The sequence below is a fragment of the Pantoea sp. SGAir0184 genome, assembly GCF_043544755.1.
In genome coordinates, this window is sequence record NZ_CP028050.1 from 2,800,492 (window position 1) to 2,856,880 (window position 56,389).

The window sequence follows — 56,389 nt, forward strand, 5'->3', positions numbered from 1 at the left end:
AAGAGAAAAAATAGTCGCGCATTTTTTCCGCACTCAGCCGCAACCATTAGCGCGCCGCACCATTGCGGCGCCGCTAAGCTTCCGCGCAACAGCCGACGCTTACCCGTCAGCCCCTTTCCCCGCTGCCCTGCCCGATTTTGTGCTACGCTTTTGCTGTTTAATTGCTCTTTAATAAATTTTAACCCACCTCAATTGCATAACTATTCTGGTGACGTTAAGATTTGCGACACTAATTGCTATTCATTTTTTGCGCATGAGTATTCAACTAAACGCCATCAACTGTTTTTACGGCGCCCATCAGGCGCTGTTCGATATCAACCTGGCCTGCCCGCAGGGCGAAACGCTGGTGTTGCTCGGCCCGAGTGGCGCGGGTAAAAGTTCACTCCTGCGCGTGCTCAACCTGCTGGAGCTGCCGCGTTCCGGTAGCCTGCAGATTGCCGGCAACCACTTCGATTTCAGCCAGACGCCGTCCGACAACGCGATTCGCGAACTGCGCCAGAATGTCGGCATGGTGTTCCAGCAGTACAACCTGTGGCCGCACCTCAGCGTGATGCAGAACCTAATCGAAGCACCCTGTCGTGTGCTCGGGCTCAGCAAAGATGCGGCACGCGCGCGCGCCGATAAACTACTGGAACGCCTGCGCCTGACGCCGTACGCCGATCGTTTTCCCCTGCACCTTTCCGGTGGCCAGCAGCAGCGCGTGGCAATTGCGCGCGCGCTGATGATGGAGCCGCAGGTGTTGCTGTTTGATGAACCGACCGCCGCGCTCGACCCGGAGATCACGGCGCAGATCGTCAGCATCATTCGTGAGCTGGCGCAGACGCAGATCACGCAGGTGATTGTCACCCACGAAGTTGAGGTGGCGCGCAAAACCGCCAGCCGTGTGGTGTACATGGAGAATGGTCGCATCATTGAACAGGGCGATGCCAGCCACTTTACACAGCCGCAAACCGACGCGTTTGCTCATTATCTTTCGCACTAAGTCAGGATGCTTCTAATGAAAAAAGTTGTACTTGCTGCACTGCTTGCCAGCCTGAGCCTGAGCGCTTCTGCCGCGCAAACCCTGCGTTTCGCGACCGAGGCGTCTTATCCGCCGTTTGAATTTGTCGACTCCGACAACAAAATCCAGGGCTTTGATGTCGATCTGGCCAATGCGCTGTGCAAAGAGATCGATGCGACCTGCACCTTTACCAACCAGGCCTTCGACAGCCTGATCCCCAGCCTGAAATTCCGCCGTTTTGACGCGGTGATGGCCGGCATGGATATTACGCCAGAGCGTGAAAAGCAGGTGCTGTTCACCAAACCTTACTACGACAACTCTGCGACCTTCATCGCGCAGAAAGGCAAGCTGGCGGACGTTGCGGCGCTGAAAGGCAAGCGTGTGGGCGTGCAGAACGGCACCACGCACCAGAAATACCTCTCTGACAAGCACAGCGACATCACCATCGTGCCTTACGACAGCTACCAGAATGCGGTGCTCGATCTGAAGAATGGCCGTATTGATGCAGTGTTCGGGGATACCGCCGTGGTTAACGAGTGGCTGAAGCAGAACGCCAACCTCGCCGCGCTGGGTGAGAAAGTGACCGACAAAGCCTACTTCGGCACCGGTCTCGGCATCGCCGTGCGTCAGGGCAACAGCGAACTGCAGCAGAAGTTCAACGGCGCGCTGGATAAGATCAAAGCCGACGGCACCTACAAAACCATCTACAACAAATGGTTTCAGCAGTAATTTCTGATGAATGAAATGATTCCACTCGCAAGCGCCGCCGGCATGACCGTCGGCCTTGCCGTTTGTGCCCTGATCGCCGGCCTCGCGCTGGCGATGATTTTTGCTGGCTGGGAATCGCTGCGCTGGAAACCGCTGGCGTGGATCGGTACCGGGCTGGTGACGCTGATTCGCGGCCTGCCGGAAATTCTGGTGGTGCTGTTTATCTATTTCGGTGCCTCGCAGCTGCTGCTGACGCTGTCGGACGGCTTCCAGCTCAATCTGGGCCTGTTCACCCTGCCGGTGCAGATGCAGATTGAGAACTTTGATGTCAGCCCGTTCCTGTGTGGCGTGATTGCGCTGGCGATGCTCTATTCGGCTTACGCTTCTCAGACGCTGCGCGGTGCGCTGAAAGCGGTGCCGTCCGGCCAGTGGGAATCAGGCCAGGCGCTGGGCATGAAAAAGTCAGCGATTTTCTTCCGGCTGATTATGCCGCAGATGTGGCGCCATGCGCTGCCCGGACTCGGCAATCAGTGGCTGGTGCTGCTCAAGGATACGGCGCTGGTGTCGCTGATTAGCGTCAACGATCTCATGCTGCAGACCAAAAGTATTGCGACGCGCACCCAGGAGCCGTTTACCTGGTATCTGGTGGCTGCCGCAATCTATTTAGTGATTACGCTATTCAGTCAGGCGGTGCTGCGCCGTATTGAATCACGTACCACGCGCTTCGAGCGGGGGGCCTGACGCATGCTGGCGTATTTACCTGAGCTACTGAAAGGCCTGCATACCAGCCTGACGCTGACGGCCGCCTCGCTGGTCGCCGCGCTGCTGCTGGCGCTGCTGTGCACCATTGTGCTGGCGCTGAAGCTGCCGCTGCTCAACTGGCTGGTCAAAGGCTATATCACCCTGTTTACCGGCACGCCGCTGCTGGTGCAGATTTTCCTCATCTATTACGGTCCCGGCCAGTTCCCCAGCATTCAGAACGTGCCGTGGCTCTGGCATTTACTGTCGCAGCCGTGGCTGTGTGCCATGCTGGCGCTGTCGCTCAATAGCGCAGCCTACACCACACAGCTGTTCTACGGCGCGGTGCGCGCCATTCCGGCCGGGCAGTGGCAGTCCTGCGCCGCGCTGGGCATGCGCCGCCGCGATACGCTGCGTATTCTGCTGCCGTACGCGTTTAAGCGCGCCCTTTCCTCTTACTCCAATGAAGTGGTGCTGGTGTTCAAGAGTACTTCGCTGGCCTATACCATTACGCTGATGGAAGTGATGGGCCACGGCCAGCTGCTGTATGGCCGCACCTACGACGTCACCGTGTATGCTGCCGCCGGTCTGATTTATCTGGTGGTTAACGGCCTGCTGACGCTGCTGATGCGCCTGGTCGAGAAGCGCGCGCTGGCGTTTGAGCGCCGCAACTGATCGTCTGACGCGGCGCGAAGGAAAGCGCCGCGCCCTTCCTCACTGTATTTGATCACAGCGAAATAAATTTTTAATCATATTTATTGCATATAAATGCATTAACTGGCATCGTGTAAATCGTTTCGCCTCTGGCATGGTTTACAGGAGCCTTATAATGAGAAAATGGATTGTTGCGGCAGTGATGGCAACGCTGGCAATGAATGCTTATGCGGCAGAGAAAATTCGTTTTGCTGCCTCAGCCACCTATCCCCCGTTCGAATCACTCGATCAGAATAACCAGATTGTCGGTTTTGATATCGACCTCGCTAAAGCGCTGTGTCAGCATATGCAGGCCGAGTGCACTTTCACCAACAATGCCTTTGATAGCCTGATTCCTTCGCTGAAATTCCGTCGCTATGACGCGGTCATTTCCGGCATGGATATTACCGCCGAGCGCAGTAAGCAGGTCGATTTTACCCAGCCCTACTACGCCAATTCGGCGATTGTCATCGCCCATAAAGGTGAATATAGCGACTTTAGCCAGCTGAAAGGCAAACGCATCGGCGTGGAAAACGGCACCACCCATCAGAAATACCTGCTGGAGAAGCATCCGGAAGTAATTGCGGTTGCCTACGACAGCTACCAGAACGCAATCCTCGACCTGAAAAATGGCCGGCTCAACGGCGTATTTGGTGACAGCGCAGTCGTCAATCAGTGGCTGAAGGCCAATGCGGATTTGAGCACGGTCGGCGAGCACATTACCGACAGCGACTACTTCGGCACCGGGCTCGGCATTGCGGTGCGCAAGGGCAACAGCGCGCTGCTGCAACAGCTGAATGGCGCGCTGGCGGCGCTGAAAGCCAACGGTCGCTGGCAGCAGATCAATCAGAAGTGGTTCCCGGAATAAGCATTATGGAGTTGCGTGGCGCCGGGCCTGCCAGGTTCTGCACGTCCTCAGCGCAGCCGGGCGCTACGCGATTCCACCCTTACGACGCAGTAACGTCAGCACCTCGAAATGTGCGGTGTGCGGGAACATATCGAACAGCTGCACGCGGCTGATGTCATAGTCGGCCAGGCGGGCAATGTCCTGCGCCATGCTGGCGGGATTGCAGCTGGAATACAGGATGTAGTCCGGCGCCATGCGGCTTAGCCAGGCGCACAGTTCTGCACCAATACCGCGACGTGGCGGATTGACCAGCACCAGCTGCGGCACGCTCGTATGCCCGGTGGCAAACTGCGTGGAATCCAGCGCGGCAAAACTCACCTGCTCTAACCCCAGCTGCTGCGCCGACTGCTGCGCGCAGGCGATGGCTTCCGCACTGATTTCAATGCCGGTCAGCTGCATCTGCGGCGTGGCGCAGTGCAGGCCAAAGCCGCCAACGCCACAGAACAGATCCCACATGCTGTGCACTGGCAGTTCCGCCACCCAGTCGCGTGCCGTTGCGTACAGCGCAGCCGCCACCTGCGGGTTAGTCTGGAAGAAACTTTGCGGACGGATATACAGCGGCACGTCGTTGAAGCGTTCCGGCAGCGCCTGCTCAGGCGTCAGCGCCATCTCCTCCTCGCCCTCCAGTATCGCCATGTGCACCGGCTGAATATTGGCGGAGATCACCTGCAGCTGCGGCAACTGCTGTTGCAGCCACGGCAGCGCGGCGCGCAGCTGCGCCAGTTTGCTGTGCGAGCGCAGGACAAAACGCAGCATCATGCCGCCCTGAGTACTCTCCGTCAGCAGCAAAAACTTCAGCTCGCCGCGTTTGCGCGCCACGTTGTACGGCGTCAGACCGGCACGGGCGATAAAGGGTTTCAGCACGTCGAATACCGCCGCGAAGCTGGCGGGATAGAGCGGACAGGCGCAGAGATCCACCGGCTCGCCGTCCCGCGCCACCATGCCGAACAGCGGTTTTTCCACGCTGCCGCTCACCACCATCTTGGCTTTATTGCGAAACCCCTGCTGCGCCGAGGTGACCGGCGGCCGCCAGTCGGCGACCGGCATGCCGTTCAGCAGCTGCGTCAGCTGTGTCTGCTTGTCGCTCAGCTGTTGCGGATAGGGTTTTTCCAGCCACTGACATGAGCGACAGCGACCGGCCTGATAAAGCGCGCAATGCATGGAAAGGCCTGTATTGAGAATCGGGAGCAAAAACGGGGGCCGATTGTATCACCGGCCGCGGAAAAATGCGCGGCTGCTGGCCGGCACAAACAGCAGCAGCAGCACCAGCACATCCGGCAGTTTCTGCAGCAGCGTGTGGTGAATAATCTGCGCGTTATTCTCGCCTGGAATGCTGAAAATCTCCGGATAGATCCAGCCCACCGACGCCATCAGCATGTACAGCAGCACCACGATCTGCGTGGCCACATAGCCCCAGCGCCCGGCATTACTGCCGCGCATCAGGGTAAAGGCACAGCGCAGTTCAAACAGGAAAATTAGCTGGCTGGCGATAAAAATCAGCGTGGAATCCCACGCCTGCGCGCTGCGGTGCACAAAATTGGCGATTTCGTCATAGCCCAGCTCATTGGCCAGCATCAGCACGCTGATACAGCGCGTGGCGATAATGGCGCTGCCGGCAATGGTCACCGGCACGGGCGTGGAGGTTAACACCAGGTTTTTCAACGTTTCCGACATTGCGCGCGCTCCATAAGAAAAGGCTGACAGAGTCAGCCTTGCTTATATTGGCAAATGTTGCGTCACTCAGCCACGTTTTGCTTTCTGAATATCGCGCAATCGCTGTTTTTCTTCGTGCGCCATAAAGCGCCAGGCGATAAAGCCGACCAGCCCGACCACAAACAGAATCAGTGAGGCCAGCGCGTTGATCTCCGGATTGACGCCGCGCCGCACCGTGGCAAAGATCGCCATCGGCAGCGTGGTAGCGCCCGGCCCGGTGACGAAGCTGGCGATCACCAGGTCGTCCAGCGACAGAGTAAACGCCAGCAGCCAGCCGGTAATGATTGCCGGGGCAATCATCGGCACGGTAATCACGAAGAACACCTTCAGCGGCGTGGCGCCGAGGTCCATCGCCGCTTCTTCAATTGAGCGATCCAGCTCGCGCAGCCGCGAGTTGATCACCACCGCCACGTAGGCGGTACAGAACGTGACGTGCGCCAGCCAGATGGTCAGCATGCCGCGATCGCCCGGCCAGCCAAAGGTGTTACCCATCGCCACGAACAGCAGCAGCAGTGACAAACCGGTGATCACGTCGGGCATCACCAGCGGCGCGGTGAGCATGAAAGCAAAGCCGCTGTGGCCGCGAAAACGCCCGAAGCGCACGATAATCACCGCCGCCATGGTGCCGAGCACCACTGCCATGGTGGCCGACAGCGCCGCGATGGTCAGGCTCAGGCCAACCGCATCCAGCATCGCATCATCCTGGAACAGCACGCGATACCAGTGAAACGAGAAGCTCTCCCATACCGTCACCAGCTGCGAGCTGTTGAAGGAGTAAACCACCAGCAGCAGCATCGGCGCGTACAGGAACAGGAAGCACAGCGCCAGAATCGCGGTGCGCCACGGAGAGCGGATTACCGGTAGCTGATTCATCCCTTCTCCCCCATTTCACGGTTTTGATGTTTGTGGAACCAGACGATAGGCAGAATCAGGATCAGCAGGATGATCACCGCCAGCGCCGAGGCCACCGGCCAGTCGCGGTTGTTGAAGAACTCCTGCCACAAAATGCGCCCAATCATGATGCTGTCCGGTCCGCCGAGCAGTTCCGGGATCACGTACTCGCCCACCGCCGGGATAAATACCAGCATTGAACCAGCAATAATGCCGCCTTTGGTCAGCGGCACGATGACGCTGAAGAAGGTTTTCAGCGGCCGCGCGCCGAGGTCGAGCGACGCTTCCACCAGCGAATAATCAATGCGCGTCAGCGCGGTGTAGATCGGCAGCACCATAAACGGCAGGTAGCAGTAAACGATACCGATATACACCGCCGTGTTGGTGTACAGGATGATCAGCGGATGATCGATCACGCCAAGCCACATCAGGAAGCGGTTGAGGATCCCGTTGTTGTTCAGCAGTCCCATCCACGCATAGACGCGTACCAGGAACGAGGTCCACGACGGCAGGATCACCAGCAGCAGCAGGATGGTGCGCATGGAGGGCTTGCTGTGCGCCACCGCCCACGCCAGCGGATAACCGATCAGCAGACAGATCACCGTTGAGATCGCCGCCACCTTCAGCGAGGTGAGATACGCTTCGGCGTACAGCGGATCGTCGGTTAGCGTCAGGTAGTTGCCCAGATTGAGCACCAGGTTGAGCTGGTCGTCCGCCCAGGTCACCAAATCGGTGTACGGCGGAATGGCGCGCGCAATATCGGCGAAACTGATCTTCAGCACGATGAGGAACGGCAGCATAAACAGCAGGATTAGCCACAGATAAGGCAGCGCGATCACCAGTTTGCGACCGTGCTGCATTTTCATGCGCGTGCCCCAGCGCTGCAGCGGTGTGCCCGCTACTTCCGGCTCGCTGCGTTGAGAAATCTGGCTCATAGCGCCTCCTTAAACCGTCAGGACCACACAGCTGTCGGCATCCCAGCACAGGCGCACTTCATCGCCCCAGGTGGGCGCGCCTTTACGGTAGCGATGCGCATTCTGCAACTGGGCGCTGATCATCTGGCCGCTGCGCAGCCGTACGTGGTAAATCGACAGATCGCCGAGATAGGCGATGTGCACCACTTCGCCCACAGCAAAGTTGCAGCCGTCGGCCGGCACCTCGTCGCACAGCATGACTTTTTCCGGCCGCAGCGCCACGTGCACCGGCACGTTGTCCACAATCGACACATCGGTCTGCACCTTGAGCGGATGCATCAGCCCCGGACTGTCGATCACCACGCCCTCGTCGCGGCGTTCACGCAGCAGGCCATCAAACACATTCACCGAGCCGATAAACTCGGCGCTGTAGCGGCTGGTCGGGTGCTCGTAAATCTCTTCCGGCTCGCCAATCTGCACAAATTTACCGCGGTTCATGATGGCGATGCGGCCCGCCATGGTCATGGCCTCTTCCTGATCGTGGGTCACCATCACGCAGGTAGCGCCTACACGCTCCAGAATATCCACCACTTCGTGCTGCATGCGGTCGCGCAGTTTTTTATCCAGCGCGCCCATCGGTTCGTCGAGCAGCAGCAGCTTGGGACGTTTCGCCAGGCTCCGCGCCAGCGCCACGCGCTGACGCTGGCCGCCAGAAAGCTGGTGCGGCTTACGTTTGGCGTACTCTTCCATATGCACCAGCGCCAGCATCTCTGCCACGCGGCTGCTGATTTCGCCTTTCGGCAGTTTGTCCTGCTTCAGGCCAAAAGCGATGTTCTGTTCCACCGTCATGTGTGGAAACAGCGCGTACGACTGGAACATCATGTTGATGGGCCGCTGATACGGCGGCACGTGGGACAGATCCTGACCATCCAGCACAATCTGGCCACTGCTGGGAATTTCAAAGCCGGCCAGCATCCGCAGCAGCGTGGACTTGCCACAGCCGGAAGCGCCCAGCAGTGCGAAAATTTCGCCTTTGTAAATGGTCAGGCTGACATCATCCACGGCGTGCTGGCCGTCAAACGATTTCGTCAGGTTGCGGATTTCCAGCAGCGGCGTTAACGCCTTAGCCGTTTTATTTTGGGGGCGGGGAATCGCGTCGTTCACTCACATGTCTCCGGCGCTAAGCGGGATAGCGCGGCACAGCCAGCCGCTAAATGACACAACAGAGGCCAGCACCGCGCCTCTGTTGTCGTTTACCGATAAGGGAATCCGTTCAGAACGAATTACTTACCACTTTTTACTTTAGTCCATGCACGGGTACGCGCACGATCCAGTTTCGGATCCTGGACCTTGAGCACAAACAGTTTGGCCATCGCTTCCGGCGTCGGGAAGATACCCGGATTGTTGCGCACATCCGCATTGATCAGCGGCAGCGACGCTTTGTTGCCATTGGCGTAGTTCATCTTGTTGGAGACGTCGGCAATCACTTTCGGATCCATGATGTAGTTCAGCCACTGATAAGCCGCATCCAGGTTTTTCGCGTCTTTTGGAATGGCCATCATGTCGAAGAACGCCAGCGCGCCCTCTTTCGGTACGCTGTAACCGAGATGGACACCGTTGTTGGCTTTCACCGCGCGATCTTTCGCCTGCAGAATATCGCCAGACCAGCCGATGGCGACGCAGATGTTGCCGTTGGCGAGGTCATTGATGTACTGCGAAGAGTGGAAGTAGCGGATATTCGGCCGCAGCTTCAGCAGCAGGTCGGTCGCCGCACCGGTGTAATCTTTCGCGTCAGAGCTGTTCGGATCTTTGCCGAGGTAGTTCAGCACGGTGGCAAAAATCTCTTCTGGCGCATCGAGGAACGAAACGCCGCAGCTCTTCAGTTTTTCCAGGTTTTCCGGCTTCAGCACCAAATCCCAGCTGTTCACCGGCGCATCGGCGCCCAGTGCCGCTTTGACTTTATCGATGTTATAGCCAATACCGGTGGTGCCCCACAGGTAAGGAATGGCGTATTTGTTACCCGGATCGTGCTGGGCCACTTTCGCCATCAGATCGGGATCGAGGTTTTTATAGTTAGGCAGCTTGCTCTTATCCAGCTCCTGGAACACACCAGACTGCAGCTGACGCGCGAGGAAGCTCGACGACGGTACCACCACGTCATAGCCGGTGCTGCCGGCCATCAGTTTGCCTTCCAGCACTTCGTTGGAGTCAAACACGTCGTAGACCACTTTGATGCCGGTCTGCTTTTCAAAATTGGGCACGGTGTCGGCCGAAATATAATCGGACCAGTTATAAACGTGCAGCGTTTTATCCTCTGCCTGAGCGCCCACGGCCGCAGCCATCAGCACACCTGCAACCACACCTGGCAACCATTTTTTTGACTGGTTGATCATGTTTTTCTTCCTCCTGAGCGGGTCATCACAACGCTGCATACACGCGATCCGGTCGTTGCGTTGTCTGTTAAATTACAGCCACACAATGAATCAATATTCAGCGGGAGTTTAATAGCAAAAACCTATAGCTGCGCCGTAGTTGCACGTATCAGACAGCCCCGCAAGAATAGCCCCCCTGATTCCTGCGTGCCAGATCCCAGCTTAAAAAACGCCTTTTTGCGATAAGTTATGCATGTTTCTGCTATGCACTCTGGCACTAGCGGCATAAAGCACGACTAATATCTGGCAATAAAGGGCAAAATGCAGAATAAAAAGTGGTGGGCCTGAAATGAAAACTGCCGCAAAAAGCGGCAGTTAGCAGGAGGGGAAAAATCAGTGCAGCATGCTGTGGCTGCTCACGCTCGGCGGACGCTCCTCGTCTTCGCCCATCATCAGCAGATGATTGGCGAACGCTTCCATGATCACCATCGAAATCCCCTCTTCGCTCTGCTTCATGAAGTGGGTGAACTGACCAAAGGTGATGCCGGCGCTTACGCTGATTGACTGGCAGACGATCAGCTTCGGCAGGTTGTCATCCTGTATATCGATAAAGGCTTTCACCGTGAGCGAACTGGCATTGATTTGTGACAGTTCACCAACCAGCGGGATCAGCGCGGTGGGCTTTACTTCTGCCAGCGCCGAGAAGAGGATAACGTTATCCACCAGGTCGATTTTCGCGTCAAACACCCCGTCAAAATTCTGCATATGCGGCAGATGCAAAGCCTGGCAGGCGTCGCATTCGAACCAGGTGATATTTTGTTGATCCAGCCAGCGACGCAGCATGTCGATGTCAGGAACGACCAGTGAATCCATCGTTGTATCCTGTGGGGTGAATAAATAAGCGCCTTAGCTTACGGAAAAATGGCTGCAGATGCCACGAAAACCGCGCAAAAGCGCGGTTTAGCCCCCGGTTTTCGGACGATAACCGGGACAGGCGTGCTGCTCAATCCAGCGGATCATCATGGCGGCAATGTCTAAACCGGTGCTGCCTTCGATGCCCTCCAGCCCCGGAGAGGCATTGACCTCCATCACCAGCGGACCCCGGTTGGCGCGCAGAATATCCACGCCCGCCACGGCTAATCCCAGTGTCGTGGCCGCTTTGACCGCGATCTCGCGCTCCTGATCGGTAATGGTGACGGCGCGGGCGCTGCCGCCGCGGTGCAGATTAGAGCGGAAATCGCCCTCTTTCGCTTCCCGCTCAATCGCCGCCACCACCTCGTCACCAATCACCAGGCAGCGGATGTCGCGCCCACGCGCCTCTTTGATGAACTCCTGCACCAGAATATGCGCATTGAGACCGCGAAACGCATCGATCACGCTCTCTGCCGCCTGGCGGGTTTCCGCCAGCACCACGCCGATCCCCTGCGTCCCCTCCACCAGTTTCACCACCAGCGGCGCGCCGCCGACCATGGCGATCACATCCTGCGTATCATCCGGCGACGAGGCAAAGCCGGTAACCGGCATGTCGATGCCCTCGCGCGCCAGCAACTGCAGCGAGCGCAGCTTGTCGCGTGCACGGGTAATGGCCACTGACTCGTTGAGCGGATAGCTGCCGAGCATCTCGAACTGACGCAGCACCGCCGTACCGTAAAAGGTGGTGGCGGTGCCGATGCGCGGGATCACCGCGTCGAAATGGCCGAGCGCCTCACCGCGATAGTGCACCGCCGGCGAGTCGGAGTTGATGTTCATGTAGCAGGAGAGCGGATCGATCATCTGCACCTGATGGCCACGCGCTTCCGCGGCTTCACGCAGGCGTTTACAGGAGTAGAGCGCGCCGTCACGGGTGAGAATGGCCATCTTCATTGCAGCGGTCCCTGTACTTAGCGCGTTGCCCAGCCCTGCTGATGCAGGTAGTCCAGCATAAACGGTCGCGTTTCTTTAATGATCAAACGCTGAATCAGTTCGCTCCAGGTTTCCGAGCGCTGATTGCTGTCGCGCTGCTGATAGTAAGCGGTGATTTGCTGGTCATATTGCGCCAGTACCGCTTTATCCAGCGGCTGGTAGCGGTTTTCATGCACCAGCATCGCCTGCGGCATGCGTGGCTTGACGTCCGGTGACGCGTCGGGATGGCCGATGCAGAAACCAAACAGCGGCAGAACAAACTTCGGCAGCCCCAGCAGCTCCGTCACCTGCGCGATGCTGTTGCGAATGCCGCCAATAAACACGCCGCCTAAACCGAGCGATTCCGCGGCCACCATGGCGTTCTGCGCCATCAGCGCGGTATCGACACAACCCAGCAGCAGCTGTTCGGCACGGCCCAGCTGAGCCTCAGGGCAGATTTGCTGGTGGCGGTTGAAGTCGGCGCAGAACACCCAAAACTCCGCTGCGGCGCTGACCCACGGCTGGCCGCCGGTAAGCTGCACCAGCTGCTCGCGCAGGGCGCGGTCGGTGATACGGACAATGGAGGAACACTGTAAAAAACTGGAGGTCGAGGCCGCCTGCGCCGCAGCGATAATCGCGCTGCGCTGGGCGTCATCAATCCCCTGCTCAGTAAAGGCGCGAATGGAACGGTGGCTGCAAAGCAAATCAATAGTCGGCGTCATAATCCTCTCCGGTTACTTCTTTTTGTGGGTGTGATTGAACAACTGCGGTGCCATCGCCTTTGCGGTGCGCCACATCATCAGCCACGCTGCCGGCAGCATCAGCGCAATGCCGAAGAAAAACAGCAGCGTTGCCAGCGGTTTTTTCGCCATGAATGCCGGTGCCGCCAGCCAGTCGTTGACCAGCAGCAGCGCGCCAATCACTGCCAGCACGCCCAGCGCTTCCAGCAGTAGCACGGGTTTAGGCAACGTCGCCAGATTACGCATGGTTCAGGGCTCCTCAGTGTTCATCTGTTTCTGCTGCAGGTGATACCCGAATACTGTAGTACGGCATTGTGACCGGGTATAGACAGCGCGCATTAGAGTAACAGGCAATTTCTGCTTTTCTTAAGCAGGATGGGCGGGCATGATGTGACGCATTATTCACGCTGTGATGTGAGACAAGTCACAAAACAGCAGCGGAAGGAGAGAAGCAATGATTGCAGTGATTTTTGGCCGTTCCAGCTGCCCATACTGCGTACGAGCAAAAGAGTTAGCCACGAAGTTAACCAGCGAGCGCGACGATTTTAATTATCAGTACGTCGATATCCAGGCGACCGGCATCACCAAAGCCGACCTGGAAGCGCGTGCCGGTAAACCGGTTTCTACCGTGCCGCAGATCTTCCTCGACGACCAGCACATCGGTGGTTACACCGAATTTGCTGCGTGGACCAAAGAAAACCTCGGCATCGAAGCCTGACCTGACGGGCCTGCGGGCCCGTCTTCGCTTCACTCAGCTGGTGCGCATCGCCAGCATAATGCGCAACAGGCGCACCAGCAGCGCACCGCACCCCGCCCAGAATAGAGCACTCAGGCTCCACGCCGTCACCAGCAGCAAGCTGTGCGTCATCGGCATCACCAGCCACACCCACATCATGCCCAGCAGCGTCCCGCCCAGCGCGATCCACAGGGTGCCGATCAGCGGACTGTCCGGCTGCAGCAGCGCCATCACGATGCCCGGCAGCAGAAACAGCAGCAGTTCCGGCTGTCCACGCACCGCCTGCGTCGCGGCGGCGGACCAAAAATGATGTGCAAAAATAAACACCAGCGTATAAAGCATCACGCCCAGAACCGATGCTGGCCAGCGATTATTGCGCTGCAACATACCTCTCCTCAACTTTGACGTTAACAATATTGAAACTTTTAACTGCCCTGATGCGCTTACGTGGAAATAAAAAGAAACAGCTGAAGGCAGAAGGAATGAAAACTGCTGATAGCTGAGGGTGTTAATTATGATTAGAATGGCGCCGCTTTATGTGGGTCACAGATTAAGAACATTCGGTGACCGGGCCGTGCGCTGCCGTCACAAGATAGCGAAAAAATCCCCTCCCATCAACCCGTTACAGGTAAATAAGAAGTTAAACCGTGAACATTAACGTCGCAGAATTGTTAAGCGGAAATGACGTTCTGTTATTATTTGTCGTATTAGCCCTCGGCCTGTGCCTGGGTAAATTACGCCTTGGCTCCGTACAACTCGGTAATTCTATTGGTGTGCTGGTGGTTTCGCTGATTCTGGGTCAGCAACACTTCGCGATTAATACTGACGCCTTAAGTCTGGGCTTTATGCTGTTTATTTTTTGTGTCGGGGTGGAAGCCGGTCCCAACTTTTTCTCCATCTTTTTCCGCGACGGTAAGAACTATTTCTTTCTGGCGATCGTCATGGTGGTCAGCGCCCTGCTGATTGCGCTGACGCTCGGCAAACTGTTTGGCTGGGATATCGGCCTCACCGCCGGCATGCTGGCCGGCTCGATGACCTCAACGCCGGTACTGGTGGGCGCAGGCGATACGCTGCGGCAAAGCATCAGCGACACGCAGCTGCTGGGGCGCATGCAGGACAATCTCAGCCTGGGTTACGCCCTCACCTATCTGATTGGGCTGGTCAGCCTGATTTTCGGCGCACGCTACCTGCCGCGCCTGCAGCATCAGGATTTGCCGACCTGCGCCCAGCAAATCGCGCGCGAGCGCGGTCTGGATGCGGACAGCCAGCGTAAAGTGTTCCTGCCGGTAATTCGTGCTTATCGCGTTGGTCCGGAGCTGGTTGAGTGGAGCGGCGGCAAAAACCTGCGCGAGCTGGGGATTCACCGTCAGACCGGCTGCTACATTGAGCGCCTGCGGCGTAACGGCATTCTCGCCAGCCCGGACGGTGATGCCGTGCTGCAGCTCGGCGACGAAATTTCTCTGGTGGGCTATCCGGATGCCCATGCGCGTCTCGACGCCAGTTTCCGTAATGGTAAAGAGGTGTTCGATCGCGATCTGCTCGACATGCGCATCGTCACCGAAGAGATCGTGGTGAAAAACCACAACGCGGTGAATAAACGCCTGAGCCATTTAAAACTGACCGATCATGGCTGCTTCCTCAACCGGGTGATTCGCAGCCAGATTGAGATGCCGATCGACGACAGCATTATGCTCAACAAAGGCGATGTGCTGCAGGTGAGCGGCGAAGCGCGTCGGGTGAAAAGCCTGGCCGATCGCATCGGCTTCATTGCTATTCACAGCCAGATGACCGATCTGCTGGCGTTCTGCGCCTTCTTTATCATCGGCCTGATGATCGGCATGATCACCTTCCAGTTCAGCAACTTCAGCTTTGGCCTGGGCAACGCCGCCGGGCTGCTGTTTGCCGGCATCATGCTCGGCTTCCTGCGCGCCAACCACCCGACGTTCGGCTACATCCCACAGGGCGCACTGACCATGGTGAAAGAGTTTGGCCTTATGGTGTTTATGGCCGGGGTTGGCCTGAGCGCCGGCAGCGGGCTGCAGCACGGTCTCGGCAGTGCGGGCGCGCTGATGCTGCTGAGCGGCCTGCTGGTGAGTCTGTTGCCGGTGGTGATTTGCTATCTGTTCGGCGCTTATGTGCTGCGCATGAACCGCGCGCTGCTGTTTGGTGCCATCATGGGCGCGCGCACCTGCGCACCGGCCATGGAGATCATCAGCGATACCGCGCGCAGCAGCATTCCGGCGCTCGGCTATGCCGGCACCTACGCCATTGCCAACGTCTTGCTGACGCTGGCGGGGACGCTGATCGTCATCATCTGGCCGCTTTTGCCTGTTTAAAAATATTTTTACACGCGTCAGAACTAATCGGACGCGATGCAGTCTGAATAAGTGCCACTGCTTTTCTTTGAAATCCCCAAATTGAGGAGCCCGTTAGCCTTCTGCTAGCGGGTTTTTTTATGCCTGCCGCGCGCCCCCTTAAGGTTTCCCTAAGCGTGATTTGCCACCCTGTGACTCTGGTTTCGCTATTTGCAAATATTCATGCAACTTTCATCAAAGTTAAACACTCCAACAACCCGCAGTGAGATTCGGAGCGCGGCTATTTATTCTCTGTCCGCGCGCTTCTACGCTATCAACCTTATTTTGCTGGCAATTCTGGCGCTGGCGTTTCTGTGGTGGTCGCGCCACGAAAGCCTCGACATCGCCATCAGCCAGCGCTGGTTTGATCCGCTCACCCGGCGTTTTCCGTGGCAGCACAACCGCTGGCTGGATCTGATCAACCATCGGCTGATGAAGGATGTGATTATCGCTGGCGCGGTACTGCTGTTACTGCGCGGCCTGCAACAGCGTGACGCCCGGCGCGTGCTGGTGGCCCTGCTGTTTGGCATGGGGCCGCTGGTGGTAGGCATGCTGAAGGCGCACAGTGCGCACTCCTGTCCGTGGGATCTGGCGCTGTTCGGCGGCAACGCCGCGAGCTTTCCGCTGCTGGCGGCGGTGCCGGCCAACAGCGGCCCGGGCCAGTGCTTTCCGGGCGGCCATGCTTCCAGCGGCTTTGCGCTGATGGCGCTGTTTTTTTTATGGTGGCCGGAGCGTCCACGCCGCGCGCTGCTGGCGCTGGCAGTGGGTATCGCCTGTGGCCTGCTGATGGGCTATGGCCAGGTGATGCGTGGTGCGCACTTTTTCTCCCACAATTTGTGGGCGGGCTGGTGGGTGTGGCTCAGCCAGCTGCTGATTTTTGCCGCAATTTCTTTTTGGGTAAACAAGACGAGGACGAGGAAACGTGATGGAAGCTCTTAACCACACCCTCTTTTTATGGATTAACGCCACGCCGGATTCACCCGCGTGGCTGCTCAGCCTGGCGACCTTTATCGCCAAAGATGTGATTGCGATTGTGCCGTTGCTGATTGTCGCCCTGTGGCTGTGGGGACCGCGCGATCAGCTGCAGTCGCAGCGCGCGCTGGTGCTGAAAACCGGCATGGCGCTGATTTATGCGCTGAGCATCTCCTGGTGCGTGGGCCAGCTGCTGCCACACCCGCGCCCGTTCGCCATTGGCTTCGGTCACCAGTTCCTGTCACACGCTGCTGATGACTCCTATCCCAGCGATCACGGCACCACGATTTTTACCTTCGCGCTGGCGTTTATTTTCTGGCACCGTCTGTGGTCCGGGGTGGTTTTGCTGGCGATTGGCAGCGCTATTGCCTGGTCACGCGTGTATCTCGGCGTGCACTGGCCGCTGGATATGCTGGGCGGTTTTCTGGTGGGGTTGCTTGGCTGTCTGGCTTCGCATCTGGCGTGGCAGCTGTACGGTCAGCGCATGCTGGCGCTGACGCATCAACTCTACCGCGCCCTGTTCGCGATGCCGATTAAAAAAGGCTGGGTGCGCGGATAAACTGCGCCGGCAGGCGGGTTAGCCACGGGCTGACCCGCCGTCCTGAGATTAACTGAACCACTTACCAAACCAGCCGTTGAATTTCATCATAATGAAATCCCAGATGCGGCCAACAAAGCCGGCTTCCGGTACATCCTCCATCGCCACCAGCGGACGCTGCTCAATGGTTTTGCCATCCAGCTGGAAATCGATAGTGCCCACTACCTGGTTCTTTTTCAGCGGCGCTTCCAGCTGCGGTGCGTTGAGGGTAAAGCTGGCCTTGAGATTTTTCATCTGCCCTTTCGGGATAGTGATCGCCGCATCCTTCGCCACGCCGAGGTTGACCTGGCTGTTTTCGCCAAACCACACGCGCTGCTGGGCAAACGGTTTATCCGCTTTAATCGGCGTAACGGTTTCATAGAAACGGAAGCCCCACGTCAGCAGCTTTTCACTCTCGCGAAAGCGAATGGCATCGGTCTGCGCGCCCAGTACCACCGAAATCAGGCGCATATCGCCATCGACCGCTGAAGCAACCAGATTGTTGCCCGCCCCTGAGGTATGCCCGGTTTTGATGCCGTCAACCTTAAGGTTGCTACTCCACAGCAGGCGGTTGCGGTTCATCTGTTTGATATTATTAAAGGTAAATTCTTTTTCGCTGTTCAGCGCATACTCTTCCGGCACATCACCAATCAGGCGCTGGCCGATGATCGCCATGTCGCGTGCGGTGCTGTACTGGCCTTCGGCGTCCAGACCGTGCACCGTCATGAAGTGGGTGTTTTGCAGGCCAAAGGCTTTAACGTAATTGTTCATCAGGCCGATGAAGGCATCCTGACTGCCGGCGACATAATCCGCCAGCGCGATACAGGCATCATTCCCTGACTGAATCACCACGCCCTTATTCAGTTCCGAAACCGGGATGCGGTCGCCCGGTTTAAGAAACATCAGCGACGATCCGCGCAGTTTCGGATTGCCGGTGGCCCACGCGTCCTGGCCGATAGTGACCATATCGTTGTTAGTAATTTTGCCGGATTTCAGCGCCTGACCCACCACGTAGCTGGTCATCATTTTGGTCAGACTGGCGGGATCAAGACGCTGGTCGGCATTGGACTCTGCCAGCACTTTACCGCTGCTGTAGTCCATCAGAATCCAGGCCTTTGCCTCAATCTGCGGTGCCGCCGGTGCCTGCTCGGCCTGAGTGGTGACAGGGACGAAAAGCAACAATAATGAAGTAGCCGCCAGTGGCCGCCAGACTGAAGTCAGGGATGTTTTTCTCATGAGCGTGACCCAATTGTCCTTGTAAAATCACGGATTTGTGCAGGTAAGACATGTCTTACCAAACGCTAACGGTTCACGCCGGTGAAAAAAACCGCCAAACCGTAAAGTTTTTTAGAGTTTGTTAGAGTAACCCTGGCATTAAGGCCGCTGCGCTGCCAGTGCGCGGGCGTCAGGGCAGAGGAAAAATTGCGAGAAATTCCGAATTTTCGCAGAACAGTTAAGCCAGTCACAAAATTCCGCTAACCTGATGCCAGTCAGCCCGAGGAGAATCATGATGGACTTAGCCGTTTTCGATCTGGATGAAACCCTGATTTGTGAAGACAGCACCAGCCTCTGGCTGCGCTGGCTGGTTTCGCAGGGGTTTGCACCGGAAGAGATCATTCGTCAGGAGCAGGCGCTGATGGCGCAATACCACGCCGGCAGCCTGTCGATTGAAGAGTACATGCGCACCACGCTCTCACCGCTCACCGGCATGGCGACGCTCACCGTCGCAGGCTGGGTGCGGCGCTTTATTCATCGCGATATCCTGCCGCGCGTCTTTCCCGCCGCGCGCGAACGCATTCAGTGGCATCAGCAGCGTGGCGACACGGTAATGATTATTACCGCCAGCGGCGATCACCTCGCCGTGCCGATTGCGGAACGGCTGGGCGTACACGGCGCGCTGGCGATTGGCGTGGAAGTGGTCGATGAACGCTACAGCGGTGAGATTTACGGCACCGCCACTTACCGTGAAGGCAAAGTTTCACGACTCAGCGACTGGCGAGCACTGCAGCAGGATCGACGCTTTGAGCGCACCTGGGCGTACAGCGATTCGATGAACGATCTGCCGCTGCTGTCGCATGCCGATCATGCATGGGTGATTAACCCGGATGCGCTGCTGCAGCAGGAAGCGCAGCAGCGCGGCTGGCAGGTGTGTAACTGGGTGCGCTGATTTAACCCCGCGCGGCGCTGGCGGCATCCGCCAGCCCGACTTTCAGCAGCTTGCCATTGGCCTCATCGGTCAGCACATACAGATAACCATCCGGCCCCTGGCGAACATCGCGGATGCGTTCGCCACGGTCACCCAGCAGCCGCTGCGCCTCTTCAACCTTCTCGCCGTTAACGCGCAGACGGATCAGACTTTTATCTTTCAGCGCACCGATAAACAGCGAGTTTTTCCACTGGGGAAAGCGCGCGCTATTGTAAAACGCCATGCCGCTGATGGCCGGCGATTGCTGCCAGTAAAACAGCGGCTGCTCAGTGCCGGCAACGGCGCTGCCCTGCGCTTCCGGCACTTTCTGCCCACTGTAATCAATGCCATACGTCGCCAGCGGCCAGCCGTAATTTTTGCCCTTCGCCGCCAGATTCACCTCATCGCCGCCGCGCGGGCCGTGTTCACTCTCCCACATCTGCTGCGTCCACGGATTGAGCGCCAGCCCCTGCGGGTTGCGCACGCCGTAAGACCAGATCTCCGCGCGTGCGCCCTGACGATGGTTAAACGGATTATCCGCCGGCACCTTGCCGTCCTGCGTCAGACGGACAATCTTGCCGGACAGCTTATCCAGCTGCTGCGCGCTGCGGCTGGCAAAGTTATCGCCGAACGCGATGTACAGATAGCCCTGGCGATCAAACGCCAGCCGCGTGCCGATGTTGGCACCGCCGGACAGTTTCGGCGTTTGCTCCAGCACCACCTTAAAATCCTGCAGCTGACGGAGATCTGCGCTGAGCGTGCCGTAACCCACTACGCCGCCCGCGCGGCCGGTGTCATCGGCGGTGGTATAACTGAGCCACACCCGACGGCTTTGCGCGAAGTCCGGCGCCAGCACCACATCCAGCAGACCGCCCTGGCGGTTGGCCCACACGTCGGGTACGCCGCTAATCGGCTGCGATAGCCCCCGGCCCGGCTGCCAGCTGCGCAGCTGTCCGGAACGTTCGGTAATCAGCAGGGTTTGCTGGTCGGGCAGAAACGCCACCGACCACGGATGATCGAGCTTGTCCTGTAACACCTGCACCTGGACATCGGCCGCCAACGCGGTAAAGGAACCGCTGAGCGCGCCAGCCAGCAGCGCAACACGCCATAAACGCATGGGATTCTCCTTTTCACAGTCTGCCGTTAAGGGTAGTCAGCCAGTAAGAAAGGATGTGCAGGATTTACAAAACATTAAGCCCGGCACAGTGGCCGGGCGGATAGCAGGCAGGATTATTCGAAGCAGGTTTCCGGGTTTTCCGACAGTGAAATGAAGGATTCACCGCCTTTGGTCAGGGCAATAATGCCGCCGCTTTCAATATCATAAACCCAGCCGTGCAGGCGCAGCTTGCCTTTACGCAGCGCGACCGAAACGGAAGGATGCGTTTTGATATTGTTGAGCTGGGCAATCACGTTCTCTTTCACCATTTCGTTGAGGCGTTTCTCAACCGATTCGTAGTTGCGCTCTTCCACCACCGCTTTTGCTGCATTGGCGTAGTGCAGCCAGTGGTCAACCGCCGGCATGCTCTCGAGATCGGCGTTGGACGCAATCGCATTCATCGCACCACAGTTGGAGTGACCACAAATAATAATCTCGGTTACGCCCAGCGCGACCACCGCATACTCGATGGTTGCTGACACGCCACCCGGCTCCGGACCAAACGGCGGGACGATATTACCGGCGTTACGGATCACAAACAGCTGGCCCGGCTCCGACTGTGTCACCAGCTCTGGCACCAGACGGCTATCCGAACAGGAGATGAATAAAGCTTTAGGATTCTGGTTGGACGCCAGACTCTTGAAAAGATCCTTCCTTTCAGGAAACACATTCTGTTGAAAATTCAGAAAACCTTTGACGATCTCTTGCATTTGTCTGCTCTCACATTATCCACTTCAGCCCCGGCAGAGAGAAACTCACCGCTGGCGCGCTTTAAAATTCTGTAATGTCGATAATAACTTACAATCACCAACCCGATATTTAAGCAAAATCGACCCGCTTGCACAACCCGGATGTCCGCAACCCAGTGACTATTGAGCGTGGGTTACCCTCAGCAAGCATAGCGTTAACATCAATTTTTGCCGCCAATCAGATTCTCACGCAGCCTATACATTTTCCCCGTCAACCTCTGTACAATCGCGCTCCTGTCCACCTTAATTATGATGAATTTTTATCCTTATGAGCCATGTCAAAAATCCGCCGCGTGTAGGCTTCGTCTCTCTCGGCTGCCCAAAAAACCTCGTCGACTCTGAACGCATCCTGACGGAGCTGCGGACAGAAGGCTACGACGTGGTGCCACGCTACGATGATGCGGAGATCGTCATCGTTAACACCTGTGGATTTATTGACAGTGCCGTACAGGAATCACTGGAAGCGATTGGTGAAGCGCTGAACGAGAACGGCAAAGTGATCGTCACCGGCTGCCTCGGCGCCAAAGTGGATCAGATTCGCGAAGTGCATCCGAAAGTACTGGAGATCACCGGCCCGCACAGCTACGAGCAGGTCCTGTCGCACGTGCACACTTACGTGCCAAAACCCGAGCACAACCCGTTCCTCAGTCTGGTGCCGGAACAGGGCGTGAAGCTGACGCCGCGCCACTACGCTTACCTGAAAATTTCCGAAGGCTGTAACCATCGCTGCACCTTCTGCATCATCCCGTCAATGCGTGGCGATCTGGACAGCCGTCCGATTGGCGCAGTACTCGATGAAGCTAAACGTCTGGTAGAAGCGGGTGTAAAAGAGCTGCTGGTGATCTCGCAGGACACCTCCGCGTACGGCGTCGATGTTAAACACCGCACCGGTTTCTGGAACGGTTCGCCGGTGAAAACCAGCATGGTCAGCCTGTGTGAGCAGCTGGCAAAACTCGGCGTCTGGGTGCGTCTGCACTACGTTTATCCGTATCCGCACGTGGATGATGTGATCCCGCTGATGGCCGAAGGCAAAATCCTGCCTTACCTCGATATTCCACTGCAGCACGCCAGTCCGCGTATCCTGAAGCTGATGAAGCGTCCGGGCGCGGTTGAGCGCACGCTGGAGCGCATCAAACGCTGGCGTGAAATCTGTCCGGAGCTGACGCTGCGTTCCACCTTCATCGTGGGTTTCCCGGGCGAAACCGAAGAAGATTTCCAGATGCTGCTCGACTTCCTGCGTGAAGCGCGCCTCGATCGCGTTGGCTGCTTCCAGTACAGCCCGGTTGAAGGCGCCACGGCTAACCAGCTGCCGGATCAGGTTCCGGACGACGTCAAGCAGGCGCGTTTCGACCGCTTCATGCAGCTGCAGCAGCAGATCTCCGCAGAGCGTCTGCAGGAGAAAATCGGTCGCGAGATTCTGGTGATCATCGATGAAGTGGATGAAGAAGGCGCAGTCGGCCGCAGCATGGCCGACGCCCCGGAAATCGACGGTGCGGTGTACCTGAATGGCGATCGCCAGGTGAAGGTCGGCGAGGTGGTGCGTGTCAAAGTCGAACACGCCGACGAATACGACCTGTGGGGCACGCGCGTTTAACCGTACTTTTGCTGGTGCGCTTTTTTGCGCGCCAGATAATCGTTATCGGCGCGCAGCCGGTCCCAGCACGCTTTGAACACGGCCGCCGCAGCGGCCTTTTCTTTTTCTACCGTACGCGGCAGCTCTTTGCCGTCGGCATCGTATTTCCGTCCGCCCTGATGATTGCTGTAGCGGCGCGCGCGGGTGTAACCCATCTGAATAAATTTGCGCGCCATATCCATACCGACAAAATCATCCTGCGCGCGATACGCCTCGAACAGCTGCATGATTTTTTCTGATGACTGCTGCGCCAGCTCGACGGTGCGAAAGCGCCAGTGCGGCAGAATTTCGCTCTTATAAGGTTCCACCATCAGCACCCCCTGCTCGCCGCGCCCGACCTGATACAGCTCCGGATGCTGACGGAAGTCGAGCTGTTTAAAATCCTGCTGGTAATTGAAGGGTTTCATCCCCTGGCCTCCTGTCCGTAACCATTACTGCGGTGAATTATTTCGCTGCCGCACTTTAGTGATGCTTTTTTCCACCGATAACATAACTACCGGCTCATTTGCTAAGAGATGCTCACATGTTCAACAAGATGAAAATTGTGACCGCCATTGTGGTTATTCTGGTGGTATTCACAGCCATGCAGGCCATATCCGGCTCGCTCTTTTTCTCCTCGCTGCGCGCGGGACAACATAATTTCACCGCCAGCAATCAGTTGTCTCATCAGCAGCGCGAGCTGGGCGACGGCTGGCAAACGCTGGTGAAAACCCGCGTCACCATCAACCGCGTGGCGATCCGTATTCTGAAAAATCAGACTGACGAGCAGTCGCTGGCGGCGATCAACAAGCTGCTGCTGGCAGCCGGTGCCTCGCTGGAAGCGGCGCAGCAGCACTTCAATCAGTATAGAAGCTATCCGCGCATCGACGGCCAGAGTGCGTCGACCGCCGATCTGATCGACAATAAATTCAAAGCGTTTGCCGCGCTGCTGCAGCAGTCCGCCGTGTTTCTGAAAGCCAATAACTACGCGGCCTACGGCAACCTCGATGCGCAGCAGGCGCAGGATGAACTGGAACAGGCTTATCAGCAGTGGCGCGATGAAAACATGCAGCTGATTAATCAGCGCAGCCTGCAAAATGACAGCAACTATCAGCAGGTGCTGATCATGATTGCCGTCATCGCGCTGGTGGTGGTGCTGATGGTGGCGGCGGTATGGACGCTGGTACGCCGCGTGCTGCTGGCACCGATGCAGCAGGTGCAGCAGCAGATCGAGCGCTTTGCCGAAGGCGATTTGTCAGCCAGCCTGCAGGTGGCAGGCCGCAGTGAAATGGCGGCCATTGCCGCCAGCCTGAATCATATGCAGCAGGCGCTGCTTGGTACCATTAATAACGTGCGCGACAGCGCGGATGCCATTTTTGGCAGCGCCAGTGCCATCGCCAACGGTAATAATGATCTCTCGGCGCGGACCGAACAGCAGGCTGCCTCACTGGAAGAGACCGCCGCCAGCATGGAACAGCTGACCGCGACCGTGAAGCAGAACGCTGACAACGCGCGTCAGGCTACGCAGCTGGCGAAAACCGCGTCGGACACCGCCGATAAAGGCGGTAACGTGGTGGAAGGCGTGGTGAAAACCATGCGCGACATTGCGGACAGCTCGAAGAAAATCGCCGACATTACCAGCGTCATCGACGGTATCGCTTTCCAGACCAACATTCTGGCGCTTAACGCCGCGGTAGAAGCGGCGCGTGCCGGTGAGCAGGGGCGCGGTTTTGCGGTGGTGGCGGGCGAAGTGCGCAACCTGGCCCAGCGCAGCGCGCAGGCGGCGAAAGAGATCAAACTGCTGATTGAAAACTCCGTGCAGCGCGTGGACCTCGGTTCGCAGCAGGTCAGCAGCGCTGGCGATACCATGCAGGAGATTGTCAGCGCGGTGACGCGCGTCACCGATATCATGGGCGAGATTGCCTCGGCCTCCGATGAGCAGAGCCGCGGTATCGACCAGATTGGCCAGGCGGTGAATGAGATGGATCGCGTGACGCAGCAGAACGCCACGCTGGTGCAGGAATCGGCCAGCGCCTCGGCGTCGCTGGAGCAGCAGGCCAGCCGATTGTCATCGGCGGTGGCGCGTTTCAACACCGGCGCCCGCCCGGCCGCTGCGGTAACCGAGCGGGTGGTGAAACCGGTGCTGGCCGCCCCGACCCGCGCCCTGCCCGCGGCGGTGAGCCACGGTAACGATAACTGGGAAACGTTTTAATGCGCTGAGGCGTAAAAGGATACCGGTGCGCATGAATGCGCACCTTACAACAAGCAATGCCGCTGGACATTAATGGGCGAGCGGTAAAAAACGCGCAATGCCCTCATATCTCAATGTGCAGCCGACAATATGTTGCGCAATGACCTAGTAGGGTCGCCATTAATGGTGACCCAAATACTGCACGGACAAATATTTCCCCTGAATAGCGGCACTGTGGCTCCGGTTCACGCCTGCCAGCTCGAAAATCAGCTCTTCAGTTTCGGGTCCAGCGCATCGCGCAGGCCGTCGCCCAACAGATTGAACGCCAGCACGGTGAGAAAAATCGCCAGGCTGGGGAAGATCGCCACGTGCGGCGCAATCACCATATCAGCGCGCGCCTCGTTGAGCATTGCGCCCCACTCCGGCGTCGGTGGCTGCGCGCCCAGGCCGAGAAAGGACAGGCTGGCGGCGGTGATGATCGAGGTACCGATACGCATGGTGAAATAGACCACAATCGACGACACCGTACCGGGCAAAATGTGACGCATGATAATAGTCCAGTCGGAGGCACCAATACTGCGCGCCGACTCGATATAAGTCTGATGTTTCAGCACCAGCGTATTGCCACGCACCAGACGGGCAAATGCCGGAACACTAAAAATCGCCACTGCCACAATCACGTTGCTCATGCCGCTGCCCATGATCGCCACCACCGCGATCGCCAGCAGAATGCCGGGAAACGCAAACAACACATCGCAGATGCGCATGGTAATGCGATCCCACCAGCCTTCGTAATAGCCCGCCAGCAGCCCCAGCACGGTGCCGATCACCGTGCCAATCGCCACCGAGAAGAAGCCAGCGATCAGCGAAATGCGCGTGCCGACCAGCACCCGACTGAAGATATCGCGTCCAAGTGAATCGACGCCAAACAGATGCATCCACGACGGACCTTCGTTGAGCCGGTCGTAGTCAAAATAGTTTTCGGCATCAAACGGGGCGATCCACGGGGCGATAAACGCCACCACAATCAGCAGCAGTACAAATGCGCCCGCCAGCAGCGCCACATGCTGACGGCGAAAGCGCCGCCAGAATTCACGCCACGGCGTGCGAACCCGGTTTTCCGTCATCAGCGGCAGGGATTTCAGTGCCGCATCGCGTCGCCAGTTCTTCAATTGCGACTCCTTACCTGTAGCGAATAGCCGGGTTGATCGCCGCGTAAAGCATATCGACGATCAGGTTAATCAGAATGAACTCCAGCGAGAACAGCAGCACCTCGGCCTGAATCACCGGGTAATCGCGCATCTCCACCGAATCCACCAGCAGACGGCCCAGTCCGGGCCAGTTAAACACCACTTCCACCACAATCGAGCCGCCGAGCAGAAAGCCGAACTGCAGCCCCATCATGGTGACCACCGGAATCATGGCATTGCGCAGCCCGTGTTTGACCACCACCAGCGATTCGCGCACCCCTTTGGCCCGTGCGGTGCGCATATAATCTTCCTGCATCACCTCAACGAACGAAGCGCGGGTAAAGCGCGCCATTACCGCGGCCACGGCGGCACCGAGCGTAATCGACGGCAGTATGTAGTGCTGCCAGCTGTCGGCGCCCACCGTCGGCAGCCAGCCGAGCTCGACCGAAAAGACCTGCATCAGCAGCATGCCCAGCGCAAACGCCGGAAAGGAGATGCCGGAAACCGCCAGCGTCATGCCGATGCGGTCCGGCCAGCGATTGCGCCATACCGCCGAAACGATGCCGATCGCCATGCCAAACACCACCGCCCACACCATGCTGCTCAGCGTCAGCCACAGAGTAGGAAAAAAGCGCGCGGCAATTTCGGCAGAGACCGGCCGCTTTGACACCATCGACTGACCAAAATCACCCTGCAAAGCATTGAGGATAAAGTGCCAGAATTGCTGAATCAGCGGCTGATCGAGCCCCAGCTCCTGACGCACCAGCGCCACCACTGAGGCATCCGCTTCCGGTCCGGCAATCAGGCGCGCCGGGTCGCCCGGCAGCAGATGCACGAACAGGAACACCAGCACTGCGACAATCAGCAGCGTGGGAATCAGCCCGAGCAGGCGTTTAAGAAAATAGTTGAGCATGCGAAATCCCGCGCAGCATCGGCCAGCCCCGTAAGGCTGGCCGCGTCTGTTACTTCAGATCCGCCTCATCAAAATTGAATGAGGTATCGGGCATGACGTAAAAACCGGTCAGGTTTTTATTGTTCGCAGACAGCAGCTGCTCCACCACCAGCGGAATCCACGGGTGATCGTTCCAGATGCGGTCCTGCGCGTCTTTATACAGTCTGGCTTTCTGGTCGCGATCGGTGGTCTTCAGCGCATCCGCCAGGTCTTTATCCACCTGCGGGTTGCTGTAGAACGCGGTGTTGAAGATCGCCGGTGGCCACGAGCTGGTAGCGAACAGCGGCGTCAGCGCCCAGTCGGCTTCGCCGGTGGAGGCTGACCAGCCGGTGTAGAACATGCGCACCCCGCTCTCTTTCTGCCCTTTACTCTCCACTTCCGCCGCGCGCTGGCCGGCATCCATCGCCGTGACTTTCACCTTCACACCCACCTGCGCCAGCTGCTGCTGGGTAAACTGCAGCACTTTCTGCGCGGTGCTGTGGTTATGCGATGACCACAGCGTGGTTTCGAAACCATTCGGGTGGCCCGCTTCCTTCAGCAACTCACGCGCTTTGGCCGGATCGTATTTGATGGCCGGATAGCTCTGGGCAAAATCAATGCGCGGCGGCACGATGCCGGTGGCTGGCGTGGCGTAACCGGCAAAGGCCACTTTGGCCAGCGCCTGGCGGTTGATGGCGTACTCCAGCGCTTCGCGCACTTTCGGGTTATCGAACGGCTTTTGCGTCACGTTGAGGCTAATGTAACGCTGCATGATCGACGGTGTGGTTACCACATCCAGCTTGCTATTGCCCTGCAGCAGTTTGGCCTGCTCTAACGGCACCGGGAAAGCAAAGCTGGCCTCGCCGGTTTGCAGCATCGCCGCGCGGGTGTTGTTATCCACCACCGGACGCCAGGTAATGCTGTCGAGTTTCGGATAGCCTGGTTTCCAGTAGCCCGACCACTTTTTCACTTTGACAAAATCGGTCTGGTTCCAGGTGTCAAAGGTATAAGGTCCGGTGCCTACCGGATGGAAACCGATGTCCTTGCCATATTTTTTCAGCGCAGTTGGTGAGATCATCACCGCAGCCGGGTGCGCCAGATTGTTGATAAACGCTGAGAACGGCTGCTTCAGGGTAATTTTCACCGTGGACGGATCGACCACTTCGGTGGTGGCGATATATTTAAACAGGTTATAGCGCTTGAGATGGTTGTCCGGATTGCTGGCGCGGTCGAGGTTGACCTTCACCGCTTCGGCATTGAAATCCGTGCCATCCTGGAATTTCACACCCGGACGCAGTTTGATGGTGTAAGTCAGCCCATCGCTGCTGGCCTGATAGCTTTCGGCCAGTACGTTGACCAGCTTCATGTCTTTATCGAAGCCGAACAGGCCCTGATAGAAAGACTTGGCCACCGCCTGCGACAGCGTGTCGTTGGCGTCGTACGGATCCAGCGTGGTGAAGGTCGACGCCACGGCAATCACCGCATCTTTGGCCGCCCAGGCGGGCAGCGCCAGCGCCGAACTCAACAACCCGGCAGTGATAACCCCTTTTCGCATGATATGGTGCATCGTTATCGTTCTCCTGTAGTCCCTGTCTTGCGCGCCCTGCACAGAGGGCGCGGTTGGTTGCTGCTCAGGCGCCGCTAATGGCATGGCGGGCGACAAAATGGCCCGGCGCCACTTCCAGTAACGGTGCCACTTCCGGCTCATCACCCAGCGGGCGAATCGGGCTGGGAATCTCATCGACCATCAGCGCCCGCTCGCGGTGCCGATGCGCCGGATCGGCCACCGGCACCGCGGCCATCAGTTTTTTGGTATAAGGATGGCGCGGCTGTTCGAATACCGCCTGACGCGGCCCCATCTCCACAATCTGTCCGAGATACATCACCGCAACGCGATGGCTGATGCGCTCCACCACCGCCATGTCGTGCGAAATAAACAGGAAGGCGATGCCAAATTCACGCTGTAAATCCAGCATCAGATTGATGATCTGCGCCTGAATCGACACATCCAGCGCGGAGACGGACTCGTCGGCGATCACCACTTTAGGATTGAGCGCCAGCGCGCGTGCGATGCAGATACGCTGGCGCTGACCGCCAGAAAACTCGTGCGGGTAGCGCTGCGCGTGTTCGGGCAGCAGACCGACGCGTTCCAGCAGCCAGGCGACGCGTTTCTCTGCCTGCGCGCGCCCCATGCTGCGATGCACCAGCAGCGGCTCCATAATTGAAAAGCCGACGGTAAGGCGCGGATCGAGCGACGCATACGGATCCTGAAAGATAAACTGAATGTCGCGGCGCAGCGTGGCCAGCGCCCTGCCCTGCAGCGCATCAATGCGCTGGCCGTCAAAGGTGATGCTGCCGCCCTGGCTGGCGACCAGCCGCAGCAGCGAGCGTCCGGTGGTGGATTTGCCGCAGCCGGACTCGCCCACCAGCGCGAGGGTTTCGCCTGCATAAAGATCGAAACTGACTTTTTCCACCGCGTGGACGCGACGCTTAACCCGATTGAGCAGCCCGCCGCGAATATCAAAGCGCGTAACCAGATCGCGCACCTGTAAAATCGGCGGACGGTCGTGACGCACGGTATCCTGCGGCGTGCTGGCCTCTTCGCGGCCGTTGGTATGCAGCAGCGGAAACTTCGCCGGCAGCGGCTGGCCGCTCATCGCCCCGAGCTTTGGCACGGCCGCCAGCAGCGCGCGGGTATACGGCTGCTGCGGCGCGTCGAACAACTGCTGCACCGGCGCGCGCTCAACCACATCGCCGCGATACATCACCTGCACGCGATCGGCCATCTCCGCCACCACGCCCATATCATGGGTAATAAAGATGACGCCCATCTGCATCTCTTTTTGCAGCACGCGAATCAGCTGCAGAATCTGCGCCTGGATGGTGACGTCCAGCGCGGTGGTCGGCTCATCGGCAATCAGCAGCGCTGGCTTGCACGACAGCGCCATGGCGATCATCACGCGCTGGCGCATACCGCCGGAGAGCTGATGCGGATAGCGCGACAGCACATTGTGCGCTTCCGGAATGCGCACCAGATCCAGCATGCGTCGCGCTTCGGCCTGCGCCTGCTGGTGACTTTTCCCCTGATGCAAACGAATGGATTCGGCGATCTGTTCACCGACGGTGAACACCGGGTTGAGCGACGTCATCGGCTCCTGAAAGATCATCGCCATGTCCGCACCGCGCACCCGGCGCATCTGGCTGGCGGACGCCCGCATCACATCCAGCACCTCGCCGTTACGCCGCCGCAGCAGGATTTCACCGCTGACCGCGCCGCCGGCCTGCGCAATCAGGCGCATCAGCGCCAGCGACGTCACCGATTTGCCCGAGCCCGATTCGCCCACCAGCGCCAGCGTTTCTCCGCGGTGCAGATCGAGTGAAAGCTGCCGCACGGCGTCCGTCACGCGCCCTTCATGCTCAAAGCGCACGCAGAGATCGCGTACCGCCAGCACCTGCTGCGGCGCAAACTGCTGCTGTAGATCCGTCATGCCTGCTCCTTAGCTGTCGCGGTAAATCGCCACCTCAACCTCGCCGCCCACATAAGCGAATCCGCGGTACATGCCTTCGCTGTTAAACGGCAGCGCCACGTTGCCGTGGGCATCAACGGCAATCAGCCCGCCGCTGCCCTCCAGCTCCTGCACTTTGTCATGAATTACACTGGCGGTGGCCTGTTGCAGCGAACGACCGCCATATTCCATCTGCGCTGAGACATCGTAAGCCGCCAGCGTACGAATAAACACTTCGCCGGTACCGGTACAGGAGACCGCCACGGTGGCGTTGTTGGCATAGCAGCCGGCGCCCGCCAGCGGTGAATCGCCGACGCGGCCCGCCTGCTTGTTGGTCATGCCGCCGGTGGAGGTGGCGGCCGCCAGATTACCCTGCAAATCGAGCGCCACCGCGCCCACGGTGCCAAATTTGCGATCCGGGTCCAGCGGATCGCTCCCCTGCGCCGCGCCATCATGATCCAGCAGCATTTGTTCGCTGCCCAGCGCGCGCTGCAGCTGCTCCCAGCGTTCTGGCGTCGAGAAGAAATCAGGCTCGACCGGCGTCAGCCCCTGTTGCGCGGCAAAGGCTTCCGCCCCGCTGCCAATAAAGAGCACGTGCGGACTGGCTTCCAGCACTTTACGCGCGGCAAGAATCGGATTGCGGATACGGCTGACGCCAGCGACGGCGCCGATATCCAGCGTACGGCCATCCATCAGGCTGGCATCCAGTTCATGGGTGCCCTGATGGGTGAACACGGCACCTCTGCCGGCATTGAACAGCGGGCACTCTTCCAGCAGCCGCACCGCTTCGGTCACGGCATCCAGCGCGCTACCGCCGCTGGCCAGAATCTGCTGGCCGGCGCTGACAATCGCGGCCAGTTGCTGACGATAGTGCTGCTCTTTTTCGGCGCTCATTGCCGCACGCGTAATCGCGCCGGCGCCGCCGTGAATTGCGATAACTGCTTTAGCCATAACCGTTACCCTGTCAAGGAATCAGAGCCAAAAACACTGATTTAGAATGGTTTTCATCTTTTTTTGGCAATTTTCGACTATAGAAAGCCCCTCCCTGCTTGTAAAGCAGAAAGTGTATCAGCGGTCATAACCTTTTAATGTGGATTATGCTTTTTTGTGAATTAAGGGAGAGAACGCACCAGCTTTAATATTATGGCTGGCGCGCTTACGTCTGGCACCGGCAAGGCAGTGAACAACCTATTTTCCTTGCTTTATGTGTGGCTTCAGTGCCGGTTAAAAGTCGGGTAAGTTAAAGGCCCATTCATGAAAAGGAATATTCAGTGGAAGATGAAAAAGGGGTAAGGATTGCACTCTCCCCGGTGCAGCTGGCAGCCGTCCTTTCAGATCGCAGCGTCAGCGAGGGTGAAACGACCAGCAACCGCATTTTTGGAGGGCTCGGGCTCGCTGGCGGGGTGATTGAGCTTTTTGGTGCTGGCGCACTGTGCGTCGTGCCTGAGCCCACCATGCTGACCAAAGCTGGCTGCGTCTTTGTCGGCACTCACAGTCTCGACACGCTTCAGGCCAGCCTGCGCCAGGTATGGACTGGCAGACAGGTCGCTACCGACACGTTTAATTCGGCCGTGGCACTCGCAGAATCGCTCGGCGCTGACCGTCAGACCGCCATGAATGTCGGCCTGACGGTAGATATCGCCATTCCGATGGCATTTGCCTTTGCAGCCGGAGCAGAGCGCGTTATCGCGGTGCGTGCCGGGCGGGTCAAAATCGCCGAGCATGAGTCGCTCTCAGGGCGAGCACCCGGTGGGCACACGATTGAGCGACATATCGGCAAAACGCCGGATGAGCTGCGTGAGAGGCTTCGTAACCGGCCTCGTCTCGATGAAGCCAGTAGCTTTAAGTCTCTGAGCGAGGCGGAAGCACTGATCAGTAAGGTGCTGGCAGATAATAAGCATCAAATTCAGATGTGGGTGAAAAATATCCCTCCAGGCTTGCAAGCCCGTATGCGCCTGAGTCGGCGTTTTTCACATCCGGTTGGTATAGTCGTGAGTAAAGGGCGTGAAGAGGTTGAGACCTGCTACGCCGTTCGCGTCATACTGGATTTTAAGCCCTACAACGGCAAACCTTACTTTATCATTACCGCTTTCCCGGAGTTATGATGGACCGTATCAGTATCAGTGAACTGGATAATTTTATTGGCATCTGGTTTGGGCAGGATTATGACCTGTTTGAACCGGGTGATGAGATCGAGCCCAAAATCGAGGCGTATATCAGAGAAGCGCATAAAGGAAACCTGCACGCCATGCTGGCAGACATCGAGCTGTTTCTGGCAGAGTGCGATGACGTCGAATCTGATTTCCGTGACCGCTATAAAAGAGAGTTTGTTCCGGCCAACTGGGATACCACTGCGGGCGCGTTTCTGTCACTGGTGCATAAGAAAGTATCTGCCGCACTCACATCATAACGTCAGCACCGTTGTTAACATGACTCTCACTTTCAGTCTGAACAAATCATGTTCGCCGGCGGATTCGTCACCGCGCACTAATTTCCATTCCCTTTGATCTCGCATGTGACTCAGCCGACAACAGCCACCATAATAGGCAGCATTCGCCTTTAACCCGACAGAGATGGACATGGAACCTTTTACCGCCGGACTGATTTCCCTTGAAGACGCGCAGCAGAAAATGCTGCAGCAGCTGCAACCGATTAGTGATTGCCTGAGCGTCGCGCTGGCCGATGCCGCCGGGCGCATTACCGCGAAGCCGGTGATTTCGCCGCTGGACGTGCCGCCGTTCGATAACTCTGCGATGGACGGCTACGCGCTGCGCCTGAGCGACCTGTCCGCTGACCGCGTGTTGCCGGTAGCGGGCAAAGCGTTTGCCGGCACCCCGTTTAATGGCGAGTGGCCAGCCGGCAGCGTGATTCGCATTATGACCGGCGCACCAGTCCCGGCCGGCTGCGACGCCGTGGTGATGCAGGAGCAAACCGAACCGCGTGACGGCGGCATTGTTATCACCGCGCCAGTGTGTGCCGGGCAAAATATTCGCCGCATCGGGGAAGATATTCAGGCCGGTAAGCAGGTTCTGGATGCCGGTGTGCGGCTTGGTGCCGCGGAGCTGCCGCTGCTGGCGTCGCTGGGTATTGCGGAGGTCAGCGTGCTGCGTAAGCTGCGCGTGGCCATTTTCTCCACCGGTGACGAATTGCAGGCGGTGGGCCAGCCGCTGGCTGAGGGCCAGATTTATGACACCAATCGCTTCACCGTGGCGCTGATGCTGCGCAAACTTGGCTGCGAGGTGATCGACCTCGGCGTGATCGCTGACGATCCCGCGTTGCTGCGCCAGGCCTTCAGCGAAGCCGATCGCCAAGCCGACGTGGTGATCAGCACCGGCGGTGTGTCAGTTGGCGAGGCGGATTTCACCAAAGCGATACTCGAAGAGCTGGGCGCGATTACCTTCTGGAAGCTGGCGATCAAGCCCGGCAAGCCGTTTGCCTTCGGCCGTCTGGCCAACAGCTGGTTCTGCGGGTTGCCGGGCAATCCGGTGTCGGCGGCTGTGACTTTCTATCAGCTGGTGCAGCCGCTGCTGGCCACGCTGACCGGCCAGACCACGCGCATCATGCCGCTGCGCCAGCGCGCGCGCGCAACGCAGCGTCTGAAGAAAGCGCCGGGCCGGCTCGATTTTCAGCGCGGCATCCTCAGTCGCGGCGATGATGGCGTACTGGAAGTGCGCAGCACCGGTGCGCAGGGCTCGCATGTGTTCAGTTCCTTTGCGCTGGCCGACTGCTTTATTGTGCTGGAGCGCGATCGCGGTGACGTTGAGCCGGGCGAATGGGTTGATGTCGAGGCCTTCAACAGCCTGCTGGAGGGCTAATGCACACAGAGCTGAGCGATGAAGAGATGCTGCGCTACAACCGGCAGATTGTGCTGCGCGGCTTCGATTTCGACGGCCAGGAACGGCTAAAAGCCTCACGGGTGCTTATCGTTGGCCTGGGCGGACTGGGCTGTGCCGCCGCGCCCTATCTTGCCGCCGCCGGCGTCGGTCATCTGACGCTGCTGGATTTCGATCGCGTCAGCCTGAGTAATCTGCAGCGCCAGATTCTGCATAGCGATGAGCGCATCGGCATGGCAAAAGTCGCCTCGGCCCGTCAACAGCTGGCGGCGCTCAATCCACACTGCACGCTGGAGCCGATCGATGCGCAGCTGGATGAAGCCGCGCTCGGCGAACTGATCGCGCGTCACGATGCGGTGCTGGACTGCAGCGATAATGTCACCACGCGCGAACAGGTGAACCGCGGATGTTTTCAGCATCGGGTGCCGCTGATCTCCGGCGCCGCCATTCGTATGGAAGGCCAGCTCAGCGTATTTACCTGGCAGCCCGGCGAGCCCTGCTATCGCTGCATCAGCCGCCTGTTCGGCGAGCAGACGCTGAGCTGTGTCGAAGCCGGCGTAATGGCTCCGCTTGTCGGCGTGGTAGGTGCGATGCAGGCGATGGAAACGCTGAAGGTGCTGAGCGCCTTTGGCCAGCCGGCCAGCGCGCGACTGCTGATGTACGATGCGATGAGCGCCGAGTTTCGCAGCCTGAAAGTGGCGCAGGATGCGCAGTGTGAAGTGTGTGGCCAGCGTGAGGAATAACGTCAGGGCGTGACATAAGCGTCAGGTATTGCTGAGCGGCGCAATTTATCAGGCGATAAGTTGCGCCGCTGATGAGGGCGGCTGCTAAACGGCTACGCCGTTAGACGATGCCCTGGCTGCGCAGGTAATCTTCGTAGTTGCCGGTGAAGTCAACGATGCGATCGCCTTTCATCTCGATGACGCGCGTCGCCAGCGAGCTGACGAACTCACGGTCGTGCGAGACGAAAATCAGCGTGCCTTCGTACATCTCCAGCGCCATGTTCAGTGACTCGATCGACTCCATATCCAGGTGGTTGGTCGGTTCGTCCATCACCAGGATGTTTGGCTTCTGCATCATCAGCTTGCCAAACAGCATGCGGCCCTTCTCACCACCGGACAGCACTTTTGCTGGCTTCTTGATGTCGTCGTGGCTGAACAGCAGACGACCAAGAATACTGCGCACCGCCTGCTCGTCGTCGCCTTCCTGCTTCCACTGGCTCATCCAGTCGAACACGCTCAGGTCGTCAGCAAAATCTTCGGCGTGATCCTGCGCGTAGTAACCAATGCGCGCATTCTCCGACCATTTCACCGTGCCGCTATCCGGCTGCAGTTCGCCGACCAGCGTTTTCAGCAGCGTGGATTTACCAATACCGTTGGCGCCGAGGATGGCCAGTTTCTCACCCACTTCCAGCAGCAGGTTAAGATTTTTAAACAGCGGGCCGTTATCAAATCCTTTGGTCAGCGCTTCCACTTCCAGCGCATTACGGAACAGCTTTTTATCCTGCTCGAAACGAATATACGGGTTCTGACGGCTGGAGGCTTTTACCTCATCCAGTTTGATTTTATCAATCTGCTTCGCGCGCGAAGTGGCCTGACGCGATTTTGAGGCGTTGGCGCTAAAGCGGCTAACGAAGGATTGCAGATCGGCAATTTGCGCTTTCTTCTTGGCGTTATCCGCTAATAAACGCTCGCGCGCCTGGGTCGCCGCCGTCATATATTCGTCATAATTGCCGGGATAAACGCGCAGCTCACCGTAATCCAGATCCGCCATGTGCGTACACACCATATTCAGGAAGTGACGGTCATGCGAAATGATGATCATGGTACTGTCACGTTCGTTCAGCACCTGCTCCAGCCAGCGAATGGTGTCAATATCCAGGTTGTTGGTCGGTTCGTCGAGTAACAAAATATCCGGGTTAGCAAATAATGCCTGCGCCAGCAGCACACGCAATTTCCAGCCTGGGGCAATTTCACTCATCGGACCGTAATGCTGCTCCACCGGAATGCCCACGCCGAGTAATAATTCTCCGGCGCGTGATTCGGCACTGTAACCGTCCATTTCACCGTAGGCGACCTCAAGGTCGGCGACTTTATAGCCTTCCTCTTCGCTCATTTCCGGCAATGCATATATGCGATCGCGCTCCTGCTTCACCGCCCACAATTCCTGGTGACCCATAATCACGGTATCCAGCACGCTATATTGCTCGAAAGCAAACTGATCCTGGCGAAGCTTACCGATGCGCTCATTGGGGTCGAGGGAAACATTTCCGTTAGTCGGAACCAGGTCGCCGCCCAGTATTTTCATGAAGGTCGATTTACCGCTGCCGTTCGCACCGATTAAACCGTAACGATTACCGCCGCCAAATTTAACGGAGATATTCTCAAACAGTGGCTTACTGCCGAACTGCATAGTGATATTGCTGGAAACTAACACGGCATTGACCTTTGTTACGCAGTGGAGGAAAAAACAGCGGGCATTATGCCAGAAGCGGCCTGGATGAGCCACCTCTGCACCCGGATACGCAGAGGCAAGGCGGAGAACACCTTGTTGCCAGAGGTAAAATAATTGCGACCGTGCCGGACAGGTTATCCACGGCGCGGGAAGTGAACCGCCGCCCGTGCCCGGAGCGAGGCCAATAAAAAAGCCGGAGACGCTGACGCCTCCGGCTCCCGCTTACAAGGATTGTGCAGATTATTTGATCAGGAAGCTGTCGAGGCTTTTACCTGCATCCAGCGCTTTTTTAATCGCAGCTGGGGTACGGCCCTGACCGGTCCATGATTTCTCTTCACCGTTTTCGTCGGTGTAAGAATATTTCGCCGGACGCGGCGCACGCTTGGCGCGTTTTTTACCGGTTTCCAGTGCACCCAGTAATTCGTTCGGGTCGATACCGTCTGCCAGCAGCATTTCACGGTATTTAGACAGCTTCTCTTCTTTTTCGCGGTTCTGCGCTTCTTCCGCTTCAACTTCGTCGCGGCGCTCAGTCACCACGACGGTTAATTTTTCCAGAATTTCTTCCAGATCGCTCAGTGGCAGTTCACGAGCCTGTGCACGTAATGTGCGAATGTTGTTCAGAACTTTAAATGCGTCACTCATCACAATGTCCTTGCTTAAGGGGGTTAAATAAACTGTAGTGGCAAGATTACCCAATTCAAATAAAAAAATAAATTAATTTTGCAGACCGGATTAATCCGAATGGATTAGCATATTCCTGGCAGGCGCGTTTAAACCCAATGTGCGGCGTGAATTAACGGTGAATTAACATCAGCGGTTCAGTACCACCGGCTGGAACTGGAATCGATTTCATTGCTTATTCACGCGTAGGAAACAAGCGTTTAGCGCTTATTGTGCGCTGAGGCAGTAGTCAGCATAAAGGTAAAAAAACATTAATAGTGTAAGTAAAATCCCTTTTTAACGCGGATGGCATTGGCGTCACAGATGCGAGCAATATCTCATTTTGCCATTAAATAAATAAAAAAAGGCCGGTTGTTAACCGGCCATCATGCAAAAATCGTATGTCTGTGGTTATCCGCTTTTCTTCACTTCCGGTCGCAATACCTGGGGCGCCGGCGCATCAGACAGCCGGTCGTGCAAATAATGTTCAATCTGCTCCAGCGAACGATGGCGTGTTTCCGGTACCCAGCGAATAACAAAAATCGCGCCGCCTATGCCAATCAGCGCGAAAATAAAGAACGCGCCGGATAAGCCAACCGACGCCAGCAGAACCGGGAACAGCAGAGAAATAAGAAAATTGGCGATCCACAACGCAAATACCGCGCCGCCCATAAAAATACCGCGTAACCGTGTGGGGAAAATTTCTGACAGCAGCAGCCAGGTCACCGGCGATAACGCGCCCTGCTGGAAACTCAGAAACATCAGCATACCCAGCAGCACCATATAACTGCGCAAGATATCCGGCTGACCGTTAACTGTTTCCGGCATCAGGTAACTGACGGTGCCAATAAACACCAGACAGGCGGTACAACCAAACTGACCTATCATCGTCATGGTGCGGCGACCGATGCGCCCCAGCAGCCAGATCCCCACAAAGGTCATTAATACCGATACCGCGCCATTGGCAATGGTGGCAAACAGCGCAGCGTCATTGCTCATCCCCACCGCTTTCAGCATGGTCGGCGCGTAGTACATGATGGTATTCACGCCGGTCAGCTGCTGGATGGCGGCAATACCGATACCGATCAGGAACAGTTTGATCAGCCACGGCTGGCGCAGTTCCCGCAGACGCGGACGCTGCTGTTGCTCGTCCGACAGCGTCTCTTCGATCTCCATCATCTCCCACTCAACGTCTTCGCGCGCGCGGGTGCGTTCCAGCACCTTGCGCGCCTCAGCGAGACGGCCTTTCATGGCATACCAGCGCGGCGTGTCCGGCATAAACATCATCCCGAACCACAGCAGCACCGCCGGTAGCGTGGCGACCGCCAGCATCCAGCGCCAGGTCGTGTCGCCCCCCCAGGCCGCGTTGAAGCCGGCGTTCGACATATAGGCCAGCATCTGGCCGGAAACGATCATCAGCTCCTGCATGGTCACCAGCTGACCCCGTTTGTTGGCTGGTGCCATTTCGGCGATATACACCGGTACGGTGGCGGACGCACCACCCACGGCCACGCCAAGGACCAGGCGGAAGAAAATCATCCAGCTGACATCGGGTGCCAGTGCTGTACCCAGCGCGCCGAGTGCAAAAATAATCGCCAGTACCAGAATAATTTTTCTCCGCCCGACCGCGGCGGCAAAGTGACCGGAAGCCAGTGCGCCAAACGCCGCGCCAAACAGCAGACTGCTGGTCACCAGCCCGGTGGTAAATGGGGTGAGATGCAGATCGTCGCCCATGAATAACAGTGCGCCGGAGATCACGCCGGTGTCGTAGCCAAACAGCAAACCACCGAGGGTGGCAATCAGCGCAATGACTTTCACAAAAGGCTCGGTGCGCGTGCTGCTGTTTGGCCCTGATGCCGGATTAGGCGTCATCCAGGTTTCGCGGGACATAACCAACTCCTTTCCTGAGATAAGAAGCCTTAAAATAGATTATTTCCACCACAATGAATAAATATGAAATTTAAATTTTGCGCCACGGGTCATTCTCTTTGCCTTTAATTGAGATAACGATCACACAACCTGATTCAGGGCGCAGAGAAGGCAGTGCAAATTTTGCACAACAAACAGAAGGGAGAATATTTATTTCACGGAAGGCGCTGACCGCACGCCGTGGATGCGGTCAGCGATGTCAGATTAATTGACTGCGGTGGCCGGACCAAAAACGTCATAGTCCGGCAGCGTCACCTGCTGATACGGCTCCCAGCCGCCACCCAGCGCTTTATACAGCGCTACCAGGTCCAGCGCGCTTTGCATGCGCGCCTGGGTGGATTGCGCCTGCGACTGTGCCAGCTGACGCTGAGCATCCAGCACCTCAAGGAAGGTAGAGATGCCCTGTTTGTAACTGTCACTGGCGAGGTCAAAGGCGCGCTGCAGTGCGCCAGTGGTCTCATCCAGCGCAGTAACCTGTTGCTGATCGGCGCGGTAGCTGACCAGCGCATTTTCCACATCCTGCAGCGCCGTCAATACCGTCTGGCGATAATCGAGCGCCGCGCTCGCCTGCTGCGCGCGCGCCAGTTTCACGCTGGAAACCAGACGTCCGCCCTGAAAAATCGGGATCGACAGCGCCGGGCCGACGCTGAAGAAGTGGCTGCTCCAGTCGTCAAGGTAGCTGGCATCGGTGTTACGCACGCCCAGCTGCCCGGTGAGCGACAGGCTGGGGAACAGGTTCGCGACTGATACGCCGATATTGGCGGTCTGCGCATGCAGATTCGCTTCAGCCTGGCGGATATCCGGACGACGACGCGCCAGCGTCGAGGGAATGCCCACCGCCACCAGCTTCGGCAACGCCGGCAGCGCTTTGCTGCTCATCAGTTCGTTATCCAGCGCGCCCGGCGTTTTGCCCAGCAGCACTGCCAGCCCGTTCATCGCCTGACGTTCCTGGGCCTGATACTGTGGCAGCTGCGCGTTAAGGGAGGCCAGCTGCGCACGGGCATTCTCAACGTCGGTGAGCGGCGCCAGACCGTTACGCTGCTGGCTCTGCGTCAGCTCCCAGGTTTGCTGCGCCACGTTGATTTGCTGTTGCAGCGTCGCCAGCACCGCCTGCGCGCCGCGCAGCTGCAGATACGCGCGCGCGACCTCGGCTTCCAGCGACACCAGCGCATCGTTACGCTGCTCAATCGCCGCCTGCTGCTGCGCGTCCGCCATCTCCATCTGGCGTCTTACCTTGCCCCATAAATCCAGTTCCCAGCTGGCGTCAAAGCTGCCCTGATACAGCGTGACCGAATGGGTCAGACCGTTGAGCTGATCTGCCACGTCATCATCCACCTGATCGTACACCCCGTTGGATTTCAGCATGCCTTTCAGGCCGAGCTGCTGACGCGTCACTTTGGCGGAGCCGTTAAGCGACGGGAACAGCCCGCCACGTGCCTGCGCCAGCTGTTCGCGCGCACCGGCGATGCGCAGCACCGACTGTTGCAGCGTCAGGTTGCCAGCGATGGCGCGCTCAATCAGGCTATCGAGCTGCGGGTCGTTAAAGCTTTTCCACCACGAAGGATTGGTCGCGGACGCCAGCGGTTTTGAAGCTTCCTGAGAGGGCAAATCACGGTAGCTACCGGGCGTGTGCGCCTGCGGCGGCTGATAATCGGGCCCGACGGCACAACCCGCCAGCAGCATGGACAGCGCCAGCAGCGTCAGCGACGGCGTAACGCGCGAAGAGGTGATCATGTTAATGTGCTCCTGCACTGCCTTCGCTCTTGATCGGCGAAAGCAACCAACAAAAAGGAATCAATAGCACAGCGACAATGCTCAGGCCCATGAACACGTCGATGTAAGCCAGAATACGCGCCTGGGCAATCATCTCCTGATAGAGCTGACCGCTGGCCAGCGTCAGCGGATCGCCCACCGCACTGGTAAAGTCACGAATCGCCTGCGCCCAGTGCTGCAGCGTGAGGTTAAATTGCTCATTGAGCGGCGACATGTTGTGCACCATGTGGGCCGATCGCACCTGTTCACGTTCGGTGATGCCGGCAGTGGCCAGCGAGATGCCGATCGAACCGGCCACGTTACGAAACATGGTGAACAGCGCGGAGGCATCCGCATTCAGGCGCTGCGGCACGGTGATAAAGGCAATGGTGGTGAGCGGCACAAACAGGAAGCCGAGGCCAATCGACTGCGCGCTGCGCATCAGCACCAGCGTGGTGAAATCCACGTTGGGCGTCAGGGTGCTGGAATAGAAGAAGGCCAGCGCCAGACAGGTAAAGCCAAAGGCGATGATGTAGCGCGTCTGCACAATTGGCATCAGCTTCAGCACCAGCGGGATGGTGAGCACGATCAGGACCGCGCCGGGCGACAGCACCAGCCCGGACCAGGTGGCGGTATAACCAAGATCCTGCTGCGCCAGCTGCGGTAACACCACCGAGCTGCCATAAAGAATCATCGCCATGCCCGCCATCAGCAGACCGGCCACCCAGAAGTTGCGATCCTTCATCACCGTGATATCCACCACCGGCTTGCGCGCATACAGCAGCCAGTAAACCGCACCGACGATGCCGACGGCCGCCAGCATGGCAAACAGGCGAATGAAGTGTGAGGCGAACCAGTCTTCGTCTTCACCGCGATCGAGAAACACCTGTAAACAGCCGAGACCCAGAGTAATCAGGCTGATGCCGATATAGTCGATTTTCAGCCGGCCCTTCTCCCACTTGCGCTCCCACGGCGGATCTTCCAGCAGCTGATAGATCGCCAGCACCGTGAGAATCCCCACCGGAATATTGATAAAGAACACCCAGCGCCAGCTGTAGTTGTCGGTGATCCAGCCACCGAGCGTCGGGCCAATTACTGGCGCAACAATAATGGCAATCGATGACAGGCCAAAAGCCTTGCCGCGATCTTCCGGCTTGAAGTAATCCAGCAGCACCGACTGCTGCACCGGTTGCAGCCCGCCGCCGAAGAAGCCCTGCAATACGCGGAAAAGAATGATTTGCCACAGCTCGGTGGCAATGCCGCACAGGAAGGAGCAGATGGTAAACATCACGATGCAGATCAGGAAGAACTGCTTGCGCCCAAACAGGCGGCTGAAAAAGGCCGAGATCGGCAGCACAATGCCGTTGGCGACCAGATAGGAGGTTAGTACCCAGGTGGATTCATCGTAGCTGGATGACAGCGACCCGGCGATGTGCGGCAGCGCGACGTTAACGATGGTGGTGTCCAGAATTTCCATGAACACCGCCAGCGTTACCGTGATGGCAACCAGCCAGGGATTGCTGGCCGGACGCCAGCTTTCGCTCGCACTCATTCCACCGTCACCTTCGGTTCAACCGACAGGCCAAGCGGTAATGGATGATTCGGGTCGAGTCCTTTATCAATCACAATTTTCACCGGCACGCGTTGCACAATCTTCACGTAGTTACCGGTGGCGTTCTCGGCCGGGAAGGTAGAGAAGCGCGAGCCGGAGCCCATCTGCACGCTGTCGACGTGCCCTTCCAGCTTCATGTCCGGCCAGGCATCAACGCCAATCTCCACTTTATCGCCCGGATTCATGCGTGCCAGCTGCGACTCTTTGAAGTTGGCGGTGATCCAGATATCCGGCGATACCAGCGAAAACAGCGCGCTGCCGGCCTGTACCAGCGTACCGGGCTGCACGTTGCGTTTGGTGACGAAACCGTCATACGGCGCCCGTACTTCGGTGTAAGAGAGGTTAAGCTCGGCGGTGTTGAGCTGAGCCCGGGCTTGCTCGACCTGCTGCTGCCGCGCTTCAACATTGGTTTCCTGCTGGCGAATCTGCAACTGCACCTGCGAGGCCACTTCGACCTGCGCTTTGGCGCTTTGCAGCTGCGCTTCAGCCGAGCGTAACTGCGCAGCGGCGGTATCGATATTGCGCTGCGAGGTTGCGCGCGGGTCAACACCGCGCTGACGACGGTAATCCGCCTGCGCATTGAGTAAATTGGCCTGCGCCCGCGCCTGGTCGGCCAGCGCCTGATCGCGCTGCGCCGGATATTGCACCCGTGCCAGCGCCAGCTGCGCCTGCGCCTGATGCAGCTGCGCCTGTGCCAGACCAAGCTGTGCTTTGGCCTGATCGCGCTGTGCGGCGTTGTCACGCGGATCGATCAGCACCAGCAGATCGCCCTTCTTCACCCGCTGGTTATCTTTTACCAGCAGCTGCACCACGTAGCCCGACGCTTTGGGCGCGATGGTCACGGCATCGCCTTCGGTGAACGCATCGTCGGTGGTTTCAATGTTGCGCGTGCTAAACCAGAACCAGAATCCCACCAGCAGCATAATCACCACCACAATCGCCAGAATGATCAGCGGCTTTTTGCCGGGGCGTTTACGGGGTGATTGCTCGTTATCCTGACTGGAATCTGACGTGTTGTTGTCTTTTTGCTCATCGGCGGATGGCGGATTGTGGTTTTCACTCATAATTTGTCATCACTGGCTGGTAATCCCGATCCCCGGGCGAAACGGTCAACTTAACCTTAGATGGGAAATTGACAAATGCCAGTGTAACTTTACATAAGCTAACATCCGACGCATTTTCTGCCACATCACTTAACGCGCTGATAAATCAGCGCGTCTTGCAAAGGCGGACAGGTTGGTCAGGGTTAACGCAGCAGCTGTAACAACAGCCAGCCGCACAGCATCGACCAGGCAAGCATCGGCAGGGAAAACAGATGGAAACGCCACCACACTTTGGCGTCCTGTGCCATGCGCAGCGCAATCAGGTTGGCCAGTGATCCCGGCAGCAGGCCAAAGCCGCCGATATTCACCGCCCAGGCCAGCACTTCGGAAGGCGGGACTTTTTGTAACAGCAGAATGGTGGCCGGCACGTTGCTGATCACCTGTGACAGGCCAATCGCCAGCAGATAGATCCCCCCCTCGCCCAGCTGACCGATGGCGGCAAAATGCGGCTGCAGAATCGGCAGGTGCATCAGTAAAAAGACATCAATGAACATCGCCACGAACACCAGCAGCAGGCTCCAGTCGATGGTCGCCAGCACCTGACGCGCCATCAGCAGAAAACAGCCCGCCACCAGCAGCAGCGCCCAGCCGGTGAGTTTCAGCTCCAGCGCGACGATAAACACCACGTACAGCAGGACGCTGACGATAAACAGCGGTTTCTGCCACTGCTGATTGCCCGGTGCATCATGCTTCTCAATGCTGCGCGCCGGGAAGCTAAACCACGTCAGCACCACCAGTGTCAGCATCAGCATCGCCGCCAGCGGCGCCATCTGACCGATAAAACCGGCCACGCTGAGCGTGCCGTGGCTCCAAAGCAGGATATTTTGCGGGTTGCCGACCGGCGTCAGCAACGAGCCGGCGTTGACCGCCAGCGCTTCAAAGATGATCAGCCGTGAGATAGGCAGGCGCGAGAACTTGCGCAGCGTCAGCGTGAGCGGCACCAGGATAAACAGCGCCACATCATTGGTCAGGAAGGTCGAGAGCAGCGCCGCCGCACACACCATAAACAGCGCCAGCGTACGTTCGTGCTGGAAGCCCTGCGCCAGCCGCGCACCGAGCACATCAAAATAGCCGCTGTTTTCCAGCCCTTTTGTCAGCATCAGCAAACCGGTGAGCGTCATGATGGTGTGCCAGTCAACGGCGGCGGGCAGCTGCGGCCAGCGGTAATCCGCCAGCGGCAACAAAATCACGCCCAACAGCAACAGTAAATGCAAAACGCGGTCACGCATTAAGGAACGAAGCACGATGGGCATGATGGCAGAAGGCCTTGTAGGTTAGCGATTCTCGTAAAATTTCTGGAACACGGCGAGGGTTTCATCACTGACGTGATGCTCAAGCCCTTCGGAATCCCGGCGGGCGGTTTCCGGACTGACGCCCAGCGCCAGCAGAAAGGTTTCAACGATGTGATGGCGCACGCGGCTGGCTTCAGCCAGCTTCTCGCCTTCCGGGGTGAGGAACACGCCGCGATACGGCACCTGCTCAACCAGACCGGTGGTACTGAGACGCTTTAGCATTTTGGCCACGGTCGGCTGCGAAACGCCCAGGCGTGCCGCCATGTCAACCTGGCGCGCCTCGCCAAATTCACGAATTAAATCAGAGATTAACTCAACGTAATCATCAATCAGCTCACGGCGATGCGCTTCGCGTACCTGGCGAAATCCTTCGACATGCTCCTCAATATCTTTCAGCGGCCCCTGGGGCATGTGGGTGGCGCTTTTCGCACGACGACTCATTCAGCTTCCTCTTTATTATCTGCCGCACTTTACCTGCGGTGCGGGCTGGCTGCGCTCATTGTAAACCAGGCACAAATAAGCACAAATTTTTCCTGAATAGTGTTGGCTAAAGAGTATAGCCAGTGCTATCTTTGTACATGTTGTAAGCGAATAGCCTACAAAGGAGGCAACGATGAACGAACCCTGGCTGTTGCTGCTCCTTTTCCTGCTGTTTATTGCAGGGCTGTGCTTACTGTTGAGTTACCCGTTTTCCAGGAGGTAAAGATGAGCACGATGAAAAGCTGCCTCGACTGCGGCAAATGCTTCCAGACCGTACAAAGCAAACCGGCTTTTGAGCTGAAGTCGCTGTTGTGTCTGTTTAGCCGCTCGCCTTTTGCCCTGCGCCTGATGCTGCTTGAGAAACTGACCGGCAAAAAAATCGCCGCGCAGCCCTGCCCGAATCTGATCTGGCGCGGCTGAGTTTCCTCAGGGCTTCACAGTCTGACCCGCTGCCTGTAGCGGGTTTTATTTTGCCTGCGAAAAACGCCCTTCACGGCAGCGTTTTCAGGCATAAAAAAACGGCCCGTAAAGGGCCGTTTCTGTGCAACTCTGGTCTAAGCAAAAACTTAGAAGCTGTAACCTACGCCAGCAATCCAGGTGCCCACGTCGACGTTACGGATGCGGCTCTGCTCGTAGCCCACGTCCAGAGCAACGTTCTGGATTGGGTTGAACTGCATACCTGCGCCGTAAGAGAAGCCTACGTCGCTGCTGTCGGTTTTAGACTGACCGGCAGTCTGGTTCTGCTGGTATTTGCCGTAGCCGATACCTACTACGCCGTAGATGCTGGCCCAGTCGTTCAGACGGTAAGCCGGACCACCGGTGATGCCGTAGTACTGACCTTTGTTGTACACGCCATCTTCAGTGCGATCTTTTTCGGTGTAGGTGAAAGAACCGATCCAACCCAGTGGGTTAGAACCGTCTTCGTAGCGGTATTTCAGGTTGAAGCCGTTAGCTTTGTTAGCAACGCCCTGATAGTCGCTCTGCGCGTAGCCGGCAGAAACGGTGCTCTGTGCCATGGCGGAACCAGCGGAAACTGCCAGTACACAAGCCAGTGCTGAAAGACATGCAATTTTTTTCATAACCACCTCAAATGTGAATATACTTCTCTCCTGACAACGCTAAAAATATAACAAAACTTAGCAAGAAACTCTGCCCGCATTTTGTTGTCTAACAGATTGTTTGGTGTAACAGAAAGTTAATGAACTTTCGTATGTCATTCATTTTTCTTATAAAAAGCATCATCTTTCTGCAATAATCCTGCGCACAGAAAATTATCGGTTTAAGTAAATTCCTAAACTAACCTGACATTTCTTTACGGAAATGGCCCTGAAAACGGTGATTTTTCAGCCAGTCGCTGGCGCATTTTTTCCGCCGTCGCGCTTTATTCGCTGGAAATTTCGCCCGAAAAGCGGTGTGAATGAGGCGTCACTGACGCCAGATGATGCGAGGCGGTCGCGCCCAATGATAAAGCGGCGACAGAAACCCCGCATCATTGCCTCAGCCGCCTCCTTATTTCCCGCATATTGCTTTACACTGGCTGCCCGTTGCCTGGTTATTCATCATCACAGGAATTGATCACAGGATGTCTGCACCTCTTTCCCATCCCAAACTGGCGCCGGTAGTGCTGCCGGTTGCCGTATTACTGATCGCCATGCTGTCGCTGCAGGGCGGTGCGTCGCTGGCGAAATCGCTATTTCCCACCGTCGGTGCGCCTGGCATTACCGCGCTGCGTCTGGGACTGGGCACGCTCATCCTGTGCGCGATTTTCAAACCCTGGCGCCTGCGCTTCAGTGCAAAGCAGCGCAAACCGCTGCTGATGTATGGACTGGCGCTGGGCTGCATGAATTACCTGTTCTATCTCTCGATCCGCACTGTGCCGCTGGGCGTGGCGGTGGGACTGGAGTTTCTCGGCCCGCTGACGCTGGCGCTGGCCGGCGCACGCCGTCCGCTGGATTTTATCTGGGTGCTGCTGGCGGTCACCGGCCTGTGGTTCCTGCTGCCGATTGGTCATGGCCTCAGCCATATCGATCCCACCGGCGCGCTGCTGGCCGTGGGTGCCGGTGCCTGCTGGGCGGTCTATATTCTGGCGGGCCAGCGGGCAGGCGCCGAACACGGCCCGGCCACGGTGGCAATGGGCTCGCTGATCGCCTCAGTGATTTTTGTGCCGCTCGGTCTGACCTTTGCCGCGCCCGGTATCTGGCAGTGGGAAATTCTGCCGCTGGCGTTGCTCATCGCCCTGCTCTCCAGCGCCATTCCGTACTCGCTGGAAATGATGGCGCTGACGCGTCTGCCGGCGCGCATTTTCGGTACGCTGATGAGTCTGGAACCGGCGATGGCGGCGCTCTCCGGCATGCTGTTCCTTGGCGAGCTGCTGACGCTGCAGCAATGGCTGGCGCTGCTGGCGATTATCGCCGCGTCTGCCGGCTCGACGCTCACCATGAAACAGAAAGCGGCACATATAAATGAAGTGGATATCAACACGCCGCAATAAGCCGTACAGGTCAGCCGGTTATTTAACCGGCTGTATATAGACACATTCTCATTATCATTTCTTAAATAGCCATACGGTAAGCTGTTATTATTTTGCAACATGATAGAAAAATAATTAACACATACCATAACCAACTGATTTTAATTAATTTTAATAAAATCGTTATTTTCACGGCTTAACATTAAGCTTTAGCTATTCCTGTCATTGATTTAATCAATCCTGCAGAGTGAAAAACTGCTGCTATACTTATTCCCGTGCTTGATTAGGACAACCATCAATAAGAGGACATTAATGATGAGTACCGCAAAACTGGTTAAAACAAAATCTTCCGATCTGATTTATACCCGCAATGACGTGGCTGATAGCGAGAAGAAAGCTACCATCGAGGTGCTCAACCGTCTGGTCGTGGAATTTATTGACCTGTCGCTGATCACCAAGCAGGCGCACTGGAACATGCGTGGCGCGAACTTCATTGGCGTACATGAAATGCTGGATGGCTTCCGTACCGCGATTACCGATCACCAGGACACCATTGCAGAACGTGTGGTACAGCTGGGCGGCGTGGCGCTGGGCACCACGCAGGTGGTTAACGACAAGTCACCGCTGAAAAGCTACCCGCTGAACATTCACAGCGTACAGGATCACCTGAAAGCGCTGGCCGACCGTTATGCTGTGGTGGCTAACGATACACGCAAAGCCATCAGCGAAGTGAAAGACGAAGACACGGCGGATATCTTTACTGCCGCATCGCGTGACCTTGATAAGTTCCTGTGGTTCATCGAATCCAACATCGAGTAATGCTCAATCAGGCGGGTTATCCCGCCTTTTTTATGCCTGTCATCCACACGGCTTTTTTGACGCCGTTAACAATTCCTTAATCCTTTCTTTCCCTTATTATCACTCTGATGCACACTGTGCCTGCACCACCACAGCACAATGCACCATTTTGGTGATTCACTCTGGTGCAAACTTTTCCCCGCGTGCAGAATCGTGTCAGCCTGCCCCGGCAATCTGTTGATTTTGGCGTTTTAGAAAAGTTGGCATAATTTTTTCATATGATGAGCCGTACATCGGGCCACCAGGCCTGACGGGTAATAAGGAAAAAAATGATGAAGTCGTTGATTAAAGTCTCCGTGGCCGCGCTGGCGCTGGCCTTCTCGCTTTCCTCCACTGCAGCAGACAAAAAACTGGTCGTCGCTACTGACACCGCCTTCGTTCCGTTTGAATTCAAACAGGGCGACAAGTACGTCGGTTTTGATATCGACCTGTGGGACGCCATCGCTAAACAGCTGAAGCTGGATTACACCCTGAAGCCAATGGATTTCAGCGGCATCATTCCGGCGCTGCAAACCAAAAACGTTGACCTGGCGCTGGCCGGCATCACCATTACCGAAGAACGTAAAAAAGCCATCGAATTCTCTGACGGCTACTACAAAAGCGGTCTGCTGGTGATGGTGCGTAACAACGAAAACGACATCAAAGGCATCGACGACCTGAACGGCAAAGTGGTGGCAGTGAAGAGCGGCACCGGTTCGGTGGATTACGCTAAAGCACACATCAAAACCAAAGATCTGCGCCAGTTCCCGAACATCGACAACGCGTACATGGAGTTAGGCACCAACCGTGCTGACGCTGTGCTGCACGACACGCCAAACATCCTGTACTTCATCCACACCGCTGGCAAAGGCCGTTTCAAAGCCGTCGGTGACTCCATTGAAGCGCAGCAGTATGGCATCGCTTTCCCGAAAGGCAGCGACGACCTGCGTGAGAAAGTGAATGGCGCGCTGAAAACCCTGCACGACAACGGTACTTACAACACTATCTATAAAAAATGGTTCGGCAGCGAACCTAAATAATTCAGGCCTGACGCCTTTTTATCAGCAGGGAGCTTTGTTCTCCCTGCTTTTTACATTTCCACTGCAACAGATTCTGGAGTCACACCATGGAGTTTGACTGGAGCGTCATCTGGCCCGCCTTACCGATCCTGATCGAAGGTGCCAAAATGACCCTGCTTATCTCGATCCTCGGCCTGATTGGCGGCCTGGTTATCGGCCTCGTGGCCGGTTTCGCCCGCGCCTACGGCGGCTGGATCACCAACAACATCGCGTTAGTGTTTATCGAACTGATTCGCGGCACGCCAATCGTGGTGCAGGTGATGTTCATCTACTTCGCCCTGCCGATGGCCTTCCCGGACCTGCGCATCGACCCGTTCACCGCTGCCGTGGTGACCATCATGATCAACTCCGGTGCTTACATTGCGGAGATCACCCGCGGTGCGGTGCTGTCGATCAACAAAGGCTTCCGTGAAGCTGGTCTGGCGCTTGGCCTGTCGCGCCGCGAAACGCTGCGCTATGTGATCATGCCGCTGGCGCTGCGCCGCATGCTGCCGCCGCTGGGCAACCAGTGGATCGTCAGCATTAAAGACACCTCGCTGTTCATCGTGATTGGCGTGGCGGAACTGACCCGTCAGGGCCAGGAGATCATCGCCGGTAACTTCCGCGCGCTGGAGATCTGGAGCGCCGTTGCCATCATTTACCTGGTTATTACGCTGGTGTTGAGCTTTGTGCTGCGCCGTATTGAGAAAAGGGTGAAAATCCTGTGATTGAATTTAAAAACGTCTCGAAAAACTTCGGCCAGACTCAGGTACTGCACGACATCAACCTGAAAATTAATCAGGGTGAAGTGGTGGTAATCATCGGGCCGTCCGGCTCCGGTAAATCTACCCTGCTACGCTGCATCAACAAGCTGGAAGAAATCAGCAGCGGCGAACTGATTGTCGATGGCATGAAAGTTAACGATCCGAAAGTGGATGAACGCCTGATCCGTCAGGAAGCCGGTATGGTGTTCCAGCAGTTCCATCTGTTCCCGCAGATGAGCGCGCTGGACAACGTGGCCTTTGGTCCGATCCGCGTGCGCGGTGCGAAGAAAGACGCCGCACACAAACTGGCGCGTGAGCTGCTGGGCAAGGTCGGCCTCGCCGAGCGCGCGCACCACTTCCCTTCTGAGCTGTCCGGCGGCCAGCAGCAGCGCGTGGCGATTGCCCGTGCGCTGGCGGTGAAGCCGAAGATGATGCTGTTCGATGAGCCTACCTCGGCACTCGATCCCGAGCTGCGTCACGAAGTGCTGAAAGTGATGCAGGATCTGGCGGAAGAAGGCATGACCATGGTGATCGTGACCCATGAAGTGGGCTTCGCACAGAAAGTGGCGTCGCGCCTGATCTTTATCGACAAAGGTACCATCGCGGAAGATGGCAATCCGGACGATCTGATCACTAACCCGCCGAGCGACCGTCTGCGTGAGTTCCTGCAGCACGTTTCTTAATACGGCGTAAAAACAACAAAGCCGCTGCGGATCCCCGTAGCGGCTTTTTTTTTACCTGAGCAGCGCTTAGCGTGCCAGCCGCTGCGCGCGCGTGGCGGGCGGTAAAAATGTCCAGGCGATAAAGCGGCTCTGCTTCTGGCCCTGCGCCATGTCGACGATGCGTACCTGATAAGCGTCGTGCGCCTTCAGCCGATCGCGCAGCTCGGGCAGATGCTCTTTGCGCGACACCAGCGAGGTAAACCAGACGATGCGATCGCCTAACGCGACGCTTTCATCGATCATCCGGCCGATAAACGCGCGCTCACCGCCGTCGCACCACAGCTCGTTGTGCTGACCGCCAAAATTCAGCGGTGCCTGCTTGCCGAGGCCAAGATTGCGCACTTTACGCTGGCTGCCAGCGGCCGCATCGGCGGCCGAAGCGTGGAACGGCGGATTACACAGCACCGCGTGATAGCGTTCGTTCTTGTGCACCACGCCAGAAAAAATCGCGCTCTCGTGCTTCTGACGGCGCAGGCGAATGGCGCGCTGCAGGCCGGGATTGCTGGACACAATCTGACTGGCGGCGTTAACAGCGTCCGCGCTGATGTCGGTGCCGGTAAAGCGCCAGCCATACTCCGCGTGACCGATCAGCGGATAGATGCAGTTGGCACCGCAGCCAATATCCATCACGTCGAGATCGCGCGGCAGCACGCCACCGTTATCGCTGGCCAGCAGATCCGCCAGCGCATGGATATAGTCAGCGCGGCCCGGCACCGGCGGCGTCAGATAGCCTTCCGGCAGCTGCCAGTTCAGGTTATAAAACAGTTTCAGCAGCGCCTGGTTCAGCAGCAGCACCGCGTGCGGATCGGCGAAATCAACCGACAGCTCACCGTAACCGTTGGGGCGCACTTTGTCCGCCAGCGGCGGATGCGCGGCAGTCAGGGCAGCAAAATCATAACGGCCCTGATGGCGGTTACGCGGATGAAAGAGCGCGGTAGCGGCAGGCTTGTTCATAGATTCTCCGGACATTAATGCGCGCGTAAGATACGCTGGATGACGGCAGCGCACAATCCGCCAGGAAAATTTAGTGCAACGAATTTAAATCTATTCTCCCTAAAACTGCATCCGCAATACTGCGTCCAGCCGCCAGCGCCGCCGGAACACGCAGTATCCAGGACGAATCAGGAGCGCAAATGCGTCAACGTTACACTTATCAGCCACGCAGTGGACACGGTCTGCCTCACGATCCGCTCAACGCCATCGTCGGCCCGCGCCCGATTGGCTGGGTCAGCTCGCAAAGCGCCAGCGGCCAGCGCAATCTGGCGCCCTATAGTTTCTTTAACTGTTTTAACTACCATCCGCCAATCATTGGTTTTGCCAGCAGCGGCTGGAAAGACAGCGTGCAGAATATCAGTGAAACCGGCGAGTTCGTCTGGAACCTGGCGACGCGTCCACTGGCAGAAGCCATGAATGAGAGCTCCGCCTCGGTGCCGTCCGATCACGACGAGTTTGCCCTCGCCGGCCTGACGCCGCTGGCCGCTTCCCACGTTAACGTCAGCATGGTGGCAGAAAGCCCGGTCAACTTTGAGTGTCGCCTGACGCAGCTGATTCGCCTGCAGGATGCACAGGGGGGCGAGCTGGAGAGCTGGCTGGTACTGGGCGAAGCGGTGGCGATTCACATCGATGAAGCGCTGCTGGAGAACGGCATCTATCAGACCGCCAAAGCGCAGCCGATTCTGCGCGCCGGCGGTCCTTCCGCCTATTACGCGATCAGCGAAGATCAGCGTTTTGATCTGGTGCGCCCGGACGCGCGCCGCGGTTAAATCAGGACACTGGCGGCGCGACACATTGCGCCGCTAGCAGGCCAGCGTCTGTAACACCTTCACCGCCCGGGCTATCTCCGGTGCCAGCCAGCGATCCTCCTGCCAGGTGGCAACCTCAGCGCGCAGCGCGCGTAGCGCCCGGCCCGTGCCGCGGGCCAGCTGCGCCTCACCGTGAAAATCCAGCGCCTGCGCCGCCAGCAGGTACTCAATCGCCAGCACCTGCCAGAGGTTATTCAGCAGCCTGAGCAGCTTGAGCGCCGCGCCGGTACCGAGGCTGAGGTGATCCTCCTGCAGTCCCGAGGTGACGTAATTGTCCAGCACCGCCGGCTGCGCCAGCTGACGATTCTCCGCGCACAGGGAAGCCGCCACGTATTGCGCGATCATCATGCCGGAGTTGACGCCCGGCTGCGCCACCAGAAACGGCGGCAGCCCGCTGACCAGAGGATTGACCAGCCGATCCAGCCGGCGCTCGGCAATACTGCCGATCTCCGCCATGGCAATCGCCAGTAGATCGGCCGCCATGGCAACCGATTCGCCGTGCGGATTGGCCTGCGACACCACGCGCCAGTCGTCCGGCGTGCCCAGTACCAGCGGATTATCGGTGCAGGCGTTCAGTTCGATCTCAACCTGATGCGCTGCGTGGGCGAACTGATCGCGGCTGGCGCCGTGCACCTGCGGCATCGAACGCAGGCTGAGCGCATCCTGGGTGCGTATGCCGCAGCTCGCCGCCAGCAGCGGGCTGTCGCTCAGCAGCGCACGCAGACGCTGGCCGCTGTGCTGCATACCGGGGCTGGCTTTCAGCGCAATCACCTCGGCATCAAACGCCGCCAGCTGACCGCGCAGCGCTTCAAAGCTCATCGCGCCGGTGACATCCGCGCAATCCAGCAGCCGCGCCGCATCGTCCAGCGCCAGACAGCTCAGCCCGGTCATGCACGGCGTACCGTTGACCAGGCTCAGGCCCTCTTTGGCACCGGGGCGATACGGCTGCAAGCCAGCCAGCCGCAGCGCCTGCTCCGCCGGCATCACCTGTTGCTGGTACTCAACGTCGCCCACGCCAATCAGCGCCAGCCCGATATGCGCCATGTGGGTGAGATAACCGACTGAACCCTGCGACGGCACCTGCGGCGTGATCTGCTGATTGAGCAGCGCCAGCAGATGCTGCACCAGCGCCACCGAAACGCCGGATTTGCCGTGGCTGTAGTTGGCGATGGCCGCACACAGAATGGCGCGCGTCTGCTCGCGCGTCAGCAGCGGACCGACGCCGCAGGCGTGGCTCAGCAACGTATTGCGTGACAGCTGGCTGAGCTGGTCTTCCGGCAGCGTGATGTTACACAGCGCCCCCAGCCCGGTGTTGATGCCATAGGCAATCTGGCCGCTGGCAACGATCTGTTCGACGATCTCGCGACCGCGCGCAATGCGCTGCCAGGCGGCGGCGCTCAGCGTCAGTTCGGCGTTATGTCGCGCTACCTGTACCAGTTCCTGCCAGGTCAGCGGCGCATCGCCCCAGACGACGGTCATACTGGCTGCTCCGCGTGATGGCTCTGATGGCTGGAGATAAACTGCTTAAAGCGCGATGAACCGCTGGCGCCAAACATCGCTTCCGGCGTGCCCTCGCAATCAATGTTGCCCTGATGCATAAACACCACGCGATTAGAGACGTTGCGCGCAAAGCCCATCTCGTGCGTCACCACCAGCATGGTGCGCCCCTCTTCCGCCAGGCTGCGCATCACCTTGAGCACCTCGCCGACCAGTTCCGGGTCGAGCGCCGAGGTTGGCTCATCAAACAGCATCACTTCCGGATCCATCGCCAGCGCGCGGGCAATCGCCACGCGCTGCTGCTGGCCGCCGGAGAGCTGCGCCGGATAAAAATCCTTGCGGTTAAGCAGCCCGACGCGATCCAGCAACTGCTCTGCCTGGGCGATACAACTCTTTTTGTCGCGCTTCAGCACATAGTGCGGACCTTCAATCACGTTCTGCAGCACCGTCATGTGCGACCACAGATTGAAGCTTTGAAACACCATGCCCAGCCGCGAGCGCAGGCGTTCAATCTGCTTAGGATTCGCCGCCAGCTGATGGCCGCGCGCGTGGCGCTTCATTTCAATGGTTTCGCCGCCGACGCTCACCACGCCGGCATCCGGCGTTTCCAGCAGATTGATGCAGCGCAGCAAGGTACTTTTGCCCGAGCCGCTGGCACCGAGAATTGAAATAACATCGCCCTGATGCGCCTGCAGCGAGATGCCCTTGAGCACCTCCATAGCGCCAAAGGATTTATGGATATCAGTGGCGGACAAGGTGACTGGTGAAGTGGAATGCATATTACTCTCCGGCAAGCGGTTTAACGGCGGGCAGCGGCTTTTTTTCAGCGCGGTGCACCGGGGTCAGACGGCGCTCTAACAGCGCGTACAGCTGGACGATAATAAAGTTGAGAATCAGGTAGATCGCCGCAGCGCAGACAAACACCTCCATGGTGCGATAGGTACGCTGGATGATCTGCTGCGCCACGCCGGTGACATCCCATACCGTGACCAGGCTGGCGAGCGCGGTGGATTTCACCAGCAGAATCGCCTCGGTGGAGTACGCCGGCAGCGCATAGCGCAGCATGATCGGCGCGATGATGCGGCGCAGCAGCAGCCAGCGTGACATGCCGCAGGCCAGCCCGGCTTCGACCTGACCTGCCGGCACCGCCAGCAGCGCACCGCGCAGGATCTCAGCGGTGTAAGCGGCGGTACACAGCGACAGCGCCAGCACCGCGCAGATAAACGGCTCGCGCAGAAACGGCCAGACGAAGCTGTGGCGAATCACGCCAAACTGGCCGAGCCCGTAGTAGATGAGAAACAGCTGAATCAGCAGCGGCGAGCCGCGAAACACCAGAATATAGCCGCGCGCAAAACCGCTCAGCAGTCGCCAGCGGCTCATGCGCAGCGCCAGAATGCCCTGCGCCAGC

57 protein-coding genes (2 of these 57 running past the window's edge) are annotated in these 56,389 nt (G+C 57.9%); 24 read left to right on the forward strand and 33 right to left on the reverse strand.

The window, feature by feature from the left end:
• The 6 genes from C1N60_RS13260 to C1N60_RS13285 all read left to right on the forward strand — a co-directional run.
• Positions 1–14: the 3' portion of a lipoprotein gene (locus C1N60_RS13260; RefSeq protein ID WP_021508370.1), read on the forward strand. It extends 526 nt beyond the left edge of the window; the window shows 14 of its 540 coding nt (coding positions 527–540); the start codon falls outside the window, past its left edge; its stop codon occupies positions 12–14.
• Positions 15–253: 239 nt separating this feature from the next.
• A complete protein-coding gene (artP, locus tag C1N60_RS13265; protein WP_058775358.1) occupies positions 254–982 on the forward strand; it encodes an arginine ABC transporter ATP-binding protein ArtP in 729 nt (242 codons plus the stop codon).
• A gap of 15 nt (positions 983–997) precedes the next feature.
• On the forward strand, positions 998–1,729 hold the full coding sequence (gene artJ / locus C1N60_RS13270) for an arginine ABC transporter substrate-binding protein (protein ID WP_021508372.1): 732 nt from the start codon (positions 998–1,000) through the stop codon (positions 1,727–1,729).
• Between the two features lie 6 nt (positions 1,730–1,735).
• Positions 1,736–2,449: an arginine ABC transporter permease ArtQ gene (gene artQ, locus C1N60_RS13275; RefSeq protein WP_021508373.1), complete on the forward strand. Its 714-nt coding sequence runs from the start codon at positions 1,736–1,738 to the stop codon at positions 2,447–2,449.
• 3 nt (positions 2,450–2,452) lie between these two features.
• Positions 2,453–3,121: an arginine ABC transporter permease ArtM gene (artM, locus tag C1N60_RS13280; RefSeq protein WP_021508374.1), complete on the forward strand. Its 669-nt coding sequence runs from the start codon at positions 2,453–2,455 to the stop codon at positions 3,119–3,121.
• A 154-nt stretch (positions 3,122–3,275) separates the two neighbouring features.
• Positions 3,276–4,007, forward strand: a complete 732-nt coding sequence (locus tag C1N60_RS13285; RefSeq protein WP_394520963.1) for an arginine ABC transporter substrate-binding protein — start codon at positions 3,276–3,278, stop codon at positions 4,005–4,007.
• 63 nt (positions 4,008–4,070) lie between these two features.
• Here the strand turns inward: C1N60_RS13285 and rlmC are convergent, their stop codons facing one another.
• The 10 genes from rlmC to C1N60_RS13335 all read right to left on the reverse strand — a co-directional run bounded on the left by rlmC (position 4,071) and on the right by C1N60_RS13335 (position 12,803).
• A complete protein-coding gene (gene rlmC / locus C1N60_RS13290; RefSeq protein ID WP_394520964.1) occupies positions 4,071–5,207 on the reverse strand; it encodes a 23S rRNA (uracil(747)-C(5))-methyltransferase RlmC in 1,137 nt (378 codons plus the stop codon).
• Between the two features lie 48 nt (positions 5,208–5,255).
• Positions 5,256–5,720 carry a YbjO family protein gene (locus C1N60_RS13295; protein ID WP_058757785.1) on the reverse strand — a complete coding sequence of 155 codons (465 nt, stop codon included), beginning with the start codon at positions 5,718–5,720 and terminating at the stop codon, positions 5,256–5,258.
• A 66-nt stretch (positions 5,721–5,786) separates the two neighbouring features.
• Positions 5,787–6,632: a putrescine ABC transporter permease PotI gene (potI, locus tag C1N60_RS13300; protein WP_058757786.1), complete on the reverse strand. Its 846-nt coding sequence runs from the start codon at positions 6,630–6,632 to the stop codon at positions 5,787–5,789.
• Positions 6,629–7,585: a putrescine ABC transporter permease PotH gene (gene potH, locus C1N60_RS13305; RefSeq protein WP_021508379.1), complete on the reverse strand. Its 957-nt coding sequence runs from the start codon at positions 7,583–7,585 to the stop codon at positions 6,629–6,631. The genes potI and potH overlap by 4 nt, the downstream gene beginning before the upstream one ends.
• Before the next feature lie 9 nt (positions 7,586–7,594).
• The gene (gene potG, locus C1N60_RS13310; RefSeq protein ID WP_021508380.1) at positions 7,595–8,728 is read right to left on the reverse strand and encodes a putrescine ABC transporter ATP-binding subunit PotG; all 1,134 of its coding nucleotides are present in this window, start codon (positions 8,726–8,728) and stop codon (positions 7,595–7,597) included.
• Positions 8,729–8,847: 119 nt separating this feature from the next.
• On the reverse strand, positions 8,848–9,957 hold the full coding sequence (gene potF / locus C1N60_RS13315; RefSeq protein WP_021508381.1) for a spermidine/putrescine ABC transporter substrate-binding protein PotF: 1,110 nt from the start codon (positions 9,955–9,957) through the stop codon (positions 8,848–8,850).
• 372 nt (positions 9,958–10,329) lie between these two features.
• Positions 10,330–10,809, reverse strand: coding sequence for a type III secretion system chaperone family protein (locus tag C1N60_RS13320; protein ID WP_021508382.1), 480 nt, complete (start codon positions 10,807–10,809; stop codon positions 10,330–10,332).
• Between the two features lie 87 nt (positions 10,810–10,896).
• On the reverse strand, positions 10,897–11,799 hold the full coding sequence (rimK, locus tag C1N60_RS13325; protein ID WP_021508383.1) for a 30S ribosomal protein S6--L-glutamate ligase: 903 nt from the start codon (positions 11,797–11,799) through the stop codon (positions 10,897–10,899).
• A 17-nt stretch (positions 11,800–11,816) separates the two neighbouring features.
• Positions 11,817–12,539: an oxygen-insensitive NADPH nitroreductase gene (nfsA, locus tag C1N60_RS13330; RefSeq protein WP_058757789.1), complete on the reverse strand. Its 723-nt coding sequence runs from the start codon at positions 12,537–12,539 to the stop codon at positions 11,817–11,819.
• Positions 12,540–12,551: 12 nt separating this feature from the next.
• Positions 12,552–12,803 (reverse strand): DUF1418 family protein, encoded by a 252-nt coding sequence (locus tag C1N60_RS13335; protein WP_058775352.1) that lies wholly within the window; start codon positions 12,801–12,803, stop codon positions 12,552–12,554.
• Between the two features lie 208 nt (positions 12,804–13,011).
• Here C1N60_RS13335 and C1N60_RS13340 point away from each other — a divergent pair, with 208 nt between their 5' ends.
• On the forward strand, positions 13,012–13,275 hold the full coding sequence (locus tag C1N60_RS13340) for a GrxA family glutaredoxin (RefSeq protein ID WP_010618314.1): 264 nt from the start codon (positions 13,012–13,014) through the stop codon (positions 13,273–13,275).
• Positions 13,276–13,308: 33 nt separating this feature from the next.
• Here C1N60_RS13340 and ybjM read toward each other — a convergent pair whose 3' ends face one another.
• Positions 13,309–13,680 carry an inner membrane protein YbjM gene (gene ybjM, locus C1N60_RS13345; protein WP_021508386.1) on the reverse strand — a complete coding sequence of 124 codons (372 nt, stop codon included), beginning with the start codon at positions 13,678–13,680 and terminating at the stop codon, positions 13,309–13,311.
• A gap of 260 nt (positions 13,681–13,940) precedes the next feature.
• On the opposite strand from ybjM, the gene C1N60_RS13350 reads away from it, so the two are divergent.
• The 3 genes from C1N60_RS13350 to ybjG all read left to right on the forward strand — a co-directional run bounded on the left by C1N60_RS13350 (position 13,941) and on the right by ybjG (position 17,178).
• Positions 13,941–15,629, forward strand: a complete 1,689-nt coding sequence (locus tag C1N60_RS13350) for an aspartate:alanine antiporter (protein ID WP_021508387.1) — start codon at positions 13,941–13,943, stop codon at positions 15,627–15,629.
• 201 nt (positions 15,630–15,830) lie between these two features.
• Complete coding sequence (locus C1N60_RS13355; RefSeq protein ID WP_072209945.1) at positions 15,831–16,586, forward strand: phosphatase PAP2 family protein; 756 nt, start codon at positions 15,831–15,833, stop codon at positions 16,584–16,586.
• Entirely contained in the window at positions 16,573–17,178 is a 606-nt protein-coding gene (ybjG, locus tag C1N60_RS13360) for an undecaprenyl-diphosphate phosphatase (RefSeq protein ID WP_021508389.1), read from the forward strand. The genes C1N60_RS13355 and ybjG overlap by 14 nt, the downstream gene beginning before the upstream one ends.
• Before the next feature lie 48 nt (positions 17,179–17,226).
• Here the strand turns inward: ybjG and C1N60_RS13365 are convergent, their stop codons facing one another.
• Positions 17,227–18,432 (reverse strand): serine hydrolase, encoded by a 1,206-nt coding sequence (locus tag C1N60_RS13365; RefSeq protein ID WP_394520965.1) that lies wholly within the window; start codon positions 18,430–18,432, stop codon positions 17,227–17,229.
• 274 nt (positions 18,433–18,706) lie between these two features.
• Between C1N60_RS13365 and C1N60_RS13370 the strand changes: the two genes are divergently transcribed.
• A complete protein-coding gene (locus C1N60_RS13370; protein WP_021508391.1) occupies positions 18,707–19,363 on the forward strand; it encodes an HAD family hydrolase in 657 nt (218 codons plus the stop codon).
• A gap of 1 nt (position 19,364) precedes the next feature.
• Here C1N60_RS13370 and C1N60_RS13375 read toward each other — a convergent pair whose 3' ends face one another.
• Together C1N60_RS13375 and C1N60_RS13380 are read right to left on the reverse strand one after the other, a co-directional pair.
• A complete protein-coding gene (locus C1N60_RS13375) occupies positions 19,365–20,498 on the reverse strand; it encodes a PQQ-dependent sugar dehydrogenase (protein WP_021508392.1) in 1,134 nt (377 codons plus the stop codon).
• Positions 20,499–20,611: 113 nt separating this feature from the next.
• Positions 20,612–21,247 carry a carbonic anhydrase gene (locus C1N60_RS13380; protein WP_021508393.1) on the reverse strand — a complete coding sequence of 212 codons (636 nt, stop codon included), beginning with the start codon at positions 21,245–21,247 and terminating at the stop codon, positions 20,612–20,614.
• A gap of 307 nt (positions 21,248–21,554) precedes the next feature.
• Here C1N60_RS13380 and rimO point away from each other — a divergent pair, with 307 nt between their 5' ends.
• The gene (gene rimO, locus C1N60_RS13385; RefSeq protein WP_021508396.1) at positions 21,555–22,880 is read left to right on the forward strand and encodes a 30S ribosomal protein S12 methylthiotransferase RimO; all 1,326 of its coding nucleotides are present in this window, start codon (positions 21,555–21,557) and stop codon (positions 22,878–22,880) included.
• Here the strand turns inward: rimO and C1N60_RS13390 are convergent.
• Complete coding sequence (locus C1N60_RS13390; protein ID WP_058775349.1) at positions 22,877–23,326, reverse strand: DUF4385 domain-containing protein; 450 nt, start codon at positions 23,324–23,326, stop codon at positions 22,877–22,879. The genes rimO and C1N60_RS13390 overlap by 4 nt on opposite strands.
• Before the next feature lie 116 nt (positions 23,327–23,442).
• Here C1N60_RS13390 and C1N60_RS13395 point away from each other — a divergent pair, with 116 nt between their 5' ends.
• On the forward strand, positions 23,443–25,110 hold the full coding sequence (locus C1N60_RS13395; RefSeq protein WP_394520966.1) for a methyl-accepting chemotaxis protein: 1,668 nt from the start codon (positions 23,443–23,445) through the stop codon (positions 25,108–25,110).
• Between the two features lie 245 nt (positions 25,111–25,355).
• Here C1N60_RS13395 and gsiD read toward each other — a convergent pair whose 3' ends face one another.
• The 5 genes from gsiD to C1N60_RS13420 form a co-directional block, all read right to left on the reverse strand.
• Positions 25,356–26,261: a glutathione ABC transporter permease GsiD gene (gsiD, locus tag C1N60_RS13400; RefSeq protein ID WP_394520967.1), complete on the reverse strand. Its 906-nt coding sequence runs from the start codon at positions 26,259–26,261 to the stop codon at positions 25,356–25,358.
• 10 nt (positions 26,262–26,271) lie between these two features.
• On the reverse strand, positions 26,272–27,192 hold the full coding sequence (gene gsiC, locus C1N60_RS13405; protein WP_021508400.1) for a glutathione ABC transporter permease GsiC: 921 nt from the start codon (positions 27,190–27,192) through the stop codon (positions 26,272–26,274).
• Between the two features lie 49 nt (positions 27,193–27,241).
• Positions 27,242–28,777 carry a glutathione ABC transporter substrate-binding protein GsiB gene (gene gsiB, locus C1N60_RS13410; RefSeq protein WP_058780830.1) on the reverse strand — a complete coding sequence of 512 codons (1,536 nt, stop codon included), beginning with the start codon at positions 28,775–28,777 and terminating at the stop codon, positions 27,242–27,244.
• Positions 28,778–28,841: 64 nt separating this feature from the next.
• Positions 28,842–30,698, reverse strand: coding sequence for a glutathione ABC transporter ATP-binding protein GsiA (gene gsiA, locus C1N60_RS13415; RefSeq protein WP_104092748.1), 1,857 nt, complete (start codon positions 30,696–30,698; stop codon positions 28,842–28,844).
• A 9-nt stretch (positions 30,699–30,707) separates the two neighbouring features.
• Complete coding sequence (locus C1N60_RS13420) at positions 30,708–31,667, reverse strand: isoaspartyl peptidase/L-asparaginase family protein (RefSeq protein WP_058769516.1); 960 nt, start codon at positions 31,665–31,667, stop codon at positions 30,708–30,710.
• Between the two features lie 320 nt (positions 31,668–31,987).
• On the opposite strand from C1N60_RS13420, the gene C1N60_RS13425 reads away from it, so the two are divergent.
• The 4 genes from C1N60_RS13425 to moeB all read left to right on the forward strand — a co-directional run bounded on the left by C1N60_RS13425 (position 31,988) and on the right by moeB (position 35,292).
• Positions 31,988–32,821 carry an RNase A-like domain-containing protein gene (locus C1N60_RS13425; RefSeq protein WP_059009008.1) on the forward strand — a complete coding sequence of 278 codons (834 nt, stop codon included), beginning with the start codon at positions 31,988–31,990 and terminating at the stop codon, positions 32,819–32,821.
• A complete protein-coding gene (locus C1N60_RS13430; protein ID WP_021508405.1) occupies positions 32,821–33,126 on the forward strand; it encodes a contact-dependent growth inhibition system immunity protein in 306 nt (101 codons plus the stop codon). The genes C1N60_RS13425 and C1N60_RS13430 overlap by 1 nt, the downstream gene beginning before the upstream one ends.
• A 169-nt stretch (positions 33,127–33,295) precedes the next feature.
• On the forward strand, positions 33,296–34,531 hold the full coding sequence (moeA, locus tag C1N60_RS13435) for a molybdopterin molybdotransferase MoeA (RefSeq protein ID WP_394520968.1): 1,236 nt from the start codon (positions 33,296–33,298) through the stop codon (positions 34,529–34,531).
• Entirely contained in the window at positions 34,531–35,292 is a 762-nt protein-coding gene (gene moeB, locus C1N60_RS13440) for a molybdopterin-synthase adenylyltransferase MoeB (RefSeq protein WP_159378328.1), read from the forward strand. The genes moeA and moeB overlap by 1 nt, the downstream gene beginning before the upstream one ends.
• Positions 35,293–35,392: 100 nt before the next feature.
• On the opposite strand, the gene C1N60_RS13445 is transcribed toward moeB, so the two are convergent.
• The 8 genes from C1N60_RS13445 to mntR form a co-directional block, all read right to left on the reverse strand.
• Positions 35,393–36,985 carry an ABC-F family ATPase gene (locus tag C1N60_RS13445; protein WP_031279866.1) on the reverse strand — a complete coding sequence of 531 codons (1,593 nt, stop codon included), beginning with the start codon at positions 36,983–36,985 and terminating at the stop codon, positions 35,393–35,395.
• A 258-nt stretch (positions 36,986–37,243) separates the two neighbouring features.
• A complete protein-coding gene (locus tag C1N60_RS13450) occupies positions 37,244–37,645 on the reverse strand; it encodes an H-NS family histone-like protein (RefSeq protein WP_021508409.1) in 402 nt (133 codons plus the stop codon).
• 429 nt (positions 37,646–38,074) lie between these two features.
• Entirely contained in the window at positions 38,075–39,553 is a 1,479-nt protein-coding gene (locus C1N60_RS13455; RefSeq protein WP_394520969.1) for a sugar porter family MFS transporter, read from the reverse strand.
• A 243-nt stretch (positions 39,554–39,796) separates the two neighbouring features.
• A complete protein-coding gene (locus tag C1N60_RS13460) occupies positions 39,797–41,326 on the reverse strand; it encodes an efflux transporter outer membrane subunit (RefSeq protein WP_021508411.1) in 1,530 nt (509 codons plus the stop codon).
• A gap of 1 nt (position 41,327) precedes the next feature.
• Entirely contained in the window at positions 41,328–42,896 is a 1,569-nt protein-coding gene (locus C1N60_RS13465; RefSeq protein ID WP_058775341.1) for a DHA2 family efflux MFS transporter permease subunit, read from the reverse strand.
• On the reverse strand, positions 42,893–44,020 hold the full coding sequence (locus tag C1N60_RS13470; protein ID WP_021508413.1) for an HlyD family secretion protein: 1,128 nt from the start codon (positions 44,018–44,020) through the stop codon (positions 42,893–42,895). Before C1N60_RS13470 ends, C1N60_RS13465 begins: the two co-directional genes overlap by 4 nt.
• 182 nt (positions 44,021–44,202) lie before the next feature.
• Positions 44,203–45,312, reverse strand: coding sequence for an SLC13 family permease (locus C1N60_RS13475; RefSeq protein WP_058769512.1), 1,110 nt, complete (start codon positions 45,310–45,312; stop codon positions 44,203–44,205).
• A 21-nt stretch (positions 45,313–45,333) separates the two neighbouring features.
• Complete coding sequence (mntR, locus tag C1N60_RS13480; RefSeq protein WP_021508415.1) at positions 45,334–45,792, reverse strand: manganese-binding transcriptional regulator MntR; 459 nt, start codon at positions 45,790–45,792, stop codon at positions 45,334–45,336.
• A 264-nt stretch (positions 45,793–46,056) separates the two neighbouring features.
• Between mntR and C1N60_RS13485 the strand changes: the two genes are divergently transcribed.
• On the forward strand, positions 46,057–46,251 hold the full coding sequence (locus C1N60_RS13485; protein ID WP_021508417.1) for a hypothetical protein: 195 nt from the start codon (positions 46,057–46,059) through the stop codon (positions 46,249–46,251).
• A 146-nt stretch (positions 46,252–46,397) separates the two neighbouring features.
• On the opposite strand, the gene ompX is transcribed toward C1N60_RS13485, so the two are convergent.
• The gene (ompX, locus tag C1N60_RS13490; protein ID WP_031279869.1) at positions 46,398–46,910 is read right to left on the reverse strand and encodes an outer membrane protein OmpX; all 513 of its coding nucleotides are present in this window, start codon (positions 46,908–46,910) and stop codon (positions 46,398–46,400) included.
• Between the two features lie 503 nt (positions 46,911–47,413).
• On the opposite strand from ompX, the gene rhtA reads away from it, so the two are divergent.
• From rhtA to glnQ, 5 genes are all read left to right on the forward strand, one after another.
• Positions 47,414–48,322: a threonine/homoserine exporter RhtA gene (gene rhtA / locus C1N60_RS13495; RefSeq protein WP_394520970.1), complete on the forward strand. Its 909-nt coding sequence runs from the start codon at positions 47,414–47,416 to the stop codon at positions 48,320–48,322.
• A gap of 294 nt (positions 48,323–48,616) precedes the next feature.
• Entirely contained in the window at positions 48,617–49,120 is a 504-nt protein-coding gene (gene dps, locus C1N60_RS13500) for a DNA starvation/stationary phase protection protein Dps (protein ID WP_021508421.1), read from the forward strand.
• A gap of 311 nt (positions 49,121–49,431) precedes the next feature.
• The gene (gene glnH / locus C1N60_RS13505; protein ID WP_021508422.1) at positions 49,432–50,178 is read left to right on the forward strand and encodes a glutamine ABC transporter substrate-binding protein GlnH; all 747 of its coding nucleotides are present in this window, start codon (positions 49,432–49,434) and stop codon (positions 50,176–50,178) included.
• Between the two features lie 86 nt (positions 50,179–50,264).
• Entirely contained in the window at positions 50,265–50,924 is a 660-nt protein-coding gene (gene glnP, locus C1N60_RS13510) for a glutamine ABC transporter permease GlnP (RefSeq protein WP_021508423.1), read from the forward strand.
• Positions 50,921–51,643, forward strand: a complete 723-nt coding sequence (gene glnQ, locus C1N60_RS13515; protein ID WP_021508424.1) for a glutamine ABC transporter ATP-binding protein GlnQ — start codon at positions 50,921–50,923, stop codon at positions 51,641–51,643. Before glnP ends, glnQ begins: the two co-directional genes overlap by 4 nt.
• Positions 51,644–51,709: 66 nt before the next feature.
• On the opposite strand, the gene rlmF is transcribed toward glnQ, so the two are convergent.
• Complete coding sequence (gene rlmF / locus C1N60_RS13520; RefSeq protein ID WP_394520971.1) at positions 51,710–52,636, reverse strand: 23S rRNA (adenine(1618)-N(6))-methyltransferase RlmF; 927 nt, start codon at positions 52,634–52,636, stop codon at positions 51,710–51,712.
• Between the two features lie 179 nt (positions 52,637–52,815).
• Here rlmF and C1N60_RS13525 point away from each other — a divergent pair, with 179 nt between their 5' ends.
• Positions 52,816–53,445 carry a flavin reductase family protein gene (locus C1N60_RS13525; protein WP_104187031.1) on the forward strand — a complete coding sequence of 210 codons (630 nt, stop codon included), beginning with the start codon at positions 52,816–52,818 and terminating at the stop codon, positions 53,443–53,445.
• Between the two features lie 33 nt (positions 53,446–53,478).
• Here the strand turns inward: C1N60_RS13525 and hutH are convergent, their stop codons facing one another.
• The 3 genes in view from hutH to C1N60_RS13540 are tightly spaced (at most 1 nt apart) and all read right to left on the reverse strand, a layout consistent with a single transcriptional unit that may run on beyond the window.
• A complete protein-coding gene (hutH, locus tag C1N60_RS13530; protein ID WP_394520972.1) occupies positions 53,479–54,963 on the reverse strand; it encodes an HAL/PAL/TAL family ammonia-lyase in 1,485 nt (494 codons plus the stop codon).
• Entirely contained in the window at positions 54,960–55,760 is an 801-nt protein-coding gene (locus tag C1N60_RS13535) for an ABC transporter ATP-binding protein (RefSeq protein ID WP_021508428.1), read from the reverse strand. Before C1N60_RS13535 ends, hutH begins: the two co-directional genes overlap by 4 nt.
• A 1-nt stretch (position 55,761) precedes the next feature.
• Positions 55,762–56,389 carry the 3' portion of an ABC transporter permease gene (locus tag C1N60_RS13540; protein ID WP_394520973.1) on the reverse strand. It continues 101 nt past the right edge of the window, so 628 of the gene's 729 nt are visible here — the last part of the coding sequence; the start codon falls outside the window, past its right edge; its stop codon occupies positions 55,762–55,764.

What these genes read in the sequence shown, in the direction of transcription:
- artP (WP_058775358.1), top strand. Translation starts at nt 254, where the DNA reads ATGAGTATTCAACTAAACGCCATCAACTGTTTTTACGGCGCCCATCAG.
- artJ (WP_021508372.1), top strand. Translation starts at nt 998, where the DNA reads ATGAAAAAAGTTGTACTTGCTGCACTGCTTGCCAGCCTGAGCCTGAGC.
- artQ (WP_021508373.1), top strand. Translation starts at nt 1,736, where the DNA reads ATGAATGAAATGATTCCACTCGCAAGCGCCGCCGGCATGACCGTCGGC.
- artM (WP_021508374.1), top strand. Translation starts at nt 2,453, where the DNA reads ATGCTGGCGTATTTACCTGAGCTACTGAAAGGCCTGCATACCAGCCTG.
- C1N60_RS13285 (WP_394520963.1), top strand. Translation starts at nt 3,276, where the DNA reads ATGAGAAAATGGATTGTTGCGGCAGTGATGGCAACGCTGGCAATGAAT.
- rlmC (WP_394520964.1), bottom strand. Translation starts at nt 5,207, where the DNA reads ATGCATTGCGCGCTTTATCAGGCCGGTCGCTGTCGCTCATGTCAGTGG.
- C1N60_RS13295 (WP_058757785.1), bottom strand. Translation starts at nt 5,720, where the DNA reads ATGTCGGAAACGTTGAAAAACCTGGTGTTAACCTCCACGCCCGTGCCG.
- potI (WP_058757786.1), bottom strand. Translation starts at nt 6,632, where the DNA reads ATGAATCAGCTACCGGTAATCCGCTCTCCGTGGCGCACCGCGATTCTG.
- potH (WP_021508379.1), bottom strand. Translation starts at nt 7,585, where the DNA reads ATGAGCCAGATTTCTCAACGCAGCGAGCCGGAAGTAGCGGGCACACCG.
- potF (WP_021508381.1), bottom strand. Translation starts at nt 9,957, where the DNA reads ATGATCAACCAGTCAAAAAAATGGTTGCCAGGTGTGGTTGCAGGTGTG.
- C1N60_RS13320 (WP_021508382.1), bottom strand. Translation starts at nt 10,809, where the DNA reads ATGGATTCACTGGTCGTTCCTGACATCGACATGCTGCGTCGCTGGCTG.
- rimK (WP_021508383.1), bottom strand. Translation starts at nt 11,799, where the DNA reads ATGAAGATGGCCATTCTCACCCGTGACGGCGCGCTCTACTCCTGTAAA.
- nfsA (WP_058757789.1), bottom strand. Translation starts at nt 12,539, where the DNA reads ATGACGCCGACTATTGATTTGCTTTGCAGCCACCGTTCCATTCGCGCC.
- C1N60_RS13335 (WP_058775352.1), bottom strand. Translation starts at nt 12,803, where the DNA reads ATGCGTAATCTGGCGACGTTGCCTAAACCCGTGCTACTGCTGGAAGCG.
- C1N60_RS13340 (WP_010618314.1), top strand. Translation starts at nt 13,012, where the DNA reads ATGATTGCAGTGATTTTTGGCCGTTCCAGCTGCCCATACTGCGTACGA.
- ybjM (WP_021508386.1), bottom strand. Translation starts at nt 13,680, where the DNA reads ATGTTGCAGCGCAATAATCGCTGGCCAGCATCGGTTCTGGGCGTGATG.
- C1N60_RS13355 (WP_072209945.1), top strand. Translation starts at nt 15,831, where the DNA reads ATGCAACTTTCATCAAAGTTAAACACTCCAACAACCCGCAGTGAGATT.
- ybjG (WP_021508389.1), top strand. Translation starts at nt 16,573, where the DNA reads ATGGAAGCTCTTAACCACACCCTCTTTTTATGGATTAACGCCACGCCG.
- C1N60_RS13365 (WP_394520965.1), bottom strand. Translation starts at nt 18,432, where the DNA reads ATGAGAAAAACATCCCTGACTTCAGTCTGGCGGCCACTGGCGGCTACT.
- C1N60_RS13370 (WP_021508391.1), top strand. Translation starts at nt 18,707, where the DNA reads ATGGACTTAGCCGTTTTCGATCTGGATGAAACCCTGATTTGTGAAGAC.
- C1N60_RS13375 (WP_021508392.1), bottom strand. Translation starts at nt 20,498, where the DNA reads ATGCGTTTATGGCGTGTTGCGCTGCTGGCTGGCGCGCTCAGCGGTTCC.
- C1N60_RS13380 (WP_021508393.1), bottom strand. Translation starts at nt 21,247, where the DNA reads ATGCAAGAGATCGTCAAAGGTTTTCTGAATTTTCAACAGAATGTGTTT.
- rimO (WP_021508396.1), top strand. Translation starts at nt 21,555, where the DNA reads ATGAGCCATGTCAAAAATCCGCCGCGTGTAGGCTTCGTCTCTCTCGGC.
- C1N60_RS13390 (WP_058775349.1), bottom strand. Translation starts at nt 23,326, where the DNA reads ATGAAACCCTTCAATTACCAGCAGGATTTTAAACAGCTCGACTTCCGT.
- C1N60_RS13395 (WP_394520966.1), top strand. Translation starts at nt 23,443, where the DNA reads ATGTTCAACAAGATGAAAATTGTGACCGCCATTGTGGTTATTCTGGTG.
- gsiC (WP_021508400.1), bottom strand. Translation starts at nt 27,192, where the DNA reads ATGCTCAACTATTTTCTTAAACGCCTGCTCGGGCTGATTCCCACGCTG.
- gsiB (WP_058780830.1), bottom strand. Translation starts at nt 28,777, where the DNA reads ATGCACCATATCATGCGAAAAGGGGTTATCACTGCCGGGTTGTTGAGT.
- gsiA (WP_104092748.1), bottom strand. Translation starts at nt 30,698, where the DNA reads ATGACGGATCTACAGCAGCAGTTTGCGCCGCAGCAGGTGCTGGCGGTA.
- C1N60_RS13420 (WP_058769516.1), bottom strand. Translation starts at nt 31,667, where the DNA reads ATGGCTAAAGCAGTTATCGCAATTCACGGCGGCGCCGGCGCGATTACG.
- C1N60_RS13430 (WP_021508405.1), top strand. Translation starts at nt 32,821, where the DNA reads ATGGACCGTATCAGTATCAGTGAACTGGATAATTTTATTGGCATCTGG.
- moeA (WP_394520968.1), top strand. Translation starts at nt 33,296, where the DNA reads ATGGAACCTTTTACCGCCGGACTGATTTCCCTTGAAGACGCGCAGCAG.
- moeB (WP_159378328.1), top strand. Translation starts at nt 34,531, where the DNA reads ATGCACACAGAGCTGAGCGATGAAGAGATGCTGCGCTACAACCGGCAG.
- C1N60_RS13450 (WP_021508409.1), bottom strand. Translation starts at nt 37,645, where the DNA reads ATGAGTGACGCATTTAAAGTTCTGAACAACATTCGCACATTACGTGCA.
- C1N60_RS13455 (WP_394520969.1), bottom strand. Translation starts at nt 39,553, where the DNA reads ATGTCCCGCGAAACCTGGATGACGCCTAATCCGGCATCAGGGCCAAAC.
- C1N60_RS13460 (WP_021508411.1), bottom strand. Translation starts at nt 41,326, where the DNA reads ATGATCACCTCTTCGCGCGTTACGCCGTCGCTGACGCTGCTGGCGCTG.
- C1N60_RS13465 (WP_058775341.1), bottom strand. Translation starts at nt 42,896, where the DNA reads ATGAGTGCGAGCGAAAGCTGGCGTCCGGCCAGCAATCCCTGGCTGGTT.
- C1N60_RS13470 (WP_021508413.1), bottom strand. Translation starts at nt 44,020, where the DNA reads ATGAGTGAAAACCACAATCCGCCATCCGCCGATGAGCAAAAAGACAAC.
- C1N60_RS13475 (WP_058769512.1), bottom strand. Translation starts at nt 45,312, where the DNA reads ATGCCCATCGTGCTTCGTTCCTTAATGCGTGACCGCGTTTTGCATTTA.
- mntR (WP_021508415.1), bottom strand. Translation starts at nt 45,792, where the DNA reads ATGAGTCGTCGTGCGAAAAGCGCCACCCACATGCCCCAGGGGCCGCTG.
- C1N60_RS13485 (WP_021508417.1), top strand. Translation starts at nt 46,057, where the DNA reads ATGAGCACGATGAAAAGCTGCCTCGACTGCGGCAAATGCTTCCAGACC.
- ompX (WP_031279869.1), bottom strand. Translation starts at nt 46,910, where the DNA reads ATGAAAAAAATTGCATGTCTTTCAGCACTGGCTTGTGTACTGGCAGTT.
- rhtA (WP_394520970.1), top strand. Translation starts at nt 47,414, where the DNA reads ATGTCTGCACCTCTTTCCCATCCCAAACTGGCGCCGGTAGTGCTGCCG.
- dps (WP_021508421.1), top strand. Translation starts at nt 48,617, where the DNA reads ATGAGTACCGCAAAACTGGTTAAAACAAAATCTTCCGATCTGATTTAT.
- glnH (WP_021508422.1), top strand. Translation starts at nt 49,432, where the DNA reads ATGAAGTCGTTGATTAAAGTCTCCGTGGCCGCGCTGGCGCTGGCCTTC.
- glnP (WP_021508423.1), top strand. Translation starts at nt 50,265, where the DNA reads ATGGAGTTTGACTGGAGCGTCATCTGGCCCGCCTTACCGATCCTGATC.
- rlmF (WP_394520971.1), bottom strand. Translation starts at nt 52,636, where the DNA reads ATGAACAAGCCTGCCGCTACCGCGCTCTTTCATCCGCGTAACCGCCAT.
- C1N60_RS13525 (WP_104187031.1), top strand. Translation starts at nt 52,816, where the DNA reads ATGCGTCAACGTTACACTTATCAGCCACGCAGTGGACACGGTCTGCCT.
- hutH (WP_394520972.1), bottom strand. Translation starts at nt 54,963, where the DNA reads ATGACCGTCGTCTGGGGCGATGCGCCGCTGACCTGGCAGGAACTGGTA.
- C1N60_RS13535 (WP_021508428.1), bottom strand. Translation starts at nt 55,760, where the DNA reads ATGCATTCCACTTCACCAGTCACCTTGTCCGCCACTGATATCCATAAA.